The 57,671-nt window shown below is 47.2% G+C and carries 54 protein-coding genes and 4 pseudogenes (1 of these 58 running past the window's edge); 9 read left to right on the forward strand and 49 right to left on the reverse strand.

Annotated features, from left to right (window positions below; genetic code table 11):
- Window positions 1–479: 479 nt before the first annotated feature.
- The 10 genes from DWZ44_RS09875 to DWZ44_RS09920 form a co-directional block, all read right to left on the reverse strand.
- A complete protein-coding gene (locus tag DWZ44_RS09875) occupies window positions 480–2,189 on the reverse strand; it encodes an acetyl-CoA carboxylase carboxyltransferase subunit alpha (protein ID WP_117804779.1) in 1,710 nt (569 codons plus the stop codon).
- Window positions 2,190–2,746: 557 nt separating this feature from the next.
- Window positions 2,747–4,093, reverse strand: coding sequence for an acetyl-CoA carboxylase biotin carboxylase subunit (locus tag DWZ44_RS09880; protein ID WP_117804780.1), 1,347 nt, complete (start codon window positions 4,091–4,093; stop codon window positions 2,747–2,749).
- Complete coding sequence (fabZ, locus tag DWZ44_RS09885) at window positions 4,090–4,527, reverse strand: 3-hydroxyacyl-ACP dehydratase FabZ (protein WP_022462591.1); 438 nt, start codon at window positions 4,525–4,527, stop codon at window positions 4,090–4,092. Before fabZ ends, DWZ44_RS09880 begins: the two co-directional genes overlap by 4 nt.
- A gap of 26 nt (window positions 4,528–4,553) precedes the next feature.
- Window positions 4,554–5,069 (reverse strand): acetyl-CoA carboxylase biotin carboxyl carrier protein, encoded by a 516-nt coding sequence (accB, locus tag DWZ44_RS09890; RefSeq protein ID WP_055218562.1) that lies wholly within the window; start codon window positions 5,067–5,069, stop codon window positions 4,554–4,556.
- A 36-nt stretch (window positions 5,070–5,105) separates the two neighbouring features.
- Entirely contained in the window at window positions 5,106–6,341 is a 1,236-nt protein-coding gene (gene fabF / locus DWZ44_RS09895; RefSeq protein WP_055227403.1) for a beta-ketoacyl-ACP synthase II, read from the reverse strand.
- 16 nt (window positions 6,342–6,357) lie between these two features.
- Window positions 6,358–7,098 (reverse strand): 3-oxoacyl-[acyl-carrier-protein] reductase, encoded by a 741-nt coding sequence (gene fabG / locus DWZ44_RS09900; RefSeq protein WP_117804781.1) that lies wholly within the window; start codon window positions 7,096–7,098, stop codon window positions 6,358–6,360.
- A 28-nt stretch (window positions 7,099–7,126) separates the two neighbouring features.
- A complete protein-coding gene (fabD, locus tag DWZ44_RS09905) occupies window positions 7,127–8,047 on the reverse strand; it encodes an ACP S-malonyltransferase (RefSeq protein WP_117760987.1) in 921 nt (306 codons plus the stop codon).
- Entirely contained in the window at window positions 8,044–8,982 is a 939-nt protein-coding gene (fabK, locus tag DWZ44_RS09910) for an enoyl-[acyl-carrier-protein] reductase FabK (RefSeq protein ID WP_117804782.1), read from the reverse strand. The genes fabD and fabK overlap by 4 nt, the downstream gene beginning before the upstream one ends.
- A gap of 30 nt (window positions 8,983–9,012) precedes the next feature.
- Entirely contained in the window at window positions 9,013–9,240 is a 228-nt protein-coding gene (acpP, locus tag DWZ44_RS09915) for an acyl carrier protein (protein ID WP_022462597.1), read from the reverse strand.
- A 51-nt stretch (window positions 9,241–9,291) separates the two neighbouring features.
- Entirely contained in the window at window positions 9,292–10,221 is a 930-nt protein-coding gene (locus tag DWZ44_RS09920) for a beta-ketoacyl-ACP synthase III (protein WP_117801509.1), read from the reverse strand.
- Between the two features lie 244 nt (window positions 10,222–10,465).
- Between DWZ44_RS09920 and DWZ44_RS09925 the strand changes: the two genes are divergently transcribed.
- Both DWZ44_RS09925 and DWZ44_RS09930 read left to right on the forward strand, forming a co-directional pair.
- Window positions 10,466–11,887 (forward strand): TldD/PmbA family protein, encoded by a 1,422-nt coding sequence (locus tag DWZ44_RS09925; protein ID WP_117804783.1) that lies wholly within the window; start codon window positions 10,466–10,468, stop codon window positions 11,885–11,887.
- On the forward strand, window positions 11,887–13,167 hold the full coding sequence (locus tag DWZ44_RS09930) for a metallopeptidase TldD-related protein (RefSeq protein ID WP_117804784.1): 1,281 nt from the start codon (window positions 11,887–11,889) through the stop codon (window positions 13,165–13,167). Before DWZ44_RS09925 ends, DWZ44_RS09930 begins: the two co-directional genes overlap by 1 nt.
- A 285-nt stretch (window positions 13,168–13,452) precedes the next feature.
- Here the strand turns inward: DWZ44_RS09930 and DWZ44_RS19320 are convergent.
- From DWZ44_RS19320 to DWZ44_RS09950, 4 genes and pseudogenes are all read right to left on the reverse strand, one after another.
- Window positions 13,453–13,539, reverse strand: a pseudogene (locus tag DWZ44_RS19320) (DNA-binding response regulator); the annotation flags it as partial.
- Window positions 13,532–15,520, reverse strand: a complete 1,989-nt coding sequence (locus DWZ44_RS09940; protein WP_117804785.1) for a DUF4118 domain-containing protein — start codon at window positions 15,518–15,520, stop codon at window positions 13,532–13,534. The pseudogene DWZ44_RS19320 and the gene DWZ44_RS09940, both read right to left, overlap by 8 nt.
- 235 nt (window positions 15,521–15,755) lie before the next feature.
- Window positions 15,756–16,403, reverse strand: coding sequence for a potassium channel family protein (locus tag DWZ44_RS09945; RefSeq protein ID WP_022462603.1), 648 nt, complete (start codon window positions 16,401–16,403; stop codon window positions 15,756–15,758).
- Window positions 16,404–16,422: 19 nt separating this feature from the next.
- Window positions 16,423–17,763: a TrkH family potassium uptake protein gene (locus tag DWZ44_RS09950; protein WP_117804786.1), complete on the reverse strand. Its 1,341-nt coding sequence runs from the start codon at window positions 17,761–17,763 to the stop codon at window positions 16,423–16,425.
- Between the two features lie 536 nt (window positions 17,764–18,299).
- Between DWZ44_RS09950 and DWZ44_RS09955 the strand changes: the two genes are divergently transcribed.
- Together DWZ44_RS09955 and DWZ44_RS09960 are read left to right on the forward strand one after the other, a co-directional pair.
- On the forward strand, window positions 18,300–18,779 hold the full coding sequence (locus DWZ44_RS09955) for a PTS sugar transporter subunit IIA (protein ID WP_117804787.1): 480 nt from the start codon (window positions 18,300–18,302) through the stop codon (window positions 18,777–18,779).
- Between the two features lie 210 nt (window positions 18,780–18,989).
- Window positions 18,990–20,459 carry a PTS transporter subunit EIIC gene (locus tag DWZ44_RS09960; protein WP_117804788.1) on the forward strand — a complete coding sequence of 490 codons (1,470 nt, stop codon included), beginning with the start codon at window positions 18,990–18,992 and terminating at the stop codon, window positions 20,457–20,459.
- Window positions 20,460–20,829: 370 nt separating this feature from the next.
- Here DWZ44_RS09960 and DWZ44_RS09965 read toward each other — a convergent pair whose 3' ends face one another.
- From DWZ44_RS09965 to DWZ44_RS19325, 3 genes are all read right to left on the reverse strand, one after another.
- A complete protein-coding gene (locus tag DWZ44_RS09965; RefSeq protein WP_022461280.1) occupies window positions 20,830–21,771 on the reverse strand; it encodes a TlpA disulfide reductase family protein in 942 nt (313 codons plus the stop codon).
- Between the two features lie 83 nt (window positions 21,772–21,854).
- The gene (locus DWZ44_RS09970) at window positions 21,855–22,769 is read right to left on the reverse strand and encodes a 4Fe-4S binding protein (RefSeq protein ID WP_117804789.1); all 915 of its coding nucleotides are present in this window, start codon (window positions 22,767–22,769) and stop codon (window positions 21,855–21,857) included.
- Entirely contained in the window at window positions 22,762–22,905 is a 144-nt protein-coding gene (locus DWZ44_RS19325) for a CD1871A family CXXC motif-containing protein (protein ID WP_055218540.1), read from the reverse strand. The genes DWZ44_RS09970 and DWZ44_RS19325 overlap by 8 nt, the downstream gene beginning before the upstream one ends.
- Before the next feature lie 99 nt (window positions 22,906–23,004).
- Here DWZ44_RS19325 and DWZ44_RS09980 point away from each other — a divergent pair, with 99 nt between their 5' ends.
- Both DWZ44_RS09980 and DWZ44_RS09985 read left to right on the forward strand, forming a co-directional pair.
- The gene (locus DWZ44_RS09980) at window positions 23,005–23,685 is read left to right on the forward strand and encodes a response regulator transcription factor (RefSeq protein WP_082424906.1); all 681 of its coding nucleotides are present in this window, start codon (window positions 23,005–23,007) and stop codon (window positions 23,683–23,685) included.
- A complete protein-coding gene (locus DWZ44_RS09985; RefSeq protein WP_117804790.1) occupies window positions 23,682–24,854 on the forward strand; it encodes a sensor histidine kinase in 1,173 nt (390 codons plus the stop codon). Before DWZ44_RS09980 ends, DWZ44_RS09985 begins: the two co-directional genes overlap by 4 nt.
- A gap of 140 nt (window positions 24,855–24,994) precedes the next feature.
- On the opposite strand, the pseudogene DWZ44_RS09990 reads toward DWZ44_RS09985, so the two are convergent.
- The 3 genes and pseudogenes from DWZ44_RS09990 to DWZ44_RS10000 form a co-directional block, all read right to left on the reverse strand.
- A pseudogene (locus tag DWZ44_RS09990) lies at window positions 24,995–25,177 on the reverse strand (AAA family ATPase); the annotation flags it as partial.
- A 502-nt stretch (window positions 25,178–25,679) separates the two neighbouring features.
- Window positions 25,680–25,958, reverse strand: coding sequence for a DUF4160 domain-containing protein (locus DWZ44_RS09995; RefSeq protein ID WP_055227426.1), 279 nt, complete (start codon window positions 25,956–25,958; stop codon window positions 25,680–25,682).
- Complete coding sequence (locus tag DWZ44_RS10000) at window positions 25,951–26,220, reverse strand: hypothetical protein (protein ID WP_055227428.1); 270 nt, start codon at window positions 26,218–26,220, stop codon at window positions 25,951–25,953. The genes DWZ44_RS09995 and DWZ44_RS10000 overlap by 8 nt, the downstream gene beginning before the upstream one ends.
- Before the next feature lie 218 nt (window positions 26,221–26,438).
- On the opposite strand from DWZ44_RS10000, the pseudogene DWZ44_RS10005 reads away from it, so the two are divergent.
- Window positions 26,439–26,978 (forward strand): annotated as a pseudogene (locus tag DWZ44_RS10005) (helix-turn-helix domain-containing protein); the annotation flags it as partial.
- A 258-nt stretch (window positions 26,979–27,236) separates the two neighbouring features.
- Here DWZ44_RS10005 and DWZ44_RS18410 read toward each other — a convergent pair.
- On the reverse strand, window positions 27,237–29,162 hold the full coding sequence (locus tag DWZ44_RS18410) for a hypothetical protein (protein ID WP_199608686.1): 1,926 nt from the start codon (window positions 29,160–29,162) through the stop codon (window positions 27,237–27,239).
- 443 nt (window positions 29,163–29,605) lie between these two features.
- On the opposite strand from DWZ44_RS18410, the gene DWZ44_RS19525 reads away from it, so the two are divergent.
- Window positions 29,606–29,785, forward strand: coding sequence for a hypothetical protein (locus DWZ44_RS19525; protein ID WP_442857709.1), 180 nt, complete (start codon window positions 29,606–29,608; stop codon window positions 29,783–29,785).
- Between the two features lie 464 nt (window positions 29,786–30,249).
- Here DWZ44_RS19525 and tnpC read toward each other — a convergent pair.
- From tnpC to DWZ44_RS10100, 17 genes and pseudogenes are all read right to left on the reverse strand, one after another.
- Window positions 30,250–31,890, reverse strand: a pseudogene (tnpC, locus tag DWZ44_RS10015) (IS66 family transposase); the annotation flags it as partial.
- A gap of 152 nt (window positions 31,891–32,042) precedes the next feature.
- Entirely contained in the window at window positions 32,043–32,303 is a 261-nt protein-coding gene (gene tnpB, locus DWZ44_RS19530) for an IS66 family insertion sequence element accessory protein TnpB (RefSeq protein ID WP_147342476.1), read from the reverse strand.
- Window positions 32,234–32,395, reverse strand: coding sequence for an IS66 family insertion sequence element accessory protein TnpB (gene tnpB / locus DWZ44_RS19535; protein ID WP_117804792.1), 162 nt, complete (start codon window positions 32,393–32,395; stop codon window positions 32,234–32,236). The genes tnpB (DWZ44_RS19530) and tnpB (DWZ44_RS19535) overlap by 70 nt, the downstream gene beginning before the upstream one ends.
- A gap of 107 nt (window positions 32,396–32,502) precedes the next feature.
- A complete protein-coding gene (tnpA, locus tag DWZ44_RS18415) occupies window positions 32,503–32,718 on the reverse strand; it encodes an IS66 family insertion sequence element accessory protein TnpA (RefSeq protein WP_173827710.1) in 216 nt (71 codons plus the stop codon).
- A 198-nt stretch (window positions 32,719–32,916) separates the two neighbouring features.
- Complete coding sequence (gene ltrA / locus DWZ44_RS10035) at window positions 32,917–34,200, reverse strand: group II intron reverse transcriptase/maturase (protein ID WP_117804793.1); 1,284 nt, start codon at window positions 34,198–34,200, stop codon at window positions 32,917–32,919.
- 229 nt (window positions 34,201–34,429) lie between these two features.
- Window positions 34,430–35,896 (reverse strand): group II intron reverse transcriptase/maturase, encoded by a 1,467-nt coding sequence (gene ltrA, locus DWZ44_RS10040; RefSeq protein ID WP_082424990.1) that lies wholly within the window; start codon window positions 35,894–35,896, stop codon window positions 34,430–34,432.
- A gap of 973 nt (window positions 35,897–36,869) precedes the next feature.
- The gene (locus DWZ44_RS10045; protein ID WP_112483362.1) at window positions 36,870–38,267 is read right to left on the reverse strand and encodes an ATP-binding protein; all 1,398 of its coding nucleotides are present in this window, start codon (window positions 38,265–38,267) and stop codon (window positions 36,870–36,872) included.
- Window positions 38,268–38,638: 371 nt separating this feature from the next.
- Window positions 38,639–39,181 carry a hypothetical protein gene (locus DWZ44_RS10050; protein WP_117804794.1) on the reverse strand — a complete coding sequence of 181 codons (543 nt, stop codon included), beginning with the start codon at window positions 39,179–39,181 and terminating at the stop codon, window positions 38,639–38,641.
- A gap of 779 nt (window positions 39,182–39,960) precedes the next feature.
- Window positions 39,961–41,643 (reverse strand): recombinase family protein, encoded by a 1,683-nt coding sequence (locus DWZ44_RS10055; protein ID WP_117804795.1) that lies wholly within the window; start codon window positions 41,641–41,643, stop codon window positions 39,961–39,963.
- A 118-nt stretch (window positions 41,644–41,761) separates the two neighbouring features.
- Entirely contained in the window at window positions 41,762–42,028 is a 267-nt protein-coding gene (locus tag DWZ44_RS10060; protein ID WP_007884026.1) for a DUF6870 family protein, read from the reverse strand.
- 469 nt (window positions 42,029–42,497) lie between these two features.
- Window positions 42,498–42,908 (reverse strand): sigma-70 family RNA polymerase sigma factor, encoded by a 411-nt coding sequence (locus tag DWZ44_RS10065; RefSeq protein WP_117804796.1) that lies wholly within the window; start codon window positions 42,906–42,908, stop codon window positions 42,498–42,500.
- Between the two features lie 460 nt (window positions 42,909–43,368).
- On the reverse strand, window positions 43,369–44,235 hold the full coding sequence (locus DWZ44_RS10075; RefSeq protein ID WP_117515725.1) for a metallophosphoesterase: 867 nt from the start codon (window positions 44,233–44,235) through the stop codon (window positions 43,369–43,371).
- A 122-nt stretch (window positions 44,236–44,357) separates the two neighbouring features.
- Window positions 44,358–46,718 carry an ABC transporter permease gene (locus DWZ44_RS10080; RefSeq protein ID WP_117804797.1) on the reverse strand — a complete coding sequence of 787 codons (2,361 nt, stop codon included), beginning with the start codon at window positions 46,716–46,718 and terminating at the stop codon, window positions 44,358–44,360.
- Window positions 46,702–47,397 carry an ABC transporter ATP-binding protein gene (locus DWZ44_RS10085; RefSeq protein WP_041254460.1) on the reverse strand — a complete coding sequence of 232 codons (696 nt, stop codon included), beginning with the start codon at window positions 47,395–47,397 and terminating at the stop codon, window positions 46,702–46,704. Before DWZ44_RS10085 ends, DWZ44_RS10080 begins: the two co-directional genes overlap by 17 nt.
- Before the next feature lie 64 nt (window positions 47,398–47,461).
- Window positions 47,462–48,691: a sensor histidine kinase gene (locus DWZ44_RS10090; protein ID WP_117804798.1), complete on the reverse strand. Its 1,230-nt coding sequence runs from the start codon at window positions 48,689–48,691 to the stop codon at window positions 47,462–47,464.
- Window positions 48,688–49,386, reverse strand: a complete 699-nt coding sequence (locus tag DWZ44_RS10095) for a response regulator transcription factor (RefSeq protein ID WP_012741667.1) — start codon at window positions 49,384–49,386, stop codon at window positions 48,688–48,690. Before DWZ44_RS10095 ends, DWZ44_RS10090 begins: the two co-directional genes overlap by 4 nt.
- Window positions 49,379–49,567, reverse strand: a complete 189-nt coding sequence (locus tag DWZ44_RS10100; protein ID WP_015560012.1) for a helix-turn-helix domain-containing protein — start codon at window positions 49,565–49,567, stop codon at window positions 49,379–49,381. Before DWZ44_RS10100 ends, DWZ44_RS10095 begins: the two co-directional genes overlap by 8 nt.
- A 150-nt stretch (window positions 49,568–49,717) precedes the next feature.
- Here DWZ44_RS10100 and DWZ44_RS10105 point away from each other — a divergent pair, with 150 nt between their 5' ends.
- Entirely contained in the window at window positions 49,718–50,077 is a 360-nt protein-coding gene (locus DWZ44_RS10105; protein WP_117804799.1) for a helix-turn-helix domain-containing protein, read from the forward strand.
- A 200-nt stretch (window positions 50,078–50,277) separates the two neighbouring features.
- Here DWZ44_RS10105 and DWZ44_RS10110 read toward each other — a convergent pair whose 3' ends face one another.
- From DWZ44_RS10110 to DWZ44_RS10150, 11 genes are all read right to left on the reverse strand, one after another.
- Entirely contained in the window at window positions 50,278–51,624 is a 1,347-nt protein-coding gene (locus DWZ44_RS10110; protein ID WP_199608694.1) for a relaxase/mobilization nuclease domain-containing protein, read from the reverse strand.
- Window positions 51,625–51,782: 158 nt separating this feature from the next.
- Complete coding sequence (locus DWZ44_RS10115) at window positions 51,783–52,130, reverse strand: plasmid mobilization protein (RefSeq protein WP_014080206.1); 348 nt, start codon at window positions 52,128–52,130, stop codon at window positions 51,783–51,785.
- Window positions 52,127–52,291: a hypothetical protein gene (locus DWZ44_RS18420; protein WP_199608688.1), complete on the reverse strand. Its 165-nt coding sequence runs from the start codon at window positions 52,289–52,291 to the stop codon at window positions 52,127–52,129. The genes DWZ44_RS10115 and DWZ44_RS18420 overlap by 4 nt, the downstream gene beginning before the upstream one ends.
- A gap of 12 nt (window positions 52,292–52,303) precedes the next feature.
- Entirely contained in the window at window positions 52,304–52,888 is a 585-nt protein-coding gene (locus DWZ44_RS10120; RefSeq protein WP_117804801.1) for a hypothetical protein, read from the reverse strand.
- A 13-nt stretch (window positions 52,889–52,901) separates the two neighbouring features.
- Window positions 52,902–53,861: a hypothetical protein gene (locus tag DWZ44_RS10125; protein ID WP_117804802.1), complete on the reverse strand. Its 960-nt coding sequence runs from the start codon at window positions 53,859–53,861 to the stop codon at window positions 52,902–52,904.
- Window positions 53,862–54,040: 179 nt separating this feature from the next.
- Complete coding sequence (locus DWZ44_RS10130; RefSeq protein WP_055228207.1) at window positions 54,041–54,394, reverse strand: cysteine-rich VLP domain-containing protein; 354 nt, start codon at window positions 54,392–54,394, stop codon at window positions 54,041–54,043.
- 4 nt (window positions 54,395–54,398) lie between these two features.
- Complete coding sequence (locus DWZ44_RS18425; RefSeq protein WP_199608690.1) at window positions 54,399–54,575, reverse strand: hypothetical protein; 177 nt, start codon at window positions 54,573–54,575, stop codon at window positions 54,399–54,401.
- Complete coding sequence (locus DWZ44_RS10135; RefSeq protein ID WP_117804803.1) at window positions 54,572–55,321, reverse strand: DUF4366 domain-containing protein; 750 nt, start codon at window positions 55,319–55,321, stop codon at window positions 54,572–54,574. Before DWZ44_RS10135 ends, DWZ44_RS18425 begins: the two co-directional genes overlap by 4 nt.
- Before the next feature lie 2 nt (window positions 55,322–55,323).
- Window positions 55,324–55,578: a DUF4315 family protein gene (locus tag DWZ44_RS10140; RefSeq protein WP_014080213.1), complete on the reverse strand. Its 255-nt coding sequence runs from the start codon at window positions 55,576–55,578 to the stop codon at window positions 55,324–55,326.
- Between the two features lie 14 nt (window positions 55,579–55,592).
- Window positions 55,593–57,311 carry a C40 family peptidase gene (locus tag DWZ44_RS10145; RefSeq protein WP_117804804.1) on the reverse strand — a complete coding sequence of 573 codons (1,719 nt, stop codon included), beginning with the start codon at window positions 57,309–57,311 and terminating at the stop codon, window positions 55,593–55,595.
- Window positions 57,292–57,671: the 3' end of a VirB4-like conjugal transfer ATPase, CD1110 family gene (locus DWZ44_RS10150; protein WP_186867750.1), read on the reverse strand. It continues 1,981 nt past the right edge of the window; the window shows 380 of its 2,361 coding nt (coding positions 1,982–2,361); its start codon lies beyond the right edge, outside the window; it ends in the stop codon at window positions 57,292–57,294. The genes DWZ44_RS10145 and DWZ44_RS10150 overlap by 20 nt, the downstream gene beginning before the upstream one ends.

A 57,671-nucleotide genomic window follows, 5' to 3' on the forward strand; every position in this document is an offset into this window, starting at 1 on the left:
TTCCGACTACTCTATTCTCCCCAGCATAGCTGGGGGATTAGACTTTTCATTTATTTTGTATATCTAAAATCCGTATATTTTTATTCTGCATTTCAATCATATTTTTGTTGAATGGACTACAAGAAACTGTTATACTCAATATACGGGTGCTGCCATAACGGTAGGCGGTTAGTCCTTCTACGGAGGGACTGTGACTCTCCGATTACATAGAAACCCTTTATATGGGAATTCCTTGGAAAAGAGGGCTAAGCCATGAGTATTATCGACTTCATAGCAGTTGTAAGTTTCGGCTTAACCTGCTTTAGCCTTGGATACAACTTCGGCAAAGATACTGCGAAATCACAAAAATAGCCGCCCAGTCCTGCAAACTTTGGCGACTATTTTTACATAAACCAATAAATATGGACTAACCGTCTATCGGTAGCACTCTTTTCAATATCATAATATCATGCATTTCAGAATATGTCAAAATCTTCTTTTCACATATCCCGAAATCTCCGATACCTCTCCTCTACCAGTTCTTCCCCATCCATCTTCTCATACTTTTCCAGGAATCTCAGAATTTTGCCTCTCAATTCTTCACACACCACTGGCATTGTGTCCACCGTAAACTCCCCCGGCTCTTCCACAATCTCTTCTACAATTCCCAGTTCCTTCAAATCCCCCGCCGTCAGCTTCATCACCTCGGCGGCCTCCGGCGCGCGTTTGCCGTCTTTCCACAGGATGCTTGCAAATCCCTCCGGCGACAGGATGGAGTAGATGGCATTCTGCATCATCCACACTTCATCCGCCACGGCGAGTGCCAGTGCACCGCCGCTGCCGCCTTCTGAAATGACAATAGAAAGAACCGGCGTTTTTAACGCTGACATTTCATACAGGTTCCGCGCAATCGCCTCGCCCTGGCCGCGTTCTTCGGCTTCCATTCCGCAGAAGGCGCCTGGGGTGTCTACGAGACAGATAACAGGCCTGTGGAATTTTTCGGCCTGTTTCATCAGACGCAGGGCTTTGCGGTAGCCCTCCGGGGACGGCATGCCGAAATTGCGGCGGATGTTTTCTTTCGTATCCGCGCCTTTCGCCTCGGCGATGACCGTGACCGGTGTGCCGTCAAACGATGCAATACCGCCGATGATCGCCGCATCATCGCCATACAGTCGATCACCATGAAACTCAATAAAATCAGGAAACAGCTCCCGAATATAATCTTCTCCCACCGGTCGGTCCTTTTTCCGCGCTTTCTGCACACAGTCCCAAGCCGATGTTTTCTCTCCCGTTTCTGGTGTTGCCAAAGACCGCTTCACGTCTCCATCCCCCAAAGTCAGCACTTCCGAGGAAACTTCGATATCTTTCCCATGCATCCGCAGAATCTCCGACAGCACCTCTTTCGCCTCTTCTCTTGGCAGAATCCGATCCACAAACCCATGCTCCACCAGAAACTCCGCCCGCTGGAATCCTTTCGGCAGTTTCTGTCCTATTGTCTGCTCAATAACCCTCGGTCCCGCAAACCCGATCAGCGCATGCGGCTCCGCCAGAATAATGTCCCCCAGCATCGCCCAGCTCGCCGTCACGCCGCCCGTCGTCGGGTCCGTCAGCACACTCACATACAAAAGCCCCGCATCACTGTGTCTTTTCAGCGCCGCCGACGTCTTCGCCATCTGCATCAGAGAAACAATCCCCTCCTGCATCCGCGCCCCTCCCGAGCACGCAAACAAAATCACCGGCAGCGAGAGCTTCGTCGCCCTCTCCACCGCCCGCGTAATCTTCTCCCCAACAGCCTCACCCATACTGGCCATCATAAACCTGCCATCACAGACCCCGATCACCGTCTCCATCCCGTTGATCCGTCCCTTACCAGTCACAACAGCCTCCGTAAGTCCTGTTCTCTCCTGCAGAGCCCTCACCTTCTCTTCATACCCCGGAAACCCCAGCGGATTCCCCGCCGTCATCCCCTGATCCCATTCCTCAAAACTCCCATCATCCAGAAGAAACTCAATCCTCCGATACGCATGCACCCGAAAATAATTCCCACACTTCGGACAAATATAAAGATTCCTCTTCACATCCTCCGTAAAAATAGCCCCCTTACAAGCATTACACTTCTTCAAAATCCCCTGCGGCGCCTCCGGCACCACCCCATCCGCCGTGTGCTCCTTCCGAAACACCGTCTTCTTAAAATACTTACCCAGCATCATACCACCATCACTCCTTACGTCATAACACTTTCACTCTATTGTCACCATAACAATCTTCCAACCACACACCTCACCCATCGAGGCATTCATTCTCTCTTCACCGCTCACTCCTGTCATCCCAGCCGCACCGCCCCGCGGTGTCGCTGACCACACTCTCCCAGTCGTGTGTCTGATCTCAGCCGCCCGGCAGTACAGCAGAGGGGGACGGCGCATTTGCAGGAGGAACTATAGCAAGACCCGAAAATAATGCAAAAAAGGCAGTGCTGCAGAGCGCGAATTGCAAGGAACAGATTTGAAGGCGTACCGGGGTACGACGAAAATCTGTGACGCAGTAATTCACGCTCTGCGGTGCTGAATTTTTTGCATTATTTTCGGGGATTGCTATAGAAACACTTAGGCTTCCAGAATTTGCGTTATTTTCAAAAATCCAACTGTCTGAGCGACAGCGAGTTTTGGATTTTTGAAAATGGTTTTAGCAAATGCTGGAGTCCTTAGTGTTTCTTTCCTCTGAAACCGCGCCGTCCCCCTCTGCTGTACTGCCGGGCGGCGTCCGTCTCTTACAATCTCTCCGTCAACCGCTCCACAAACTCAATATCCGCCCTCCCGGTCAGATACTCCTCTTCATTTAAAATAGAATACAAATAATCAACGTTAGTGTCGACTCCCTCGATGACGACTTCCCCCAGCGCACTCCTCATCCGCGCAATCGCCTCCTCACGCGTCCTCCCATGCACAATCAGTTTCGCCAGCATCGAATCATAAAACGCCGGAATCACATACCCGTCATACGCCGCCGTATCCACCCGTACTCCAAATCCACCAGGCAGATGCATCTCCGTAATCTTCCCCGGACAAGGCCTGAAATTCTTCGCCGGATTCTCCGCATTAATCCTGCACTCAATCGCATGCCCCGAAAGCCGGACCTCCCCCTGCGTCACCGACAGCGGCATCCCCGAAGCCACCCGAAGCTGTTCCTGAATCAGATCCACCCCCGTGACCCACTCCGTCACCGGATGCTCCACCTGAATCCGCGTATTCATCTCCATAAAATAAAAATTCCCGTCCGGCTCCAGCAGAAACTCTATCGTCCCCGCATTCACATAATGCGCCGCCTTCGCCGCCCGGACCGCCGCCGAGCCCATCCGCTCCCGCAGCGTGTCATCAATCGCCACACAAGGCGACTCCTCAATCATCTTCTGATGATTCCTCTGAATCGAGCAGTCCCGCTCCCCCAGATGAATCACATTCCCGAACGAGTCCGCCATAATCTGAAACTCCACATGACGTGGATGACGAATCAGCCGCTCCACATACATCGTCCCGTCCGCAAACGAACTTTTAGCCTCCTTCTGCGCCGTCTGAAACGCACTCTGGAACTCCCCGCGCGTCTCCGCCATGCGCATACCCTTGCCGCCGCCTCCAAGCGCCGCCTTAATCATCACCGGAAAACCAATCCGGTCGGCCTCAGAAAGACCCGTCTCCCAGTCAAAAACAGGTTCCTTCGTCCCCGGAATCACCGGCACACCGGCTGCCTGCATCGTATTTCGCGCCTCAGACTTATTACCCAGCCGGTCCATCACCTCAGGAGATGGCCCAATCCACGTAATGTGGCACTCCTGGCATCTCCGCGCAAACGTGCTGTTCTCCGACAGGAATCCAAATCCCGGATGAACCGCATCCGCCCCCGTCACAAGCGCCGCACTCAAAATACGTTCCATATTTAAATAACTGTCCTTCGACGGCGCCGGCCCGATGCACACCGCCTCATCCGCGAGCTGCGCATGCAGTGCCTCCCGGTCCGCCTCCGAATAAACAGCAACCGTGAGAATTCCCATCTCACGGCATGCCCGGATAATCCGGACCGCGATCTCCCCACGGTTTGCAATCAAAACTTTTCGAATCATTGTGCTGCCCCCACCATAAAGGTCAGTTCCGCCTGCGCGACCACCTTGCCGTCAACCGAAGCAACCGCTTCCCCGACGCCCATCGGTCCCTTGTGGCGGATAATTTTCGTCTCCAGACGAAGCTTGTCTCCCGGTTTCACTTTTCCCTTAAAGCGGCACTTGTTGATGCCGCCGAAAAATGCAATTTTTCCCTTATTCTCGTCAAGAGAAAGAATCGCAACCGCACCGACCTGCGCCAGCGCCTCGATAATCAGCACTCCCGGCATCACCGGCTCCTGCGGAAAATGACCCGCAAAAAAATCCTCGCGGTACGTCACACATTTGTATCCAATACCGAATTCGCCCGGTTCAAAATCTTCTATGTAATCCACCAGCAGAAACGGATGTCTGTGTGGAATAATCTCCTGAATCTGTTTCGTTGTCAAACTGTTCATTCGCTGCTTCCTTTCTCGTCCCGGCTTTACGCTTTTACCCGGAACAGCGGTTTTCCGTAATCAACCATCTCGCCGTTTTTCACCAGAACCTCCGCAATCACGCCGTCCACTTCGCTCTCAATCTCATTCATCAGCTTCATGGCCTCCACGATTGCTACGACTTGTCCCTTTTTCACGGTGTCGCCAACCTTCACAAACGGCTCGGCATCTTCTGCCGGAGCTGTATAAAACGTTCCGACCAGCGGGGATGTCACAAAAACGCCTTCTTCTGCTTCGCTGTGATCCTCAGCCGCTGTACTTTTTCCTGCCGTTTCTTTTCTCTCCGGCATGGCTGCTTCTTTCGCTGTCACGCCATTTGCTCCGCCCATCATCTCTGCCATCTGCAGACCGGCACCGGATGGAACCCCGCTCATCTGCACCTGCACCGGAGCTGCTTTTCCATGCTCCATGGCAATCTTGATCCCATCAGCCTCGTAATCAAACGCGGTCAGCGAAGAATCCGAAACTTTATCAATCAACTGTAAAATCTGATCTAATTCCATCTTATTTTCCTTTCTGCACCGGAACACGATGCCGCTTTATTCATATTTCTGAAACAGCAGCACCGCATTGTGGCCGCCAAAACCAAGGGAATTGCTCATTGCCAGTTTCACATCGGTTTCCACCGGAGCGCCGATGCAGTAATTCAGATCGCATTCCGCATCTGCTTCCTTTGTTCCAATCGTCTGATGCACGAAGCCGTCCTGAATGGATTTCGCACAGACAACAGCTTCCACACCGCCTGCCGCGCCGAGCAGATGACCGACCATCGATTTCGTCGAGTTGACCAGCACATGGTCTGCCGCATCACCGAAGGCTTTCCGGATCGCACGCGTTTCAAACAGATCGTTGTGATGTGTGGACGTTCCGTGTGCATTAATATAAGTAACTTCTTCCGGTTTTACTCCCGCTTCTTCCATCGCAAGCTCCATCGCACGTGCCGCACCGCTTCCATCTTCCAATGGAGAAGTAATGTGGTACGCATCGCAGGTTGCGCCGTATCCGACTACCTCTGCATAGATCTTCGCGCCGCGCTGTTTCGCGTGCTCCAGCTCCTCAAGTACGAGAATGCCGGCGCCCTCGCCCATGACGAAACCGTTCCGGTCCTTATCAAACGGAATCGAAGCCCGCAGCGGATCTTCCGACTCGGAAAGTGCGGTCAGTGCCGAAAAGCCTGCCACGCCGACCGGCGTAATTGCGCTCTCCGCACCACCTGCCACACAGATGTCCGCGTCGTTGTACTGAATTGCGCGGAAGGCATCGCCAATGCAGTGCGTTCCTGTCGCACACGCCGTCACCACGCTGGTACATTTTCCTTTCGCGCCGAGTGCAATCGCAACGTTTCCCGCCGCCATGTTCGCAATCATCACCGGAACGGTAAACGGGTTGACGCGGGACGGATTTCCGGCATCAATTTTGGCTTTCGCCTGTTCGCATGCATTCAGATCACCGACGCCGGAGCCCACCAGAACGCCGACGCGGAACGGATCTTCATTCTCCATGGAAATGCCGGCATCTGCAAACGCTTCTTTTGCTGCTGCAACGGCATACTGGGAAAAGGTTCCCATTCGTCTTGCCGCTTTGAAATCCATGCGCTCTTTTGCCACGAAGCCTTTGACCTCGCCTGCCAGATGTACTTTATATTCTGCTGTATCAAATTTCGTAATCGTTCCGATTCCGCAGGCTCCCTTGCGGACGCCGTTCCAGAATTCCTCCACGGTATTTCCAATCGGGGTTACCGCACCCAGCCCTGTGATGACTACTCTTCTCTTCATTCCAACTCTCCTTTTCTTAGATCACCATGCCGCCGTCGCAGTGAATCACCTGTCCGGTGATGTAAGCTGCCGCTTCGGATGCCAGAAATGCGGCCAGGTTTGCCACATCCTCCGGCTTTCCGAAATGGCCAAGCGGAATCTGGGATACGGATGCTTCTTTCACTTTATCCGAAAGAACCTCCGTCATATCGGTCTCAATAAAGCCCGGCGCAATCGCATTGACGCGGATGCCGCGGGATGCCAGTTCCCGTGCCGCTGTTTTCGTCAGGCCGATCACACCTGCTTTCGATGCCGCATAATTTGCCTGTCCGGCGTTTCCTGCCACGCCGACCACAGAAGCCATGTTGATGATGCAGCCGCTCTTCTGACGGATCATCGGCCGTGCCGCAAAGCGGATGCAGTTGAACGTTCCCTTGAGGTTTGTCTCAATGACACGGTCGAAGGCTTCCTCCGACATGCCCATCAGAAGGCCGTCCTTTGTGATGCCCGCGTTGTTGACCAGAATATCGATTTTCCCATACAAAGCAAGAATTTCCTTCATCCACGCTTCACACGCCGCAAAATCCGATACATTGCACTGCATCACGCAGCCGTCTCCTCCTGCCGCGCGGATTCCCGCAAGCACGGTTTCGGCCGCCTCTTTTGAACCATTGTAATTGATGACAACAAAGGCTCCCTCCGCCGCCATTTTTTCTGCAATCGCACGCCCGATTCCGCGGGATGCGCCCGTTACTACTGCTGTTTTTCCACTTAACATCTCATTCTCCTGCTGCATAATCCACTATCTATAATAAAGTTTCGCACACCTGATGCATTTCCTCATAGGTGCGGATATTGTAACCTTTTACATCCCGGTTGATTTTTCTTAAAAAGCCGGTCAGTGTTCTTCCCGGTCCGATCTCCACGAAGGTATCAACGCCGTCCGCAATCATTGCCTCGATGCTCTGCTGCCACCGCACACCGGATGCCACCTGCTGGATCAGAAGGCCGCGCGTCAGTGCAATATCACGCACATACTGGCCGGTTACATTCGTCACATACGGAATCTTCAACTCCATAAAGCCGACGCCCTCGAGCGCTTCGGTCAGCCCCTGGGACGCAGCTTCCATCATCGGGGAATGGAACGGGCCGCTTACGTTCAGCGGAAGTACCCGCTTTGCGCCTGCTTCTTTTAACTTTTCCGAAGCCTCTGCCACTGCCGCCTCATATCCGGTGATGACAATCTGACCCGGGCAGTTGTAATTGGCAATGTAGGCGCCGGAAATCCCGCTCAAAATCTCTTCGATTTTTGCAGCTTCCATGCCGAGCACCGCCGCCATCGCGCCCTCGCCTGCCGGAACGGCCTCCTCCATCAGGATGCCTCTTCTGCGGACGACCTTCATCGCATCCGCCATTTCCATACCGCCGGCGGACACAATCGCGTTGTACTCGCCAAGGCTGAGGCCCGCTGTCACATCCGGCGTAAGGCCGCACGCCCGGATGGACTGCTCCATCGCCATTCCGGTTGTCAGCAGTGCAATCTGGGTAAACTCTGTCTGATCCAGATGTTCATTTTCCTCAAAACAGAGTCTTTTCATATCAATCCCGATCAGCTCGGATGCCATATCGTAGACGGCTCTCGCTTTCGGACATGCTTCATAAAAATCCGCGCCCATGCCGACACACTGGGAACCCTGTCCAGGAAACATAAATGCTGTTTTACTCATAACCGCGCCGGTGCTCCTTTCAAAAGTTCTTCCATCTCTTTCATCATCTGCTCTATGATTTCTTTGCAGCTTTTCTCGTCTTTTACCATACCTGCAATCTGACCGGACATCACGCTTCCGGTTTTGACATCGCCGTCCACAACGGCTCTTCGAAGACCGCCGAGCGTCAGTTTTTCCAGCTCTTCGAACGGAGCTCCCTCTTTTTCCAGTTCCAGATAATGGCGTGTCATCTCATTTCGGATCGCCCGCACCGGATGACCGGTTGTGCGGCCTGTCACGCGGGTATCAATATCTTTCGCCTTGATCACCAGCTGCTTGTAATTTTCATGCACAACGGCCTCTTTCGAAGCGACAAAACGCGTTCCCATCTGAACCGCCTCGGCACCCAGCATAAAGGCTGCTGCCATGCCGCGTCCGTCCGCAATTCCACCGGCCGCAATGACCGGAATTTTTACGGCATCTGCCACCTGCGGAACGAGTGCCATCGTTGTCGTCTCGCCGATATGGCCGCCGGACTCACATCCTTCTGCCACAACGGCATCTGCGCCTGCACGCTCCATTCGTCTTGCAAGAGCCACGGAAGCGACCACCGGGATGACGCGGATACCAGCGTTTTTCCACAGTTCCATATATTTCTCCGGATTTCCTGCGCCCGTCGTAACGACTTTTACGCCTTCCTCGGCAACCACTTTTGCCACCTCATCCGCATACGGGCTCATCAGCATGATGTTGACGCCGAACGGTTTGTCCGTCAGTTTTTTTGCTTCGCGGATTTCATTCCGAACCCACTCTGCCGGTGCCGCCGATGCTCCGATGAGGCCAAGGCCGCCGGCCTCGGAAACTGCCGCTGCCAGATGATGCTCCGCCACCCAGGCCATGCCGCCCTGAATGACTGGATACTGAATCCCGAGTAATTTTGTCACTTCTGTGATCATGAATCGCTTCCTCCTGCTTCCCGATCTTTCTTAGTTTTTGTGCTGCTCCAGATACTCTGCAACATCACCGACAGTTACCATCGTTTCCAGATCCTCGGTCGGGATTTCCACGCCGCAGGTGTCCTCGAGGGACATGACCATTTCAAACAGATCCAGGGAATCTGCTCCGAGATCCTCTTTGAAGGAAGTCTCCGCTGTGATGGTATCGATGTCTGCTCCCAGTGCTTCTGCTACGGTTTCTTTTACTTTTTCTAACATGTTTTTGTCCTCACTTTTTTTCTTATTCTTCTTATTTTATATGGGCGTTTCTTACCATTCCAGGTACGCCGCGCCCCAGATCAGTCCTGCTCCGAAACCGGAGAGAACGATTCTCTGTCCTTTTTGGGCTCTGCCGGACCGGTTCCACTCATCCAGCAGAATCGGAATGCTCGCCGCACATGTATTGCCGTATGCTTCGATATTCCGCGGAAATTTTTCTTTCGGTGCCTTCAGTCGTTTTGCCACGCCGTCGATGATGCGGCTGTTTGCCTGATGAAGGATAAACGCATCAATCTCTTCGACCGCCATGTCGGCTTCCGCGAGCACCTCGCGGATGACTTCCGGCACGCGTGATAAAGCAAACTGGAACACGGCACGGCCGTCCATCTGCAGATACGTTCCCTTTTCGCAGGTCAGCGACACGCCTTTTTCTCCATCGGAATGGATCTTTTCGCACGCTTTTGTCTCCTGTTCCTCCGCCGTCAGCACAATGGCTCCCGCGCCGTCCCCGAACAGAATGCAGGTTCCGCGGTCGTGCCAGTCCACCAGGCGGCTCAGGGCATCTGCGCCGATCAGCAGCACGTTTTTTGCCTTGCCGCTCCGGATATACAGCTGGCCCAGTTCATACACCGCAAGAAACCCGGTGCAGGCGGCGCTGACATCGAGACAGGCGGCACGGAAAGCACCGATTTCATCCTGCACAAGACAGGCGGTATTCGGAAAGATACTCTCCGACGAAGAGGTTCCGACGAGAATCAGATCCAGCTCTGTCGAACAGATCCCGGCATTTTCCAGCGCTCTTCTCGCCGCCTTTACTGCCATTTGGGCAACTGTCTCCTCCCCGGCTATGTGGCGCGCACCGATTCCCGTCCGCTCCCGGATCCAGATATCGCTCGTATCCACCATCTTTTCCAGATCTTCATTTTTCCATATCGTCTCCGGTACATACGAACCGGTTCCCGCAATTCTGCCGTTTTTCACCTTACTGTCCTCTTGCTTATTTCATTCTCAAACATTTTTCTTTTCAAATGTTTTGATATTCAAAGTATATCATCAAAATTCATTTTGTCAACCTTTTTTTATTGCTTTTTCCATTTCCCACTTCTATAATGAAACTATGTTCGGGATTTTTTCGAAACTATTTTTTCCGGATTCTATTATTTTGAGCCCCGGCGCAGGTTCTCTATCGAACACTCCGGCAGGCTCCAGAAAGGACACCAAACTTATGCAGGTTCCAATGTCATCCTATCTTGTGGAAATCAAACCACAGATTCAGGAACTGATCCGTCTGCTCGAGCGCGAATTCGATTATGTCAGCGTGCTCTGCACCGATGTCAAAGGTACGACCTACCGCGTCAGCATGCATCAGACCACCGTCGGCGATTATCACTTCTGTGAACGCGGCTTCGTTGTCCGTGCATGGCAGGACGGTTCCTACACCGAATATTCCTTCAACAACCTCACCGATGCCACAGATCTTGCGGAGGAAATTACTTCCGCGCTGAAATCCGAATTTCAGGCATTAAAGGCACTCGGCATCGCGCAGATGGAGTCTCCTCTCGTGCAGGAAGAAGCCATCACCAAAACGATGCAGAATGAAATCGAGATTGACCCGGAGACCGTCTCCGCAGAGGAGATTCTCTCCCACCTTCGGAAGCTCTGCAACGCCGGCGCTGCCCATGAAGGAATTCTGGAATTCCAGAGTACCGTCAGCTTCGCCCGTGTCAACAAGCTGTTCCTCTCCTCCAAAAAGGATCTGATGCAGTCCTACGCTTTCTCGGAGGGCTCCCTTTCCGCAATCGGCACAGAAAACGGAAAACAGAATATGTCGTACCGTTCCTGCTCCGGCCTGAAAGGCGTGGAAATCTTAAATGAGATGGATGCGATTGTTGAGGAAATCATCGCCGTTCTGTACGACAAGCTCCACTCCGATCCGGTCATCCCTGGCATGTACGATGTCATCACCGCACCGGATGTCACCGGCGTGATTGCACACGAAGCATTCGGCCACGGTGTCGAGATGGATATGTTTGTCAAAAACCGCGCACTCGCCAAAGAGTATATCGGCAAGCCTGTTGCCTCCCAGCTCTCCTCCATGCACGACGGAGCAGTCGGCGCACAGCAGGTCAGCAGTTATCTTTTTGATGATGAGGGAACGCCCGGCACCGACACCACGGTCATCGACCACGGTACACTCGTTACCGGCATCAGCGATCTCGTAAGCGCACTCCGCCTTGGCACCACGCCGACCGGAAACGGAAAACGCGAGAGCTTCGAGCGCAAAGTCTACTCCCGTATGACCAACACCTACTTCACCGCAGGCACAGATAAACTCGATGATATGATCGCTTCGATTGAGCACGGCTATCTTCTCGAAAGCGTTCAGTCCGGTATGGAAGACCCGAAACACTGGGGCATCCAGTGCATGGTCGGACTCGGCCGCGAGATCAAAGATGGTAAGCTGACCGGAAAAGTCGTATCTCCTGTCACCCTGACCGGCTACGTTCCGGATCTCTTAAAGAGCATCTCCATGGTTTCCGACAAAGAAGAGCTCTTCGGCTCCGGCATGTGCGGAAAAGGTCACAAAGAATGGGTCAAAGTCAGCGATGGCGGCCCGTATCTGAAATGTAAAGTGAGGTTAGGCTGATGAACGAATTATACGATGTATTAAAAACAAGCAAAGCCAGCGACTTTCTGATCCGCGAAGAGCAGACCGAATCCCGCGAGGCATTTTTCATCGGTCAGAAGCTCGACATGAGCCGCGCGAAAAAAGTAACTCATACGTTTCTGACCGTCTTTGTCGACAGTGAGGATGGAAAATTCCGCGGAAGCGCAGAAAAAGAGATCCACCAGGGCATTTCCCGCGAAGAAATGAAGCAGGAAATTGACCAGGCGCTGTTCGCCGCACAGTTTGTGCAGAACCCATGGTACCCTGTTGCAGAGCCATCGGATGCCCAGGCAAGCGCCGACATGGCTGATGCTTCCCGCGATCTTACCGCTAAACTCGTAAAACTGGTGCAGGCTATGCAGGAAATCAAGGCGGAAGAGGATTCCCGCGTAAACTCCTATGAGATTTTCGTCAACCAGAAGCAGACACACATCCGCAATTCCCGCGGTGTCGATGTCACCTTCTCCGGCTTTGACTGCGAGATCGAGGTTGTCACAAACTCCCGCAAGGATGATCATGAGATTGAGATCTACAAGGATCTCCGCTTCTCCGACAAATCTGCCGAGAAGATCATCGCCGAAGTGCGCGGAATGTTCCACACTGGCCGCCAGCGTCTGAATGCTGTTCCGACCCGCCAGAACGAGCACGCCGATGTTCTCTTAAGCGGAGACGCCGTCGGCAGTTTCTTCCAGTATTTTGCTATGCATACCAATGCTTCTTATCAGTACATGGGCGTCGCAAAGGCAAAAATTGGTGAAGCCATCACCGGTGCGGATGCGGATCCGCTGAATATCCGCCTCGTGCCGACGCTCGACGGCTCTGCCAAAAACGCGCCGTACGACGAAACCGGTATGCCGGTAGCCGAGCGCGTTCTGTTTGAAAACGGCATCTGCCGCTCCTACTGGGGCAGCCTTCAGCATGCCCATTATATCGGCATGAAGGATACTACTTCCATGAATAACATGGTAGTTGAAGGCGGTTCGAAAACACTCGACGAGCTGCGCAGCATGCCGCATATAGAAATCACCGATTTCAGTGCGTTTGATATGGATGCCGTAAGCGGCACCTGCGGCGGTGAGATCCGGCTCGCGTATGAGAGCGACGGAACCACCTCCCATCCGACAACCAGCGGATCACTTTCCGCCCGTTATGACGATGTGCTGAAAAATCTGACTTTCTCGAAAGAGACACAGCAGATAAACAACCGCGTGGTACCGTGTGCGGTACTGCTGCGGGATGTGACGGTGGCGGGAGAATAATTTTTCATTCTGCAGCATACGAAAAAGGAGCATCTCCAGGTTTCAAGTTCGAAACCGGAGATGCTCCTTTTTAATTTTCTGTGTTTATGTTCAGTCTTTTCTTCGTCTTCTGGATTTCTTTTTGCTTCCAAAATCCGGAACAACGACCAGGGTGTTAAGACCCAGATAAGTTTCAACATCTTCTGCCGTTTTGATATTGTCATTCAGCACAGTCTGCAGTGTCAGAATTGCCAAAACAAGAACAAAATTTCTAAACAGTAATGGGGTCTGACCCCAATGTGGTTATTTATAATCGTGTGTTTTCAGTGTTGTCGTAATCAGGTTGTGGACCGGCGTATCGTCTTCCACGGCCAGTATCAATGTCTTATTCATTTAAATTCACCTCACTGAGCGGCAGCGTAAAACGAAAATGACAGCCGTGCGGAGCGCAGTCACGAAGCACCAGTTCCCCGCCATGCGCATTTACAATGGAGCGGCACAGCGCCAGCCCAAGGCCAAGGCTTCTGCGGCTGTCACTCACCTTATTTTTTCCGGAATAGAACATTTCAAATACATGCTCCCTGCACTCCGCCGGAATGCCGGGTCCATTATCCTCCACCGCAATCCATACGTTTTTTTCTTCTTTTCCGGCTGTAATCCGGATCTTGGATCCTGCCTGTGTATATTTTACTGCATTGTTGATCAGGTTTACCAATACCTGTACAATCAGCTTTGCATCCATGCGGGCGAGCAGTACATCTTCCCCGCAGTCCACCGTAATTTTATGTTCGTTTTTCCGCCGTTCTACATGGCGCAGCGCCTCACGGACTACATCCTCAACCACCTGATCGGATAACTGCAGTTTTACACTTCCATCTTCTATTTTCGTAAGCGCAAGCAGATTTTCCACCAGTTCAATCAGCCATCCGGCATCCTCATAAATATCCGAAAAAATCTGTTTCCGCATCCCTTCGTCCAGTGCGTCAAAGTTACTGATCAAAGAGTCTGCATTGCCGAGAATTGATGTCAGTGGTGTGCGCAGATCATGGGAAATCGTCCGCAGCAGATTCACCCGAAGCTGCTCATTTTTCGCCATGACTGCCGCCTCTTCTTTTTCTCTCGCACTTTGTTCCCGATCCAGTGCCATGGCGCACTCTCCCAGAATAGAAAGCAGGATACTGTTCTCAAACGCATCCAGTGGCTTTTGTCCGATGAAAATGCCGATCACACCATATCTGTTCTGTGCCGCATAGATGGAAAGGTACAGATACGGTTCTTCAGAAAAACGTTCTGTCATAGCTCCCGCCCGTTTCCGGTTTTTCAGAACCCACTGCAGGATTTCCTGTTCTTTCACATTAAAAACTTTTTCTGATTTTATTCCTGTTTCGGCGTTATAAAGAGTTCCCTGCACAATGCCGTTTTTCTTTTTTTCTACCGGCGCCACAACCAGATTTCTTCCCAGAAGCTTTATCAGCTGCGTTGACGTAATATCAAAAATTTCTGACGCATCCTCTGCCTTTTGCAGAAGCTGGCTGGTATTAAAAAGAATCTTGGTTCGAAAGGCATCTCGTGCAGAAAGCTTTGCATTTTCTTTCAATTTTAAAGCAAGCGTACTGGTCAGGATTGAAGTGCCAAGCATGATCGCAAAGGTCACCGGATAGCCGGAACCATACGCATACAACGAAAGCCTTGGCTCTGTCATAAAATAATTAAACAGGATAACACTTGCCACAGAACTGATTACACTACAGGTATAACCGCTGGTCAGAATAGATGTCAGCATGACGCCAAACAAATATACGGTAATGATATTGGCATCGGTAAAACCGAGCCGAAAAAAGATTTCTCCAATTCCGGTCGCAGCAGCCAGAATCAGAACCGTAAGCATCAGTTCTTTCCAGGAAGGCAACTCCATCCACTCCAGAAATTTTTTTCGTTTCTGATATCTCCGGTACACGTCTGAGTCTGGAATGATGTGAATTTCCAGATCAGGCACAAGATCCGTCAGACGCTCGGTCCACACCCTTCGCTGATGGAAATAGCCCTGCTTCATCATGCTCTTTCCAATGACAATCCGCGTCACCTCGGAAATTCTTGCGTATTCTGCAATCTGCAGGGCAATATCCTCACTGTGTGTCGTTACAATTTCTGCCCCGCTCTGCTCTGCCAGACGAACATGCTTCTGCAGCCTTGCCAGATCCTCCGGTGTTTTTTCTGTTTTTTCTGCTGTCTGCACATACAATGCCGTAAAGCCGGCCTGAAACGCCTGTGCCATCTGCGCCGCAGTCCGAATAATTTTTTCATTGGATGGCGAAGAGGACAGACACACCAGGATATGCTCTTTTTTTTGTTTTTCTTTTTCCAACTGTCTCACCCCACCTCCTATTGTAGATCATAAATGAAGAGAAAGCTATAGTCAGGAAATCTTTTTTTCTCCCGTTCCCTGTTCTTGTTTTCTGTTTTCCGTGAAATTTTGTCCCGTTTCCGGTTCCTCTCTTCTGTTTTCCGTGAAAAATGTCTCTATCTGATCCACGAGCACACCTCCAGACAAAAAACCGACCAGGGTAACGAAGAGCAGTCCTACACTTAACACAGAAATCACCTCTCTTTCAGATTCGAAAACATTTCTGGATCGCTTTATATTCACCAAGAACCAATATGGTAGCATCGCCATCCAGAACTGTCTCCGGAGACACCGCAACATCTGTTTTTCCATATTTTCTTGTTGCCAGAATATTAATACCGTATTTTTTCCGGATATCCAGCTGGCCGACATTTTTTCCAATCCAGTTCTCCGGGATTTCAACCTCAAAAATCGCATACTGACTGTCAATTTCAATATAGTCAAACACATGATCCGAGCTGTAACGAATTGCTGTCCATTTTGCCATCTGTTTTTCCGGATAAACAACCTGATCCGCTCCGTTCCGCAACAGGAATTTTTCCTGTACATCCCGTTCTGCCCGGGACACGACCCATTTTGCGCCCAACTCCTTCAAAAGACACGCGGTTTCCAGCGAATCCTGAAAGCTGCTTCCGATCGTCACAATACAGACATCATAATTTCCCACACCAAGGGATCGCAGAAAGTCTGCATTGACACTGTCACCGATCTGTGCATTTGTCACATACGGCATCACGGCGTCGATCCGTTCCTCATTTCGGTCTACCGCCATCACCTGATGTCCAAGCTGATTCAGATGCATGGCAATATGTCTCCCAAATCTTCCTACTCCAATCAGTAAAATATTTTTCATCTCATCTCTTCCTCTCTTCTTATCCTACATTTATTTTTTCCAGCGGCATTTTTGCATGTGCGCTCTTTCTCCCCGGCATCGCAGCATAAACAAGCGTCAGACCGCCAACCCTTCCAAGAAACATCAGTGCGATCAGAATTCCTTTCGAAAGAACACCGAGCTGCGGCGTAATTCCAAGCGTCAGGCCAACCGTTCCAACAGCAGATGCTGTCTCAAACAGACACTCAGAAATCGGCAGATTTTCTGCCACACTGATCACCATTCCTCCCATCAGCACCAGAAAAAGATACATCATCAGAATCGTAGATGCATTTTTTAATACCTCCTGGCCCACCCTGCGTCCAAACATCTGTGTGTCCTCTCTCTGACGGAACGTAGCAGACGCATTAGCTGTCAGCACGGCAAATGTGGTAATTTTCATTCCGCCAGCCGTTGATCCCGGTGCTCCGCCAATCATCATCAGAACAATCATAATCGCCTGGGAAGCACCTGTCATCCCGGAAAGATCTGCCGTATTAAATCCGGCCGTTCTTGTTGTCACGGACTGAAACAATGCGCAGAGCGTCCGCTCCTTGACCGGCATTCCGGCGAAATCCCGGAAGAAAAAGAAGGCCGCCGGAACAAAAATCAGAAACAGACTTGTAAGCAGGATCACCTTGCTTTGCATGCAGTACTGACGAAAATGGTATTTTTTTGTATAGATATCATCCCAGGTCAGAAATCCGATTCCACCTGTTACAATCAGCCCCATAATCGTAAGATTAACCAGTGGATTTCCCACATAAGAAGTCAGGGACGGATACAGATGATCCGTTTTTCCAAGAAGATCAAATCCTGCATTGCAGAATGCGGATACAGAATGAAACAACGCCATCCAGATTCCTTTTCCGCCGTAATCCCGTAAAAAAACAGGCAGAAGAAACAACGCCCCCAACAGTTCAATTCCAAAGGTTCCTTTGAGGATAAAACGCGTCAGGCGCACAATTCCGCCCACCTTCGGGGCAGAAATCGCATCCTGCATCGTGCTTCGCTGCATCAGGGAAATTTTTCTCCCGGAAAGCATCGCAATCGAAACAGCGATCGTAACCACACCAAGACCGCCGATCTGAATGAGCAGCAAAATCACGCTCTGTCCAAAGACGGACCAGTAGCTTCCTGTATCTCTGACTGCCAGTCCTGTCACACAGGCGGCTGATGTTGCAGTAAACAGTGTTTCTGTAAATGGCGTTACATTTCCTTCCCGCGAAGCCACAGGAAGCATCAAAAGCAGTGCTCCTGCCAGAATTACCCCCGCAAATCCAAGAATGATAATTTCAAACGACGACCATTGTTTCCTGTATCGCAGTTTTATACTCCACATTTCTCTTTTTACTCCTTCTTTTTGATTCCTCCTTATTTTAGAGACTTCCGCTTTAAAAACGTATAAATACCTTTTCCATGGCATTAAGATTGTATAAAGATTTTTCGAATTTCAAACCAAAAAACAGGAACCGCCCAAAAGTTTCCCACAACAGTAATGGGGTCTGACCCCAATGTGTGTATATTCTTCTTTTATCGCAGTAACGCATTAGTTGGTTAAACTACCGATTTTTCTCCTTTTGAAAGTAGATTCTTTTGTCATAAATATCAAAAAAGTATTTACAAATCCTTACGTATCAGTTATTATGTATATAATCTATTGAGAAGTTCGTGCAGAATTATGCAATTTTGTTTTTAATAAATACTCTGTTTCCTTTTCCAACGGCATTTTGTTGACTTTTTACGTCAAACAGAACGGATCAAAGGGTAAAACACCAAATTTTTTCACAAAAAATCACTCAACGTAATTACAGATGAACTCGGATCCCTATCCCGAAAAAACATCGCACCTTATTTTCGAAAGGAGATATCAATTTTATGTTTCATTTTCTAAAAGGAAAGAACAAAGAAAATGTTCTTTACGCACCTTGCAAAGGAAAAGTAGTTCCGCTTTCCGAAGTCCCGGATCCTACCTTTTCCGAAAAAATCCTGGGGGACGGATTTGCAGTGATTCCGTCTGAGGGAAAAATTTATGCACCGACAGACGGTGAAATAGCCATGGTATTTGATACTCTTCATGCCATCACGCTCATAAGCAGCTCCGGAACCGAAATCCTGATCCACATCGGCCTGGATACGGTTACACTAAAGGGCGCACCGTTTACCGCACACGTTGCAGCCGGCGATCAGGTCAAAAAAGGAGATCTTCTGATGGATGTCGATCTGGACAAGATCACCGGGGCCGGATTGAACACAGTCACTCCGGTACTGATTTGCAATACCGATGATTACGGGAAAATCAGCTTGAAAAAAGAGGGCGAAGTTTCCTTAGACGAAGCCGTTCTCAGTATTTCCTGATCTTTTTTTGATCTTTCGTCAGATGAATCTTCATCCTCTTCTTTTATGAAATGTACGCTTGAAGTCTTTTCTCACTTGCTTTTGTGAAATGCACTCTCAATGTCTTTTCTGCACTTGCTTTTGTAAGTATATTGGATGGATTCGGTAAATTCACGTATCTAATTGGAGGTATCCAGTTATATAAATTATCTTTTAAGGAGGGAGAAATATATGAAATTTCTTCAGAAACTAGGGAAAGCCCTCATGCTTCCTGTAGCAGTACTGCCGATCTGCGGTATCCTGATGGGTATCGGATACCGGCTGTGTCCGGCAACGATGCAGGGCGGCGAGATCTCGGGCGCAGTAAACCTGATCGGTCTGTTTCTCGTAAAAGCAGGAGCAGCTCTGATCGACAACATGGCAATTCTCTTTGCAATCGGCGTTGGTGTCGGTATGTCAGAAAAGAATGACGGTACCGGCGGAATCGCAGCTCTGGCATCCTGGCTGATGATCACAACACTTCTTTCTACCGGAGTTGTTACAACTATCATCCCGTCCATCGCTGAGAGTGCTACAAAGACGCTGGCCTTTGACAAGATCGAAAACCCGTTCATCGGTATCCTGGCCGGTATCATCGGATCTGCCTGCTATAACCGTTTCAAAGACACCAAGCTTCCGGACTGGTTATCCTTCTTCAGCGGCAAACGCTGTGTAGCAATTGTTTCCGGTGTTGTTTCTATCGTTGTATCTGCTGTTCTGTTACTGGTATGGCCATTACTGTTCGGTGCTCTGGTAGCAATCGGTAAATCTATTGTCAGCCTTGATGTTGTCGGTGCCGGTATCTATGCATTCCTGAACCGTCTGCTGATCCCGACCGGATTACATCACGCTCTGAACAATGTATTCTGGTTTGACACGATCGGTCTTGGTGACTTGAAGCACTTCTGGGCTGGTGAAACATCTGCTGATGTAACCTGGAGCCTTGGTATGTACATGTCCGGATTCTTCCCATGTATGATGTTCGGTATTCCTGGTGCTGCACTTGCTATGGTAAGATGTGCAAAACCTGCAAAGAAAAAAGCTGCGATCGGTCTGGTAGCTTCTGCTGCAGTCTGCGCATTCATCTGTGGCGTTACAGAACCTTTTGAGTTCGGATTTATGTTCCTTGCTCCTGTTCTGTACGTAATCTATGCATTACTGTATGGTATCTTTACTATGATCACAGTTGCTCTCGGCTTCCGTGCAGGATTCAGCTTCTCCGCCGGTGCTATGGACCTCCTGTTCTCATCCTCACTGCCCGCAGCACAGAAAATATGGCTGATCATTCCGCTTGGAATCGCAGCATTCCTCGTATTCTACTTCGTATTCCTGTTTGCTATCAAGAAATGGGATCTGAAGACTCCTGGACGCGAAGATGACGATCTCGAAGCAGAGAAAAAAGTAGAACTGGCAAGTGATAACTATACCGCAATCGCAGCTAAAATTCTGGAAGGCTGCGGCGGAAAAGAAAACATCACAAGCATTGATAACTGCGTTACAAGACTGCGACTGGAAGTGAAAGATATCACTGCCGTAAACGACAAGGTAATCAAATCTGCCGGCGTGGCAGGCGTGATCAAACCTGGCAAAACCTCTGTACAGGTTATCGTTGGAACAAAAGTTCAGTTCGTAGCTGACGCTTTCTCCAAACTTTGTGAATAATATTTACCCAGGTAGTTCAAAAGGAGCATATCGCTGCTGCGGTATGCTCCTTTTAATTGCGCAAAGTTTTCCTTATTTTCTGCCCTTTCGCAGAGCAGGAACCCGGCTGTTGTTTGTCAAATGGCTGCTATCAAAACCAAAGGTCGGATTACTGGTGGTTCCGAAAACGTGTGCATATATGTGGGGAATCGCCGTGTGACCTCAGCTCTTGTTCTAAGCACCGAGCAGCTTTTCGGGACAGGTACAGCACAGTACATCGTTTCGTAAATGTATTTTTTTAAAATCTTGTTATGAAAAGGAGTGCGAAAAAACGTAACTTTGTTTTTTCGCACTCCCATTTTCTCTCCCAAAAAACGCCGCAGCTCTCGTCTTACTTCGCGCTGTCTGCATCAATCACGGACTGGATCTGTTTCATCAGCGTATCATAATTCTCCTGATTGTCGATTCCGCCGAGCATCGGCTCTCCCACAATATTTCCATTTCGATCGACCAAGATTGTGGTAGGAAATGCCATAATATCGGAAGCATACTTTCCTGCAGCGGAAGCAGAGTCAATGGAAAGATTGCGGTATTTCGCACCCTGGCTTTCAAGAACCGCTGCTGCTTCTTTGATCGCATCCTGATTTCCGTCGAAGGTTTCTGTGTTGATGCCTACAACCTCGCCTCCCATGGATTTGATTGCATCGTTTAATTCGTTCAGCTTGGATAGCTCAGCAACACAAGGCTTGCAGCCGGTAAACCAGAAATTCACGACCGTTACCGCATTTTTGGAAAACAGACTTTCGTCAACTGTGTTGCCATCATAATCCTGACCCGAAAAATCCCGGAACGGAGATGCCTCTTCGGAATCGTTTTTCGCGTTGCTATCTTCCGATGCTGTATTGCCATTTTCCATTTCCGCTATCTGTTCCTCGATTTTTCGTATCGTTGCAATATCATCCGTCAGTGTATTCAGCTCGTCCTCTGAAAAAGAGTCCTTGTTGGCTTCAACCGTGTCTGCCAGATAATCCCCATAATTTCCGCTCGGATCAGCCGTGCTTTTATTCATCATGCCAAACACCTTGTTCCATACATCCGCATGATCTGAAAAAATCTGGTTCTCCTGCTGATATAAATCGTCCAGCTTTGTGCCGGAAGCCCCTGCCGTTTCGGTTCCGGATTCCGCAACAGATCCCGTAACAGCTTCTGTGCCGGATTCCGTCTGGGTTGTCTGCGTTTTCTTTGTGTCTGCAGCCTCTTTTCCGTTGCATGCGGTAAGTAATAATGCTACGCTGAGTGTAAAAACAGGGATAAAAGTTCTTTTGGTTTTCATAAGTTATGGCTCCTTTTAAGATAGTATAATGTAAAAAACAAAAATTCAATATCATCCTTCGATGCTTCGTGATCTGCTGCTAATCAATGGTTTCTGATCTCTGACTGTTGATCTCCGGTGTCCTTTTTCTGACACGTTTTTCCCATAAACTGATAGTGGATCGCATCCTTCGGGCAGGCCTTGATGCAGGCTCCGCATCGGATGCATTCCGGATGATTTGGGGTCCGGCACACGTCGATATCCATTTTACATGCCCTGGAACACTGGTTGCATCCGACGCATTTGCTGTTTTCAATCGTGATATGTAAAAAGCTTACCTTATTAAATAAGGAATAGATTGCCCCAAGAGGACAGATCCATTTGCAGAAAGGTCTGTAAAACAAGATGCTGAGCACGACAACCGTAATCAGAATACCGAATTTAAACGAAAACAGCTTGCCCAGTGCAGACCGGATTGCGACATTTCCGATGGAAAGCGGGATCGCCCCCTCCAGAACGCCCTGCGGACAAATATATTTGCAGAAGAACGGATCTCCCATCCCGATCGAATTCGTTGCAAACATCGGCAGAAGAATTACAAAAACAACAAGGATGATATATTTCAGATACCGCAGCGGCTTCAGTCTGGCCGTAGAGAATTTCTTTCCGGGGATTTTGTGAAGCAAATCCTGAAACCATCCAAACGGACACAAAAAACCACAGATGAATCTTCCCAGTGTCACGCCGAGTAAAATCAGGAACCCGGTTATGTAGTAGGAAAACTTAAATTTGGATGATCCGACAACCGCCTGAAAGGCTCCGATGGGGCACGCTCCCGTCGCGGCAGGACAGGAATAACAGTTTAGTCCCGGTACGCATACCGTTTTCGCTTTGCCCTGATATATTTTGCCCTGAAAAAAATTGGGGATATGAGGATTGGTAAGCAGTGTGGCCGCTGCCTGGATCCACCCGCGTATTCCGGCTATTTTCTTTGATCGTAACTTCTTTTTCTTATCCAATTCCGACACACTCCAGACATAATTTAATTGCTTTCCCAAGCACAGCAGCCGCTTCCCCTCTGACGGCGCCATAGCCCATCATCGCTATGCCTGTGATAACTAGAACAATTTGAGATATTTTTCTGCATTTCAAAATGTGGTTGCTCCTTTGATTTTATTGATTGACCAGCTGACTCTGATATTATACAATAGCTGTTGTAAAATCATTGTTAAGAAATGGGCAGGTGAAAAAATTTTGAGATTATTAATCGTGGAAGATGAGAAACAAATGTGTGACACAGTTGCCAGAAGTCTGTACGCCGCCGGGTACGAGGTAGATACCTGCTATGATGGGGCGGAGGCTCTGGAATGCATCCTGGCAGAAAATTATGATCTGATTGTCCTGGATCTCAATCTGCCCGGCATGGACGGAATGGATCTTCTAAAAGAGCTCCGAAAGGAAAACGAAGAAACGAAGGTGCTGATCTTATCTGCAAGAGGACAGATTGCAGACAAAGTAGAAGGACTCGATGCCGGGGCAAATGATTATATGGAAAAGCCGTTCCATCTGCAGGAGCTGGAAGCGCGGATCCGCAGTCTGACAAGAAGAAAATTTGTGCAGAAGGATGTCTGTCTGGAAAGTGGCGGGATCAAATTCGATACCATCAAGCGAGAGGCCTATGCCAACGGAACCCTGGTTTCCCTGACAAGAAAAGAAAACGGAATTTTGGAATATCTGCTTCTCCACCTTGGCAGACCGGTAAGCCAGGAAGAATTGATCGAGCATGTCTGGGATGCCTCCGTGGACAGCTTCAGCGGATCCATCCGCGTCCATATGTCTTCGCTTCGGCGAAAGCTCAGGGCGGTACTTGGATACGATCCGATTTTGAATAAAGTAGGCGAAGGATATCAAATACGAGAGGAGTCCGACCGATGAAAAAAATATCACTGCAGTGGAGACTTACCTGTATCATTACCCTGTATATTGCGGTCATCTGTGGATGTCTGACCCTGCTTGTCTATAAAAACGGAATTTATTATATCGATTCCCTGCAGGAGACCGTAGATGCCCGGGGCGATGATGCCGGAGATCAGGGCGGAGACGGTACCGCAGACGGTTCCGATCAAATCTATATCAGCATTCCGGAGGACAATTGGGATGAATTTGCCAGAGATTTCTCTGTTCAGGTGTACAACAACAAAGCAGACTACAAAAGAAACAGCCTGATCCTTTCCGCTTTATTGGCCCTTCTTGGCGGTGTCGCTACCTATTTTATCAGTGGCCATGCACTTCGGCCCATTCGTGAGTTCTCCGAAAAAATCGAGGAGGTGCAGGCACAGAATCTGGCCGATTCGCGCATTGAAGAAAACAAAGTAAAAGAGCTGAACCAGCTTCGTATTTCGTATAACAAGATGCTGGAACGTCTCGCAGATGCTTTTGAAATCCAGAGACAATTTACGGCAAATGCAGCACACGAGCTTCGAACCCCATTGTCTGTCATGCAGGTACAGCTCGATTTATACCATTCCACCCCGCATCCAGGCAATGACGCCGACACCTTACAAACACTGAAAATGGTGACAGAGCAAAACGGCCGGCTCAGCAAAATGGTCAAGACACTGCTCGATATGAGTGAGCTTCAAACAGTAAGCAGGGATGAAACCATTGCCGTTGACGCCCTTGTCGATGAAGTACTGGTGGATCTGGAACCGCTTGCCCAGGAAAAGGAGATAAAACTGATCGGGAACTGTAAAGATACCACTATGGTCGGAAGTGACATTTTGATTTACCGGATGGTATACAATCTTGTTGAGAATGCAATCAAATACAACCATTTCGGCGGACAGGTTACCGTAACCGCATACCGGAAGGGAAAAAGCATCTGCCTGTCCGTAGAAGATACCGGAAGCGGAATCCCGGCTGAATTAAAAGAACGCATATTTGAACCATTCTTTCGTGTAGATAAATCCAGAAGCCGCCAGCTCGGCGGAGTAGGCCTTGGGCTGGCCCTGGTTCATGAAATCGTGCGCGTACATGACGGCAGAATAACCGTTCAGTCCAGCCCGTCCGGTGGAACGATCTTTGAGGTAGTTTTTACACAGTGACATCATCCCAAAAGCCAGTCGATGACATAATCTGTTCTGCAATGTCTGAAGTGCCGATTCCAGCGTATCTTCGTCCATTGCGTATTTTCCGTCCTGCATTCGGACAAGCGCGCCATATCTTTGTTTTTCATTATCCGTTAGTTTCGGAGCATACTCATATTTAAGGTCTTACCAAAACGGCGGGGCCTTGTAAAAAGATTTACCTTTCCCCAGCTGTCAAGAAGCTGTTCAATCAGTCTTGTCTTATCAATATAGTAAAAACCTTGTTGGCGAATTTCCTTAAAATCTTCGACACCAACCGGAAGTTTTAACGTCGCTGCCATTCTTCCACGCCCTTTCCGAAGCTACATTAACAGGCAAAGGATATTATATCCCAGTGCATTTTGATTTTACCATTTGGGAACTCAAATGGCAAGTTGATCCTATCTTCTGCTTTGCCTCGTTTACGGCACATCAATCAGTCCGAAGCGGTAGAACATTCCGTATATGTAGGTCACGCCCCGGATGTCGCCCAGAGCCTTTGGTCCACGCAACTCTAGGGGTCTGACCCTATGAAAATCTGAGTAGACGGGAACTATCGTACTGCTGGAAAACCCTGGTAAAAAGCGAGTAAAACGGCAGCCGTCTCCTTTTCGAGACCCCTGCCGTTTTACTCGCTTTTTCTATTCATTTTCATAGGGCATACCCCCATGTGTCTCGTTTGCTAAGGTCATGGGAATATTAGGAAAATCTTTTAATCTTATCTTTGTATCAGAATTATAGTGATCTTCTTTTGGATTGACCGCCTTTGGACCGGTCCCCGATGTACTATAAGTTACAATATGCTTAACAATAGAATCCTATCTCATCCGTCACAAATGCCTCTTTCCATTTTGCACAAATAAAGAAAAACTGTGCTGATATAAATTCCATCAATTCATTCAGCTCTTTCTTGGAAATTTTACTTCCATTACTTGCCAAAATGCATCCACCTGACTTTGTAAGCCATATTTTAGTCGCATTTGGAGTAGGCTTACCTTTTGATATATGAACATGAATTGGTTCTCCATTTTCATTAGACCAAAAATATACCGTATATCCACATACCATAAACAATTTAGGCAATTTGAATCCCCCCATTCTCCGCATACCGGTATAGCAAATGAGCATTACTATGCAGGAGTTCTTCAAACATTGCTATTTCTTCATCCGAATATCCTTGGCGTTCTGTCCATTTGTAATCAGGCAATTCACACCTTGCCGAATCAAATCCATCTTCTGTTGGTCGTTCAAAGTTTACAATAACTTTTTTCATTCCATCTTTTTCAACAATTTGTGAATGAACAATCTCCGTTTCATCTGCCAGTGTCATATATGGATACATCATACAACGTCACCCCGTTTCTTATTTTTAAACTCATTATAGCATCATACCCTGTCGTTGTCATGTGATTAAAAGCTAAATTCTTTCACTGAAAATTTCAAAAGTAAATTCCATCGTCCGCTTATGCGGTGGAATTTACTCCTACATGAGTGGAGTTTAATCTTTCATATATTCGTGCTATGCTCATGAAGACCTTCTGACAGCAGTAGAAGGAGATCTCTATGAGTAAATATATTCCTGGTAACCAGAAACATCTTTCCCTTGAAGACCGTAAATACATTGAGCGTTCCCTGAATAACGGCAGCACTTTTAAAGATATCGCCCGCTTCTTATGCAAAGATCCTACAACTATTTCGAAGGAAGTGAAACTCCATCGTGTAAGTGATTGGTATCATAAAGGATCCTTCCTTAACACTCACAACTTCTGCATTCATAGATATCACTGCAGAAAAACAAATGTATGCAGGAAAATCATACTCTGCAACATTAAGTGTACTTCCTGTCCAACCTGTAACCAAACCTGTCCTGATTTCGTTAAAGAACAGTGTAACCGTCTTGATAAGGCTCCTTACGTCTGTAATGGATGTCCGAAAGCCATCCATCATTGTTCCATTGCTCACAAGTACCGTTACGATGCTGTCTTTGCAGACCGCAAATACAAGGAATGTCTGTCTTCGTCCAGGGCTGGTATAAACATGACAAAGCATGAACTACGTCAAAAGGACATGGTCATTTCGCCTCTTATTTATCAGGGACAATCCGGAGATTCCACCTATGCAGATGCCTGCTTAAGCCGAATGACATCCAAGGCATATCGTCTTGAATTTCCTGGCAGAGATCGTAGAGTAAACAACGGTAACTAATAAACCTGCTGAGCTTTGCTCAGTTTGAAGCGGAATGGCGCTCCGTTCCTCTGGAACGGATGCGCAGTTCTTGCGGAATATGCACTATTTTAAAAAAATTACAGAATTTCTTTTTTATTCTTTTTATTTGTAATCTTATGTTCATTTCTTCTATTTTCAGAAGCTCTCATTCTTTTCTAATTCCCTGCATTTTCCAGAAAGCTCTTCCTCCAACGCTCTCACATCTCTGCAAATCTTTCCTTGGATCTCCTCTGTAAATTTTTCCAGCAATGGATCTCTCACCTTCAGCTCTTCTCTCACTTCGTCCCACCATAGAAACTCTCTATACTTGCAGATCACCTGCTCCACGCATTTTCCTATCCTCGTCTCTTTCCCACATTCCTCTGCCTTTTTCTCATTCTGTAAACTTGCATAATACAAAATCGTGACATTAAGCTCTTCTATCACCTTATTCATTTTCCTGCAGTCTACCTGGGTTCCATGCGAATTTTCTTTTTCTGCCTTACGTTTTCGTTCTTTCTCTTTTCTTTGCGTAGCTATTACTTCATCATATACAAACAACTCACCATCTTGGCTGATATATCCCACTTCGCTCAATACCAGTTTCAACAATTCCGGCGCTGCATGCAGTGTAGATGAAAGCTGCGATAGCTCCCACCGTTCTGCTCTCCTGATATATTCTTCCAATTGCTCAATAGTCGGTTTCTTCTCGATTCTTTTTCCAAATGACTTCTTCAGCCATCCAATACTCTGATAAATAAAAACTACCCGTGACGCCCAGTCGATTGCATCAGCCAGGGAGTTTATTCCCAGCGTGTCCAATATCTGGGAACTGTGATATAAAAATGTTTTCCATCCCTGCAAAACCGCCTGCGCGATCTGTATTCCATCCCCGCCCATATTGTTGGCTTGTACAAGAATTCCTTTTTCCTCTGCCTCTGGAAATGTGCGAAGGAAATCCCGAATCGTCACCCTGTCATATGGGACATTCCATTCGACACCCTCCTCAAATTGGATATACGGAAACATTTTATAGCGTGTATAGCTATCCATATCATCTTTATAATACGTATAAAAAGAAACATGCCGAATCTCATGTCCATGCTTTTTGCAATAAAACACCAGATTTTCCGACAGCTCCTCCTCATGAATCAGGATCATTTCCGGAATACGATATTCCAGGCAATAGTCAATCTGTAAACTGCAGATCTGTCCATTTCCTTTTATATATTCCTGAAGTTTTTCTTCTGCATACGTTATATTTTCCCGAATTTTCTCTTCATAACCGTCCTCTACCGCTACTCCATGAAACTGCCCCAATTCATCCTGATAAACTGGCGCAAAAGCAATCTCATCCACTTGCCGTACATATTCTGGATGATCCTGCAATAATTTTCGCTTTTCTTCTCCTATCTGCATCAATGTATACTCAGCATACGAATAAAATGCCCGATACAATCTATGAATCAAAAGAAAATACTTATAAAAAAGCGGGACACAGCAAAGTCTTGTATCTGCTACTCCATACTCTAACAAATCCTTTTTGGCCTTTTGTAACATCCTTTTTAGATTTGTATTCATCTTCAGATGTGTGGTCTCCAGAATTTCTGACAGATCTAAATAAATTTTTTCTTCATCATAATGAATCGGTATATGGCCATGCTGCATATAGTTTCGCAGAAAGTCTACAATTTTATACTCCGAATATTGATCATATGCTTTCGAAATGAAGTTTTTCTTAAAACTTTTATCCTTAGAAATATAGAATTCATCAAATTTCTCCATAGATTCTATCAATGTCCGCCCTGCGCTGACGGCATTGCAAAGCAACGCATTGATCTGAATCACATCTACAGTTTCTCCTCTCTTAGCGAATATACGATCGTCAAATTGTAAAGAGAATTTCTCAAACATATTTTCCAAGTTAAAAACCATCATACTATATAACTCATCCAATTCACAAATATGCTGTGACATGCTGAGATACCGCCGCAATATCTGTTCATGCTCCCATGGCAGTTTCTCAAGCTGTGTTCCTGGAACATTCAAAAAATCCATTGGAATATACGCTCTTGTATTCATTGACATCCCTCCAAACCTATACAATTCTTTCTTGGAAATGCAAACTTTTTGTATACGCAAATAACGCTCACAAACTTCTCAAATTTATTACTGTATATATACCCCGTACTTACAATATAATTTGATTTTAACACCTATGTTCCAGCATAACAATCAATTCATGACTTTTTGTTTTTTTCTTTTTATAATATTTTTTACTCGTGTTTCTTCCTATTATAATATCTTTTCTTTTAGCATTTACTTTCTACTCTTCTGTTTCTTCTCATACAGCTTCCTTGGTCCGTATTTATGCTATTGAAGACTTATATTCCAAGAATATTCAAATGAGCAGGAGGAACATCTTTATAGGCGTTCTATAACAGCACATTTATAGGGTCTAAATGCTAGTATTCTCAACTCACGCCTTCACGGAAGGCGACGTCGCTGTTGGAGTAGGAGTTGGCATGACGGCCATTTCAACTCACGCCTTCACGGAAGGCGACCGAACCATCAATGCCTGGAGAAATTGCCGGTATATTTCAACTCACGCCTTCACGGAAGGCGACACGATCGACATGGCATCACCGAACGGAAGAATCATTTCAACTCACGCCTTCACGGAAGGCGACTGCAAATTCAAATAATTTTTGCTGCTAAACACTTCTTATTTTTATTAATTCTTTCCAAATTTCTCATTCTAGCTTTTCTTTTTCACCTAGCTTCTCTTCGCTTTTCTCTTCATCCTGTCATTTTTCCGGTGCGAATCTCCCTGTATTTTTCTGTTTATTTACCTTTCGCACTCGAAACATGTACACTCTGTCATAATATTTAATTTGTTTCATTATATCTCTCCACTAATTTTCTATCAACTGAAAATATGTTTTAATTTAATCTCTTTGCTTTTTAAAATTAACTTACTAAAGTTTTTTGTTATTTTTTACTGGCATCGTAAGATGCCAGTAATTAAATTTATAAAATTCTAATAATATCCGAACTTTATCTGATAATTATAAGTAGGTAATCATCCGTATATTGACATTTTATAAAAGCCATCTGATACTGTTTCTGGCTGTCTGCCAAATTCTATATCAGATGGCTTAGTATTATTTTTTAATTTAGTACGGCAGTATTCCGGAAGATCTTCTGACCATGGAAGCAGTTTCTTTAACTCTTTCTCTTTAGGAAAAGCTCCCATTTTTCTGAGTTCATCCAATATATAAGTCAGATATGCGTATGGTTTCAGATGGTTCAGAAGTGCCGTTTCTGTAATGCTGTAAACAAGGGCACTGGTACCAGCTCCCCGTACACTTTTGGCAAACAGCCAGTTGCGGCGTCCCACTGCAAAGTTTTTCAATGCACGTTCTGCACTGTTGTTGTCTATACTGAGATGGCCATCTTCCAGATAGCGTTTCAGATATGCTTCCTGATTAAGCGTATACAAAATGGCATCACCAATAAGGGAAGACCTGTCTACAGAATCTTCCATCGTATGCAGCCATTCAAACAGGGCATCCATAACCGGACGGGACTGTTTCTGGCGCTCCTCATATTTTTCTTCCGGTGTTTTATTGTGGATCATTTCCTCGATCTTATAGAGGATCCCGATCCTTGACATCGCCTGATATGCAATGGTCTCTTTCAGCTGTTCTTTTGTAAAGTCTTTTTTTAATGCTGTGAGGGCTGCATCAAAACGTCGTCTTGCATGGGTAAGGCACCCGCTTACTATGATACCTTCTCCTAAACTGTGATAAGCCTGATATCCATCACAGGTCAGATACCCATGAAACCTGTCCCCTAAAAAGTTTACAGGATGATATCCCGCACGGGTCCTTTCATAATCGAAGAGTACCATCTGCGGGGAACCACTGAATTCATCCGTGAGATATACCCACATCCAGTTCTGGGTCGTCCCTTTCTGATCCGGTTCTCCGAGTACCTGGATCCGGCTTTCGTCACAATGGATATATCTGCTTTCCAGAAGTTCCTCTTTCATCAGCTGATACAGCGGTTTCAGGTATCTGTCTGCACAGTTTATGATCCAGTTCGCCATAGTCTTTGTGGAGAGATCGAGATCATATCTGGCAAACTCTCTTTCCTGACGTGCCAGAGGCATCCCGTTTACATATTTAGCGTTCATGATACCTGCTACGAGGGAAGGTGTAGCAATGCTCCCACGGATCAGGGAAGGTTCTTTTTCCGGACGTTTCATGGATCCGCATTCCGGACAGCTGTATACATAAGTGATCTCTTCTTCAACCTCAAACTTTGCAGGTATAAAACGCAGGCGTTTTACGGTCTCCTTTGTTACTACGCTGTATTTTTTTCCGCATTCCGGACAGTAACGGGCTTCCCCTTCCAGTTTATAGGTCCTGGTCTCAACGGTCTCAAAATTGGAAAGATCTTCTTCCTTCTTTCCTTTTCTTTTTTTACGTTTATAAGAGGATGACCGGATCTCTTCAAAAAGTTCCTCTGTTTCCGCATCCGCATTGGCTTCTGCCTCATTGAACAGGTTCATCTGTTCATAGTCTTCGGCATACTTTTCACTGGATGCCCCAAACTGTTTTCTCTGCGCAAGGGTAAGACGGTCAGAGAGCATGGCATTTAAGAATTCGAGTTCTTTCTGTTTATCCTTCAGCAGCTGGATCTCTGTATCCTTCTTCTTTGTCTGTTCCTGTACGATCTTCATCAATGAGATCAGATCTTCACGGCTCATGTTATTCAGCTGTTTATCTGTAAAGATCGGTTCCATGTCCTGTCCTCCCTGCTTTAGCGTTATAAAAAGTATATCATGGTTCCAGCTGTTTTCCTATAAAAAACTGCGTTTCCAGATATAGGAAATACGCTGGGAAATGCCTTGTTTTTCATGATTTTTACGGGATTGACAGCTCCGCTGTCTTATGCTTACAGGATGATCTTTGGATGGTGTTCCTCAAATGCACCCCTGGGATTTAAAGAGAGCCCGTCACACAGCCAGTGGATCTCTTTCAGAGTCACCTGACGGAGTTCATCTGGAGTATCCGGCCAGTGAAAAGCATTACGGTCGAGCCGTTTCATCAGGCTCCAGAATCCGGACCCGTCCCATTGAAGGATCTTTATAGAAGTACGCCGACGGTTGCAGAACGCAACATGCAGCGTGAGTATGGGTCGAGGTGAAATTTTAATTTGATGATGGCGGCCAGACCATTGTAACTTTTTCTCAGATCAGTGACTCCGCAGGAAAGATATACCGTTGTTCCTCCTGCCAGGTCAAGCATGGCGCTGCAGGAATCCCAGTATAGATTCCATCAGTTCCGGTCTGCAGGAATCAGATATTTCAATACGGATACTGTCTGAAATAAAAATACGCACCGATGAAGATTCCTCAGAGAGCAGCTTCCTGTTCAGATGGAAGTCTGACAAAGACCATATCCTGTTCAGATTCGGATGCCGGCTCTTCTTTTGCAAATCTGCGGATCCAATATCCCATCGTAGATAAAGGGATACCGTTTTCTGTACACCATTGTTTACATGTTTGTCCACTGGTCTGGTATTGTTGGATACGGTCAGACCAGAGTTTTGCTTTTTCTTCTTTATTCATAGTGATATAGAATACCTCCTGAGTTTTAAGGAGATTGTAGCAGAATAAAAAATGAAAAAACAGATACGGATGATTACCTACTTACGAGTAGACAGGCTAAAAATGGGTAATCGAGTAGGAGAAAATTCCTCTTGATGAGGAATTTTCGACCTCTCACACCACCGTGCGTACCGTTCGGTACACGGCGGTTCAATCAACTTAACATGTAACACACCTTTCAGTGTAATAATCTAACATTGAGATTAGTCCAAATGAGGCTAATCTCTTGTTTGTTATTGCTATATTTACAGCACCACAGCTACATACATGAGCATAGGCTCTTGAACAATAACCAACTTTGTATGCTGTAATCCTGTCAATTCCAAGCTTCATCAAATTCTTTGCACGATTCTGCGGAGTTTTCCAGTGTTTCCATATGCACATACGAAGTCTATACCGAATATTTGCATCTAATTTCGCACATAAGATTTTCATACTACCTATCTTGAAGTAGTTTATCCAACCTCGGATAAGCTGATTGAGCTTTTCTACCTTATAGCTGTTGCTGACGCCCCAACTACGACAGGTGAGTCCTTTCATTCTTTTCTTAAACTTCGCTACTGATTTTGCATGCGGTTTTGCCTTAAACTGATGTGCTCTTGAATCAAAGTAGAATCCAAACCCAAGGTATTTAAGTCCACTTGGTCTATCTACTTTGCTCTTAGTCATGTTGACTTTGAGCCCTAGTTTCTCTTCGATGAATCGTGAGATATTTCTCATAACTCTGTTTGCAGACATTTCACTTCCAACCATGATAATACAGTCATCCGCATATCGTACAAAATTAAGCCCTCTCTTTTCCATTTCCTTATCCAGTTCGTTCAACATGATGTTTGCCAGTAGCGGCGAAAGGTTTCCTCCTTGCGGTGTTCCCACAATAGAGTCCTCATACTCATCATCTATCATGATTCCGCTAACTAGGTATTTCCTAACAATAGAGATGACATCTCCATCTTTAATCGTTCTACCAATAATAGTCATCAACTTATCATGATTTACTGTGTCAAAGAACTTTTCCAAGTCAATGTCTACAATCCAGTCATTACCATCATTCATCATATCAAGTGCTGTTAGGATTGCTTGCTGTGCACATCTATTCGGTCTGAATCCGTAGCTATGGTCATGGAACTGTTCCTCATAGATTGGTGTTAAGACCTGTGCAATGGCTTGTTGTATCAATCTGTCTGTTACTGTTGGTACTCCCAGGTTTCTGACACCACCGTCTGGCTTTGGTATTTCCACTCTTCGTACTGGTTGAGGTTTATATTTTCTTGTCCTCAACTGTTCCTTGATAATTTCGCCGTCCTTTACAAGATGTTCTTTAAGTTCTGTGTACTTCATTCCGTCCACTCCCTCGGCACCTTTATTTCGTACGACTTGCAGATATGCTCTGTTGAGATTATCGCTGGATAGTATCTGCTTCATTAGACTACTTGTGTCCATGCGTTCTTTCCTTTCCGTCTCGCTTGATTTGACCACCCTTTTCCCGATTGGTTACGGCAGATGTTGTCATTTCTGCAATACGAGACATACTCAAACTTATTGATTGTTCGCCCCTTCGCTCCATCTCCATTACAGAGACTTCTTCGCTGTCGGGTAAGGGACAAACCTTACGGTTATTCCCTCCCCAAAGAACGGAACGTGCGACTTTCACCGCATTCCGCTCACGTATCTATAACGCATAATATCCCATTTGCGCGGCTCGATTGGAATTCATAGCTCTTTTTCGGTTCAGACGGTGCCTTTTTGCTCGGCATTCAAAGTATTCCCTGTCAAGAAATGGATTCTTGTTTAAAGATATTTGCCCTTTTCGCACAATTGGCATATCCATCATCAGAAATAGGATGTTTTTGTCCGACATAAATGTCCACTTTCTGCCTTTATGCTCTTTCCAGTATTTGTTAACTATCCAGTGCTTGTTTTTGTTTGGGTGTCTGCGTTTGGACCATCTCCACAACATTTCCCATATGCGATGATCCAACGTATGAAAGCACTTCTTAGCACATGATGAGTGATGATAATTTGCCCATCCTACTGTCACCTCATTTATTTTCTTTATGAGTATTTCCTGTGTGGCTGTCTGGTTTTCTTTTATTATTTCACTGATTTTTCTCGTAATTTTCTTCATAGATTTATGTGACGGCTTGATAATCAGTTTTCCTTTAAATTTACGAAAGTTCCAACCCAGAAAGTCGAATCCATCATTAATGTGAGTAATGACCGTTTTCTCTTCTGACAGTCTCAGTCCTCTTTCTTCAAGAAATCTTTCTATCATTGGTTTGATTTCTTTCAGTGTTTCTTTGTCAGATGCTGTAACGATAAAATCGTCAGCAAATCTCACCACATGTACTTTATGCGCATTGTACTTCACACTAAATGTCCTTTTAACTTTGCTTCTCCAGTATACATCCAGTATCATGGGTTCTAATCCATCAAGTACCATGTTTGCATAAGTTGGCGAGATAACTCCTCCCTGTGGAGAGCCTTCTATAGTCGGATATAACTTTCCCTTTTCTACATATCCACAACGCATGAACTCTTTCATAATTCTTTTGTTTCCGGGAATGTTATCCATCATCCACCGATGGCTGATTTTATCAAAGCAGCTTTTTATATCCCCTTCCAGAATCCATTGTGGAGAATCCTTTCTGCTAAGTACACTAAACGCATACTCACGTGCATCTTCAGGACTTCTGTATTTCCGAAATCCAAAGGAGATCCTGTCGGCAGTTGTTTCTGCCACTGGTTCCAGCGCAAGAAGTTGTAATGCCTGCATAGCCCGGTCTCTCATAGTAGGTATTCCCAAAGGACGCTTTTCTTTCTTGCCAAACTTTTCGATATATACCCTTTTCAATGGTTTTGCATGATATGTCTGGCAGTCCAGGCTCCTTACTGCGTTTACTTTTTCTTTATCAGATTTCCAAAATTCTCCATCTATACCTGGAGTTTTCTTTCCTCTGTTGCTAACCACTCGTTTAACAGCCAGAGCCTTCGCGTAAAATGAATTAGTTATTAAATACTGTAATCTCTTAACCAATCTCAGCTTTTGTTCTAATGTTGCCTTTACAATTCGAATCTGTAGCCTGTTAACTTGTTCTTCTGCTTTCTTCCAATCTATCTGGTTCCATTGAAGTTTCATGTCTGTATTGTCCTCACAAATGTGCCATTGAACTTGATACATTCACAGTTTCCAGTTTCTTCATGTAATTGATACGCGTTGGAAGTCTGTTTCCTTTCGGACAGGGCAAATCTTGAACCCTTATTTCATGCATTACACATGAACTTTCGCTTTTTCCAACATCCTCTGCCTTCTGTGCATTGTGCTTTTCTTACGATTAGCCTACCTTTTCCCAGGAGCACATAAGGTTTACCTTGTTTCGTCATTTAAATAATCTTGATATGTTTAGGTTCTGCCTATAGACCGGGAGTTCTCTGTCCGTTTGGCATGATACCATAGTAATTATCATGTCCCTGACTCCGTACTATTTTAGTCAAGGTGTATCAACCACTTTCACCTTTTACACGAGTGACGACCCTTACGACAGTTCACATACGTTAACCTTGCATATCTTTTCCTTGCAATAGGACAGATGTGGTTTCTGTCTTTCTCACGTTGTCCCGCTGCTCCGCACCTTTCATTACTTACTGGGCACTATGCGGTAGAAATACTACAAACGGATGTAGTAGTGAATTTATCACAATTTAAATGACGACTTGCAAGTCGCACACTATGGGCTCGGCTGACTTCTCACAGTTCGTTGTTACTAGGCTAATGAAACCTCTGTGAGACCTCCACGCTTAAGGTGCACGCTCTTTCCTCTCATATATCCGCCACATTTACTCGGTTCCTACAAACGGCAACTTTACGGCTTTGTCTTATTTAGCAGACTTACCAAGCGAAACCTAGCCTCATATGTGATTTCTGTCCGTCGGACCAAGAGTTTGCTTACAGCTTCCTTCAGATTCTACCTTACGATAGACACCCTTGCTGTTCAGCTATACACTTCCTTGTCGCCTAGGCGTGTTCGGGACTTTCACCCGTTAGAGCGCGCCCATGGCGCGCAAACTAAAAATACCCTGCCAGCTTTCACCAGCAGGGTTGATTAGAATTTTTACTTGTAAAGGTCTTCCAGCGTTATCAGCCGAACTTCACCTCGCTCTTGTGCCTGAAGAAGTCCATCTGTGAATCCGCCTTTCGAGAAGATATAGTAGTGATAGTTGTTGCCCTTTCCAAAAACTGAGGCATAATCCCGAATCAAATCGAGTTCATCCACACCGATTTTCTCATTCCGGTATTTGCATGAACCGATGATATAGTCTTTGCCCTCAACAGGAGTTCCGACGATATCAATCTGTATCTGCTTTTTCTTCTTCGGGTCTGTCCCCCACCACTGGCCGATTTCACTCAGCTCAATAGGAAGGCTATCCGAATAATAGAGCAGGTAATCCTGACACATCTTCTCATAAATTAGACCCATGTAATCAGGAAGATACTGCTTTACAGCGTGTGGATAGGTCTTTGCAATTCTGCCAGAGTCAATGGCACTCATATTGATTGGCACAAACCGATACCAGAAACGGAAGAAGTTATCAGCCAGCAGATAGATGGTTTTCTTACCCGGTTTTTCTGTAATCGGTGTTTCTTTCTTCGCAATGCCAAGGTCGATCAGCGTTTTCAGGTACTTCGATACGACCGAGTTTTCCTCGCCGACCTTCATCTTGATATCGTTCATTCGGGAAGCACCTTCTGCAATCGCTTTAATGATTGCATTATAAATGGCCGGCTCCCGGAGTTCCTGCTTCAGTAAGTTCCCCGGTTCCTCATACAGATAGCTGGAGCGGTCAAAGAAATTATCCAACAGAGCTTCATCCACACTATCTCGCACATCCAACTTATTGATATAGTGGGGAACTCCTCCCGTGATCCCATAAATCAGGGAATTGTCTTCTGCAGACAGATTTGGGTGGAACACAGCGGTTTCTTTATAGTCTAGCGGCTCAATCTTAAACTGGCCAGTACGTCTGCCATACAACGGACTTTCCTTTCCAAGCACCTGACTCTCCATGAAGCTCATAGAGGAGCCGCAAAGAATCAGGTACATCTTGGACTCTGTCCATTTGTGGTCGATGATGTGCTGCAGCATCGCTGAAATAGCTGGTTTTGCTTTTGCAAGATAAGGATACTCATCAATGACAAAGACAATCCTCTTTTCCTTTGAAAGTGCTGTCAACTCATCCAAAGCTGCATCATAGGACCTGAACTCCGGTGCAGACTCCATATCCGGCCGCTCAAAACTCATAATCGACTTTGAGAGAGCTTCCAGATTTTCCTTTCCTGTCGTGTTCAATGCAGAAAAGAAAATGGTAGGCTTATCTTTGCAGAACTCGTTGATCAGTGCCGTTTTACCAACACGCCGTCTGCCGTAGATGACAATGCACTCAAACTTATCACCTGCATACCGTTTATTCAGTTTCCGCAGCTCATCCTCACGGCAATAGAATTGACTCATCTGCTCACCTCCAATAATTATACTCGTGAGTTAGTAACTCGTAAGTTACTTCTTTACGAGTATAATAAATCAGATAGTCTGCAAAGTCAAGTAAAATAACGATAAGTACATATGTTGCCTTCCATCCTGACCACGATGTCGGCCCTCTGGTTCTTTTGGGATTTCGGCGCTCACTAGCTATCCCTGTTACCTTGCTGTCTACGCTTAGCCTGCAGCGTTGCCGCGGCAGACTCAACACTCGCTTCAAATGCTGTGGTTAGCAGCTTATTTGATGGGGCTTCCACCCACCGGACTATATACCCTTTGCTGGACGCACGGGCAGACCCCAATGTGGCAAACGTACTGCTCCACTGCTTTCAAATACGCCCGCTTCATTCATAGTGATGATACACATCATCATCTGTCGTATAGAAATCACGACCGTCTGTAGTATAGACAACATCACCGTTTTCCAGATAAAAAACATCAGAACCGCGGCCGGTGATACGAACGCTTTTGCCATCACTGTCACTCAGATATTCCGGCTCCGAGGAAGATGTACTGGAAAGTTCATCGAAGAGTGCACCAAAGCTAAGTGGATCTGTTTCTTTCTCCTCTTCATACGAGGGAATGGGTGTGAGCAAAGCGTCAAAAATCTCCACAATATCTTCGCGCAAAGAACCAGAGTCTTGAGGTTCTTCGAATTTATCAATCCCAAGCCAAAGACGAACTACAATCCAGATCAGGCAAAAAACACCGACACCGATGATAAAAATTCCACCGCGTGTGCTGAGCATAAAAGCATTGGCTGCGCTGTCGCCGGCGGAACTCGTATTCAGAATCGTAGCAAGCCATTCTGGCTGAAATCCGAAATGAAAATAAGCCACCGTCAGACCGCCCCAGATGAAAAAGAAAAATGGTATGAATATGTACATTATAATCGCCTCCTGTCTCATATTTTTTTCATATTTTTAATGAAGCGCAAAACGATCAAACTTTCCATCTGACACTGCTAAATCAATGTCACTCGTACGCTTAAAATCACCTCTTGCCTTGATCCGAAGAGAAGAATTTTTTTACATCATATTTTTTTGCAAAATCAGTAATTTCCTTTATCACCTGTCGGCGTATCCCTGTATTTTCTATTCCACCGGATTCATCGTACAATGCCAACTCATTTCCTGTTTTAATCCCATTATAGCATCATAGTATATAGTTGTCATGTAGTTAAAAACTACATCCTTTCTTCCCCTTTTTTAGTAATCTTTAATGGGGTCTGACCCCAATGTGTATTCCTCCGCCGCTTTCAACTGATTTCGCCGCTCTGACATACCTGAAAATTAAAGCAAAATTGTTACTGTTCCTTTATATGAACTCCGCACTAATTTTTGTACTTCGTTTAATTGCATTACTTTCATCCGCTCTAATTCGCATTCGTCAATAGTATCAGGGGTAAAAATCCTGATTTTTACATTTCCAGTGTCCGTATTGTTCTTAATTGTGATATCATATAATTTTATTTTTTTACAAACGATTTTTCTTTCATAATTTCTCCGAAAATAATTTTATACAAGGATGATTTATTTGCTGACTTGTGATATACTTAAAGTAATGTGTGGACTGGGGAATTTAGTATAATGTACGTTTGTATTCTAATAAAGTATGATTAGCGCCTATTAGGAAAACACACTGTCAAAGGGGTTTGTAGCGGGGGTTAGCCCGCTACTGCGGTATCTTCCGTAGTGTTAATTTCAATGTACTCTGCAATCTTGCGGAGCTCGTCAGCAAATTTGAATTTCACGCTGATATTGCCGTTTTCATAGACCTTGATATAGTCCACAAGCTCAACCAAGATTTCACGGTTGAGGGCTTCAATGTTCTGATACTTCATAAAGGCTACCAGTGCAGGATGCTCGTTGTCCACACCGTTTGCCAGTTCTGCGCGTTCAGCGTTCAGCCGGGTAAGCACCGCGGAAATATCAGAAGTCTGCCGTTCATAGTCAGCCTTCATATCCCGGTATTCCTGCTGGGTGATTTCACCGTCTTTCCAGTCCTGATAAAGAGATTGCTTGTAGCGTGTTATCTTTGTCAGTTCCCGCTCTTTTGCAGCTATCAGATCGTCCAGTCGGTAAGACTGGCTTTTTTTGATTGGAGCGGAATTGATCTGCGTGACGATTTCCGAGTAGGAAACAGCCAAATGTACCTGATGCTGTACAGCGAACAAAACAGCAGCCTCCAGCCGTTCATGCTTGATTGAGTGCATGGTGCAGGCTGTCCGGGAACGGTTCTTGTAGGTTGAGCAAGAATAATATACATTGTTGTTCTTGCCAACGCATCGGGTAATGGCCCGCCCGCAATCGGCACATTTCAGAAAGCCGCTGAATAAATGTACCTCACGGCCTTTCGGGGAAGTACGGGTATCACGCTGTAAGAGAGCCTGTACCTTGTCGAAAGTTTCATAGTCGATAATGGCCTCATGCGTTCCAGCCACTTCCACCCATTCCTCGCGTGGAACAGCTTCAATCTGGTGTACCTTGTAGCTTTTCACCCGGCTCCGGCCTTGGGCTAAATCCCCGGTGTAGGTCGGATTGGTAAGAATGGAGTGGATCATGCGGGCTCCCCACATAGGATCGTCATACCCTCTTGTCGAAACAGGCAAGCCCTTTTGTACCTTGTAAGCCGAGGGGCTCGGTACGCCGTGTTCGTTCAGGTACAACGCGATAGCACGTTTTGATGACCCTTGAATAAGCATTGTGAAAATGAGTTTGACATTTTCAGCAGCATCGGGATCAACAATCAGCCTGTGCTTGTCCTTTGGGTGCTTTACATAGCCGTAAGGAGCAAATGCTCCGATATACTGGCCGTTGCGCCGTTTGTAATCAAATACCTGCCGGATCTTTTTGGAAGTTTGATAGCAGTAATTATCGTTCATCACGTTTGTAATGGGAACGATGATATTTGAAACGCTGTCGGGGTTCTTGTAGCTGTCCACATTCTCAGCAAGGCTGATAAAGCGAACACCCATTTGAACAAACAGGTTATCGATCAAACTTCCGGCATCGCTATAATTTCGTGCGAAGCGGGACAGGTCTTTTACTATAACGCAGTTGATTTTACCACTCATGACATCCGCCAAGAGCCGTTGAAAATCTTCACGGTTGGCATCCGTTCCAGTATGACCATCATCCACATATTCTGTGATGCTTTCAAACTCGTCAATGTTGCGTCGGTAAAAATCGTTCAGTAGGTCACGCTGGTTCTTTACGCTGTTGCTATCGTCTTTTCCTTTTTTCAAATCTTCCTTTGAAAGCCGGATATAGATGCCCAGCCGCCAGCGGCGGATTGTGTAAGAGGGAGAGAAACTCTGCTGATACCCTCTGTTTTTTGCTCGTGCCATTGTTCCTCCTTCCCTATCACATTACACTTATATTATAACTCTGTCCGGGGAGGACAACAAGGATGCCTCCGCTTCGGGACACTTTGTCTCGAAGAAGCAAAACGAGCTGTAACCGAAGTTACAGCCCGCTTCTTTGCCGCAGCAGGAAATCCGTCAGCTTATCTTGGAGAGATGGCCCGCTTTCAGCAAATTCAATTTTCACGCCAACACCACCGATGCAAAAGCAGTATGGATTTTTGACAGTCTGCAAAAATCGAGAGATGCGCTCCTTTCGGGAAAGCGCATTGTCAAAGGTCATACCGCTCACATCAGGCAGGGACTCGGCAGCCACCGCGCCAATGTCAACGCTTCTCATTTGTTCAAGTTCCTGTGTAGTTAATTTCACGGTAAACCTCCTTCGCAGATTGATAGAACGCCTCCCGCTGTTTGGTGGGGAAACGCAACAGGCCAGCACCACCGGGATGCTGGCCTGTTGCCTTACTCCACCTTGGGACACTTTGTCTCGAGGTTTATTATAGTTTTTGAATATTAGAGAGCGCCGCACATATTTACTTGGCCTGTCCAAAAACAATCGTTATTTTCTGTGCGGCGCTCTCAACGCAAGTAAAGCGACAAGCCCGGAGGAACAGGCAGCCAACCTGTTCAGCGCCGGATCATGGCCTTGGGATGGCCGGGCCCATTTACAGTGTTGGTGTTGTTCGCTCAATCTCTTTTGGGAAATGTCACCGCGCACCCACCGTCTGGCTCCACGTACTTACTCAGGGTTGCCGTTATTCCCTTGCGTTAGGAAGAAAACCTCCTCTCATAAACCGAGACATTTTTTCATCAATTCCAAGTGGGTTAAGATGAAAAAATCAAAAAGTTTTTTTCATGCGTTCAAGGCCACGCTTGATCGACTGGCGAATAGACTCCTCATGTACGCCCTCGGCCTTGGCAATTTCTTTAATCGACTTGCCAAGAATGATATGTGCGTCAATTCTGCGGCCCTGGATCTCCGGCAGAGAATTGAGAGCGTTCCACAGACGAAGAAAGGTTTCCATCCGTTCAAGGAGCTCCTGCGGGGTCGGCTCATGCAGGCAAGCGGAATACTCAATCCCGTCATCGCAGTCCAGAGAATACTGCGCCTTGTGCCGGGAGAGCCGCCGCTGATAGGCCATCTCATAGCGGGCATCGGCCTTGAATACCTCGGCCACCTCGTCAGAAACTTCGATAAGCTGATCCTGCGTGTACCAATAATAAAAATCTTTCAGATTGATAGTAGTCATCGTAAAATCCTCCATTTCAGTTTGTTCGGGGTTGGTCGGAAACGAAATGGAGTAACGGCGGAGAACGGCACCGCACCTCGGGACACTTTGCCTCGAAGTCTGGAAAGCAAAATGCGCCTGCGCGACACAAGGCCGCACAAGCGCACGAAAAAGTATTATCGGTTATGTACTGTTTAATTTCATATTCAAAGCCGGACTGCTCCGATGGAGGGGCTACGCTTTTTTTAGCTGGTGCAGATCATGGATACTGCGAAAAAGAGAAAAGGACACGGCAAAATAACCTCCAATCGGCTACCGTGTCCCTGCAAGTCGTCATTGGTTTGTGTAGACGCAAAGAAACGGCGGCTCTGAAAATCAAAGCCGCCGTTTCAAATGGGCGTGTCAAATTGTCTGCTCTACGACGGCTTTTTTTCTTTTGCCGTCGTGCGGCAGATCATTTCAATATTCGGTTGAAGTATCGTTATTCGGTGTTAAGTTCTACTAATACAACCTCTGGACGATTATTAAATCGGAATGGAATAATACTATTTCCAAGGCCGCGGCTAACAACCATATTTGTCTTTCCGTCTGTATAAAGGCCGGAATCATATTTAGGAAACAGCCCTTGATTGGGGGCAACGAGCCCCCCAATAAAAGGTAATCGAAACTGCCCTCCGTGTGCATGACCACATAAAACCAAATCAACACCACAGCATACATAGGTTTCAAATAACTCTGGCCGATGTGATAGCAGTATAGTGTAACTGTTTTCGTCATCAATAAGGCTATTCAATTTTGTGTTGACCATGGCTGGCGCTTCATTAAACATATCGCCCTTAATCGTAAAGTCAGAATCAGAAAGCCCGATAAGGGTAATCATTTCGTTGTTATGCACTAACTGTATTGCTTCATCTTCAAGGACAGTTACGCCAGACGCTTCAAGCCCTGTTTTGAATTGATCATAATGTGAGAAGTTAGCTTCGTGGTTTCCGGTTACAAAGTAGACAGGGGCTATTTGAACAGCTTGTTTTATAAAATCAAACGCAATCTCAATGTCTGTATGTCCAGCATCGATTAAATCTCCAGTTATCACAATAATATCCGGTTCGTGTTCAGACAGCAATTCTATCAATTCTGTATTGCTTTCTCCAAATTCAGCATTATGCAAGTCGGACACTTGTGCAATCCGAAAATTAGAAAAGGCAGATGCTATGCGATCGCTGGAGATATTAACCATACTTACCATCAATGCTGAATTGCCCCATATAGTATAGATTATCAAAACCAGCAGTATAGTTGTTAATACACAAATCTTCACCAATACTCTGGTGGAAAGGATTTTTTTCATTTTTTCCTCTCTTTCATCAACTTAATTATAAAAAAATCAGCTTACAAACAGGTGAATTTCAACTTACGAATTTGTAAGACAAAAGTGGGCGGCTTCTAAAGCCACCCGCTTCAAAAGTAGAATTACTGTGCGCTGATTGTATCAACAATGGACATATTGCGTATTCTCTTGATTGGCCCATGCACAGCCAGAATTACAGAGCTTACGACAATTAACAGAATAACAGCTACCTCTGGTAATGGAGGAGTCCAAGCATCCCCCCATCTATAACTTATCAACATTCCAAACAATAGCTTGTTACAAAACAGTCCCAACACCGTACCAACTACACCGCCGATTATGGTATAGGTGAAGGCTTCTGCAACAATCATTTTACTTAGCTGTCCCATGCTAACGCCGATGGCACGGAAAGCGCCATACTGTTTCAACCGTGCAGACACACTCATGGAAATACTATTGATTATGTTAAAAATTGTAATCATTGCAATTAGGACGAGGAATCCATAGATGAACAGCCAAAAACAATAGTAAGTTCCCATGGTACTGCTGTTACCCATGCGTTCATCAGCGAAAGTAAATGAGGAATCTACCATTTGGCGGATCACATAAACATCTTCGTCTGTTGTGCCTTTCACTAACTGCACATCAATAACCGTATATTTCGACTCGCCAGTAATTTGTTCAAATGTATCCTCTGAACAAATAATTGTTCCAACACCGGCGGCACTGTAAAACGGACAGTCGGACAACATTCCCACGATTTGGATTTCTTTACTTTGTCCGTTTGTATTCAACGATACAGTATCGCCTATTTGTATTGTGTTCTGCGAATTATAAACAATTAAGCCCGTCCCTAAATCAGTTTGCACAGATTCCAGAGAACCCTCTAATAAATAGTCCTTTGCCCAATCAAATTGATACTGCTCATAAGAGATTAAATCCATCTTTTTTTCAATACCGTTTGTGACAGACGGAACCTCGTATGCAAATTTTCTTCCATACGCTAAATCCACAACAGGATTTTCCTTTAGATCATCAAGTAATGCTTTGTCAATAGCACAGGCGTTATCAGGGCTTATGATAGATAAATCTGCTGTCCAAGGTTGGAGCGGTGTTAAGGTATGCTGCATGAACTCAACTGTTACAGAGAATGAAAGGAAAAGGATAATACTGAGAGCAAATGAGCTTGTCATCAAAAACAGATTTTTCCGATTTGCTTTTGCATGATAAATTCCAAGTGCTGTATCAATCTTAAGCAGTTGTGTATTAGCAGCATTTCTTGCAGGCTCCAAGTCGTTTGCATTACCGGAAACCGCTGCCAACGGAGATACTTTTGCTGCTTTCTTTGCCGGAGAATAGGCAGCGAACAAAACCGTTACCAAGCCCACAACGATTCCTGCAAGAATACTTGGTACGCTAAATCCGAATGTAGGCATCGCTTTGAAAAATTCCGGACTTAGGAAACGCAAAATCGCACATAAGACCCAAATGACAACTATACCGATGGAAATACCCACAGGGATTGCCAAACGGCACCAACTAAGCGCCTCTTTCCGTACTAAGCGCATAACCTGTTTTGGTGTTGCACCGATACAGCGCATAAGGCCGAAAAATTCGGTACGCTGGGCTACATTGCTGTTCAGGCTGCTTGCAATCATCATAATACCAGCTAACATTACCAGTACAAACAATACAGCCGCAGCCAAGTAAACCTGTAACAAAAAGGGAACGCGGCTTTGTCCAAGCAATCCAAGCAGATTGTTGTTGGAAGATATTTGTTCATTCGATAAATTGCATTGTTCTTTCAAATCTGCAATTTTCCCTTGTATATTTCTTGTGTTTGCAAATTGAGTAAAAAACATAATGCTGTAATCATTCGGCTCCCCGTCTGATACATTCGGATAAATCGCGCAGTAATCCTCTGTGTTCAAAATGATGCCGTAGGAGTCGCCACTCATGATCGAGGCGGTATTATTCATAAATCCTGATATGGTAAAATTCAGTTTATCGCCATCAGGAGTTTCTACGGCAATGGGATCACCAATCGCAACACCCATTATCTGCTTTGCATTTTCAGTCACCAACGCTTCATTACTTGTCTGTGGAAAAACACCTTCTTCAAGTTGGTCAGTCCAGATTTCAGTTATATAGCTTTCATCACAACCGCATATCGCTACATCTTTTCCACCCAAAGTGTAGCCTAAATCTCCACGATAATTGAGTACGCCATACGGTGAAAATACTTCAATATCAGGGCGTGAAGCAATAATTGCTGCTTCTTCATTGCTGATATTCTTAATGGCAATATGCCAATTCCCAGACTCCTGCTGTGCCTGCAAAATCTGGCTGCGGATGAACATATCTGCCATTCCAAAAATAGTTGTAACCAGAAATACCGCCAGCACAATGCAGAAAATAGACATTCTGCTTTGCTTCTTATGGATTTTTGCGGATATGGGAACAAGGTCAAGATAATGCTTCATTTGTTTTTCCTCCCAAATCCGTCAAAACGCCATCTGATACCCGGAACACCCGATCAACGGATGCAGTCAAATCCTTATTGTGGGTAATCATCAGGATTGTTTGCTGATAGCGACGGGACGCCTGCGTAAGCAGGGCGATAACATCCTGACTATTCTTGCTGTCCAGATTGCCAGTAGGTTCATCTGCCAGAATCAGTTTGGGCTTTGTGATTAACGCCCGGCCAATGGCAACACGCTGCTGCTGTCCGCCGGATAGTTGGCTCGGCAGGTGATGTCGACGCTCGGTAAGTCCCAAGAGTTCCAAAATTTCTTCTACTGCTGCCGGGTCTGGTTTGCGATAGTCCAAAAGAAGCGGAAACATGATATTCTGCTCCACATTCAGCTCGGAAACCAACTGAAAGGATTGGAAGATAAAGCCGATATTACGACGGCGGAAAATCGTGCGCTGTTCCTCTTTCATGGAAAACAGGTCTTGTTCATCAATCCAAATGTGGCCGGAAGTAGGGGTATCCAAAGCTCCAATACAGTTCAGTAATGTGCTTTTGCCAGAACCGGATTCACCCACAACGGCAGCAAATTCGCCTTTATCCAGGGAGAAGGAAACCTTCTTCAACGCTTCGACTTTCGCCTCACCCTTGCCATAAGTTTTACATAAATCTTGTACTTTCAATATTTCCATAGTCATCAGTACCTCCTTTCTCAAAAGGATAGCAAAAACAGCTTACAAGCAGGTGAATTTGACCTTACAGATCCGTAAGGAAAGATAGTGTAAACAGCGTACCTTTTCCGACTTCACTTTGTACGGAGATAACACCGTTTTGACCCTCAATAATGGACTTGGCAAGGGGAAGCCCCAGCCCGATTCCTTGTGTATCAAGAGAATGTTTGCTGCGATAAAAGCGTTTAAAGATATGGTAAATATCTTCCGGGACTATGCCGTTACCATTATCAGAAATAAAAATCCGAAACATAGCAGGAGTGCGCTCCCATGTAATACGGACAATACCGCCAGCTTGCGTGTGATCCAGTGCATTTTTTACAATGTTTCCAATCGCTTCACCTGTCCATTCCATGTCACAAATAAGCTGCTGTTCACCATCGCCATCTATCTGAATCTGCTTGCTTTCGCTTTTAGCCCTTGTGGTTAGGTCATTGACTGAATGAGCTATCAGCTCGGACACACGGCAACTTTTTTTCTCAAAAATGATGTTTCCCGTATCCAGTCGGGTTATCTTCAACATGGATAAGATTAACTGCTCCATACGCTTTAGAGAAATACCCATCTTCGCCGCAAACTGTTTGACCGTTTCTGCATTTTCTGGCTCATTTTCAATGATCTCCTGATACATAGTGAGGGCTGCCAGAGGCGTTTTGAGCTGGTGAGATATATCGGATATGGTGTCTTTCAAAAACTCTTTTGCTTTACGTTCTGTTTCATTTTTGGATTGGAGCATAGTTGCAAGCTGTTCTATCGAAGAAAACACTTGGTAGATAGCCCCCTCATAATTCTGCGGTAAATGACAAGAGTAATCCCCGTTGATGTAATTTAGCAATATTTTGTCGGCCTGTTGATACAATCGCTTCCTTTTCCAGAAAAAAATAAATATTCCTATGGCAAGCACAAAGAGAAAAAATAGCACAGTGCATAGCATGGTGCAGAAAGCGGAACGCTGAAATTGATTGAAATAAGGCCGCATACTGCTTTCTGACTGTTTTCCCAAACCCGCAGTCGCTAATAATGACCTACCATCGTCACTGATGTCTGTGTTCGTAAAGGCAACTGCAACCACTTCTTTCGGAACACCCTGTTCCAAAAGTGAGGATGAAACCGCTTCATCATGTTTGAGCCATAGGACTTCCGCATCGTTCACCTGATAAATAGTCAAAACGGTTGCTGTACCTACAAACAGCAGAGCAAACAAAGTCAAAAATAGCAGGAACCCTTTAATCTGTCTATCTTGGTACAAACTCATATAGACACCTCTTTCCATTGGTAGCCGAACCCACGAATGGTTATAAGGTGTTCTGGATGGGACGGATTGGTTTCCACTTTTTCACGAAGCCGCCGTACATAGACGGACAGGGTATTATCATCAACAAAATTTCCTGTATCATCCCACAGCTCATTTAGAATGATGTCCCTTGTCACAACGCGATTTGCGTTTCTTACCAGCAGACAAAGCAAACGATATTCGGCGCTTGTCAAATCCAATGCCTTTCCCTTTAAGGTTGCACGGCTACCCAACAGATCAATGGTAATGTCGCCACATTCCATAGAAGTGTTTTTTTCGCTTTTGGAAACTCCGGCCCGACGCAACAGCGCCCGGATGCGGGAACACAATTCCCCCAGTTTGAAAGGCTTGGTGATATAATCGTCCCCACCGCTATCTAATCCACGAATTATGCTGACTTCTTCATCCGATGCAGTCAGGAATATAATCGGTATCTGCTGATTTTCTTTTCTTACTCTTTCGCATACGTCAAATCCTGTTCCATCTGGCAGAGTAACATCCAAAATCAATAAATCGTATCGGTCGAGTTCGGATAAGTATTGTTTTGCTTCACATACTGTACGGGCAACTTCAACATCAAATTCATTCTTTTTCAAAGAGTAGACCAAGCCATCTATTAGACTGACATCATCCTCCAATAGCAATATTCTATTCATGTTTTAATTCCTTTCCTTGTTTTGTCCTTCCGTCAATCGGCTTTTCTGCGTTCTTTGGGATCAGCCAAACACCAGCCATCTTCACAGCGCCGGGAATACGCCCGGCAGCACAATAGTAATTTACTCTACGAGGTGTCACGCCCCATTTTTCGGCGGCCTCTTTTAGTGTCATATAATCCATTCTGCACCTCCATAGAGTATATTATAGTTCTTCGACTCGAACAATACAAGTTTTGGAAGAAAAGAATGTGAAATTAAATAGTCAGTAGTATGAAATACACAGTCGTTCAAATAATATCACATGAAATGTAAAATCATATCAGGTGATGTTATGAAGATAGAACGAGATGAAAGACGCTTTGATTTTCACGATATAGGGCTCGCCATCAAGCGGGCAAGAGAAGCCAGCGGCATGACACAGGAGCAACTGGCCTATATTGTTGACCGCGCTCCGCGTACCATTATGTATAATGAAAATGATGGTCAGCATCCAAGCTTCAACACCTTTTATCAGATGGTCACAATGTTTGATATATCGGTGGATCAATACTTTTACCCGTCCCAGAATAGCGGGAGCGAGTGCAGAAAGCGGATTGATGCCATGTTGAACGCCTTGGACGAAAGAGAATTGAAAATCGTTGAAGCTACAATCCAAGCGATGAAAGCATCGAAAGAAACGGAGGATGCGTAAAAAAACGTGACCTCCGTTTTTTGCGCCATGTAGCGGGAGCGCACGAAATGGCAAGCAATTCGGGTGTGGCCACACTCCGAAATTTTTGCTGGCCGCAGGCCCGCAAAAATGCTTGTTGGGGAGCTCCCCAAACCCGCTGAACTTCGGGACAAATTGTCCCAAAGTCCCGGCGCTATGCGCCTGTTGTCTGCGGCCTGTCGCTATCGCTCCTGGGCCTTATTTTCCCGCCCGTCCGTCACGCCGAGCAGATGATCAATGTTCGCCTTGATTGCCACAGCCTGCCGCATATCCGCCTGGGCCTTGCGATATTCCGCATAAAGCTCTTTCTTTTGTCCCGCCAGCTCACGGCGGGATTTTTTTAGTGCTTCTATTTTAGGGAGCTTTGCGCCGTTCAGTCTGGTGTTCATGGTATCCTTTGCCGCCCGGTAAGTGGCAAGCTCCGCTTCATGCTGGGCCAGATACTTTTTGCTGTACCGTGCAGCCTTGTACCCGTCGAACACCGGGCGGGTCTTGGCATAGTCCACCGTGGCAGCCATCAGCTCCGAGGTTTTGGAAAGAGCCTCCTCCGTTGTGCGGAGCTCGTCAGACAGCTTGTGAAAGTGATCCACAGCAGCCTCGGTGCTGACCGTCAGCGCCGCATAGTCTGTCAGATGATGCTCCTGCAAATACTGGAGCGCGGCAGCCATCTGTTTTAGGTTGTAGACCTTGGCCCATCGTTCATAGGCCGGGCCTTTGCCCTTGGCCATACGCTCTTGAATGTCGATGATAAGATTAACTCGCCGTGGCGGAACCGTGGGCTCCTCTGGTAGTTCAGGGAGCGGACGTTCCCCAGCAATTACCGCCTTGATGTCCTCCGGGTCAAATCCGGCTCCAAGTGTAGAAGCCCGGAGCCGGGTCGGTTTTTCCTGCCCGGGCGCAAGGAATGAGATGACACCGCCTCGTCCCTGTTTTACCGCAAAGCCGGACTCCTCCATGAAACGAAGAAAGTCGGCAAAGTCCGTGGGCTTTTTCTCCAAAGCGGCGAGAATAGCCAGCCGTACCCGCTGCTTGGCAGAGGGCGGCTTTTCACCGATCCACTGGCCGTAGTGGAGAAAACGGCCCTTGCTGTGCTGGCGCGGATTTTGGATAACCGACAGTTCATGTTCGATGCACACGCGGTCAGAGAGCCGCCGCAGGGCAAAAGATGAACCGATGAAATTATGAAATTTCCGGGAGCGATCAAAGGCCGTCGCATTGAAATAAATGTGATTGTGGATATGGGCCTTGTCGGTATGCGTACAGACGAAGAACTGATACTTTCCCTTTGTCCAGCGCATCGCCGTTTCATAACCAATACGGTTTGCTTCTTCCGCTGTAACCTCCCCGGGCAGAAACGCCTGCCGGATCTGAAAGAACAGGGCCCCGCGAGATACGGCCCGCCCTGTCTCTGCAAGGTATTGACTTTTTACCAGAAGAAACTCGGCGGGAGCCGTGTTCGGATCGCAGAGATAGGAAGATACGGCTCCCAGCTTTTCCGGGTTCAGGCCATAGGTGAAACGATCCTCCATCGTTTGAATTGCACTTTTTCCCGCCGCTGTTTTATAAGGGCGGATGTAGGTGGTCGCCGTAGAAATCCCTCCTTCCGGCAAATGGTATTTTTACTTTGGGACACTTTGTCCCGAAGTAGAAAAAACCGGGGAGCGGTATCAACCACTCCCCGGATTGGTCAGAGCTCTACCAGCGCGGAGAGCTGTTTCAAAAGATCAGATAGCGGCCCCCACAACGCGGCATAGTCCCGCTGTAAGGCTGCGAGTTCTTCGGGATAAATTGCGCCGTAGGTGTTGGCCTGAATTGCCACTTGGTTCAGATTGTTGGAGCAGCGCCGCTGGAGCGAAACCAGCTCACGAACCGGCGAAAGGTCAACATGAAGCACATACCCACTCAGGGCCATTTTCCGCATATAGGCTCCCATGTTACGGATGCCAGCCTCCGCCATACGTTCTTGAATTAGGGCCTGCTCCTCCTCCGACACCATCACATGAAGATGGATCGGACGGCGGCGTTTCTTTGTCATCGCTCCTCACGCTCCCGGCTGCGGCAGGCGCGGGGCGGCTCCTTTACCTTATCCAGCGGCTTTTCCTGTCCGTCTGCCGGAACGGGGCGTGGCAAATGAAATTCACGGTGCAGGCGCAGCGCCTCCAGTACAGACAATTCCTGTTCATGTTTCTTTTCCATATACGCTCCTCCTTATCTATCGCCACGGTCAGGCTGCCTGCGCTGGGGAGCCGGAGCCTCCGAGCCGCGATCTGCCTCCGCCAACTTTGCCGCGTTTTTCATCTGCTCGGCAATCGGACGGGGCCTGTCGGGATTATCAGGCGCAGGACGCAGCTCATAGTCGGATGCCTGCTTTTCTGTCAGGGGGCGGGTATAGGTAAGATAACCCCAAGCCAAGAACGAGCCATTTTCCACCGGGACGCGCTGATCGTAATTGAAAATTTCATCCGGCTTGTTATAGGGCGGCTTCGGGAATGTCCCGATGTCCACAGGCCGCTGGGTCGAATAATACTTGTAAAGACCGGGAGCCTCGGTCTGCCTGATCCCCACGTTATAAATACGCTGATAGTCCTGCACCCGGTCTGCAAAATCCTGCTCCATCGCGGCACGGTCATTTCCATAGTGACCCCATTCGTACTGCCGCTGGCCGTCCTTGTCATCATAGCAGGCCCATGTGACATAGCGGGATGGCGCGGTGGGATGTTCGCCCAATGCAAATCCACGTCCATTTTCCAGCATGACCGCCTTCAAAATAGCATAACCTTGATTTTTGTCCATAGTACACCTCCCATCATCGAGACATTTCTTTGTTTTCTCTTTTCACAAATGGCTGGAGCTGATAGGGGCTTGTACCGTCCTCGGGCCGCAAAAAGTCTATCCGGGCCGCAGCACGGATGGCGTTCTGGTTAAGCTGCCGCTGCCATGCCCCTTGGCTGGGAGCCCACTTAAAGCCGTTGCTTTTCAGTTCCTGCCGCTGATCGGCATCGGGCTTTTCCTCAAAAATAAGCTGCAAACGGTTTTCAGCCTCGTTGATTTTGGCCTCGCCTCCGGGGAATGTCCAGCCAGCAAACTCGGAGCGGCTGCTCAGTTCCTCAATGCGTTGGCGCACACGGCGGATGTTGGCGTTGTTGTTGGAAAGCAGATAGGCGGGGTATGGCTTGCTTTTGTCCAAGTGCCATGACTGCGCCATATCTGCTTTGAGCTTTTCGGCCTGCTCCGGCGTAAGCTCCGGGCAGCTGTCCAGCGTTTTGTGTTTCCGAAAATACGCATTGACCGCCTTCATGGTGGCCTGCAGGGACTCCAGCCCCTCCAGCTTTTTTGTCAGCTTTTCCACGGCCAGATCGTCATCCGCGCTGATCCCACCCATTCCAACAGAGCGGATTTTATCAAGCAGCTTTGAAATCTCCGCATACTCTCCATAGTTGCGATCCCGGGCGGCGTTCTGCTTGTGCTTTTTTATCACAGGGAAATTGCCGCCCCCGGAGATCAGAATAGAGGGCACCCGGGCATCAATCACATTGCGTTCATTCAGATTTTCAGCAAGTTTCCGGGCATAGCGATCCACCAGTGTGTCAATCTTATCATGGTACATGGGATCGACACGCGCTTTCTGGCGTTCCGCCGCTGCATACGCTTCATCGACCATTGCCCGGTAGCCCGCCGTAGCGGAGCCCGGCTGATAGTCGGAAAAGCTGTTCATATCTTTTGCCCGCTTTGCGGCTTCTTCGTTGATCGGATAATATTTCGGCATAGTACCTCCTTCCACAAAAGCCGGAACTTTGGGACAAATTGTCCCAAAGCCCCGGCAGCTAAAATGTTGACAGCATCTCACGGAAACAGGGCCGGACATAGAAATATACGCCTCCCACAGAAAAGAGCCTTAAAAAGCCTTGTCACAGGCGGGTTTTGGATGTCCTAATTGTCAACACATCAGCCCCGTTTTTTCCGCATATATTCCCGCTGCTGTCTGCGGTGTGCCGCCTTTGCACAGGCCGCCGAACAATAGGTTTGCCGTCCATCAGGAGCCACGGCTCTGCCACATACCGGGCAAGCCTTGAAATCCGGCCTTGGCCCCTCTGTCAGCAACGCAGCCTCCAGCGCCGGATCAAGGGGCAGAACTGCCTCGCGGAAGTAGCGGCAATAAGCCCCCGTCCAGCATTTCCCAAACATATAGCACTCGCAATCCAGCGGCAGGCAGCCGCAGTCCCGGTCATAGTTGGCACACCATTTTGACACCAGCCTGCGGATTGCCGCTTTTTCTGTCCGGGTCAGTTCTCGGCCCACAGCATCACCTCCCGTTGCTCGGTGGTTTGAGCTGCTCCCGGTAGCAGAACACGCAGCCAATCCCGCGCCAGTAAGGGCAGCCGTCACAACGGGAGCCCTTCGGCGGCAGGCTGAGCGGCACACCCTTAAAGTAGCTTTTTTCTTTCATAAATCCCTCATAGGGGTTATTTGTAAATCTCATTCATTATCCTCGCTTTCGGTATCGTCCTCGTCCCAAGGCGGCCCATCGTCCTCGGGATCGTCATAATCAGCCAGTTCCTCACTGTAATCCTCTTCGGGTACAGCAGCTTTTTCATGCTTCGGGCGGTAGATTTTGAAGTACCAGCCTGCACCGCCGCCCAGAACAGCCACTGCCAAAATCAGCAGAAGCGTCCCGGTATTACTTTTCTGCTGGGGCTCGGGTTCCGGCTTCTCCGCAGGTTCCGTCACCGGGGCGGGTTCGGGAGCTGTGCCAGCACACTCGGTCATATTGGTCGCGCAGACTTCGCAATCCGTATGGATGGCTCCGGGCACACATTTTTCTGTGCAGGAGCAGGCCGGAAGTTCTCCGCCAGCGGCCTCCAGTGCCGCCAGCAGATCGGCTTCATCCACCATGTTCAAAAAGTAGGTGTGATACTGTTCGCCGTCCTCGTCCACAGGCTTGTCATAGTCAATGACAATGTAAAAGGTGTTGCCGCCGCTGGTTTCCACCGTGATGAACTGTTTGTTGGTTGCAGCATCGTAGAGCAGATCGCGGGTCACAAGGTTTCCATCCTCCGAAAAGCCCTCGCCCGGGGTAATGGTAGGTGCAGGCTCCGGGATCGGAGTTTCTTCCACAACAGGCGGTTCCTCATTCCCACTGCCCGAATAGGCGTAGGCTGGGATCGCAAAGCCGCATAAAAGAACGGCGGAGCAAAGCCCCGCCGCCAACATACGAAAATGTTTCATATTCAGTTTTCCTCCTTCTTTTCTTCTTCGGACTTCGGGACACTTTGTCCCAAAGTGCCGCCGTCCTTCAGCTTCTCAAACAGCAGCGGGAGCTCCGTAAGGGAAATGCTCATGCCGCGCACAATGTCCACGATCTCGCTGTTTTCTGCCTCCAGCTTTTTCTGTTCCAGTTCCTTGAGCCGGGCCTGCTGTTCACTGATTTTGGCCTTGACCTTATCAATCTCGGCCTGAATTTTCATGCTTTTGGTAGTTGCCATTTCAAAACCTCCTGTCACGGTAAACGCCCGTAGGCGTAAAAATGAGATTGCCAGTAGCTTGTATTCAAGTTTGCGTAGCCGATGGGATCTCCGCAATGCAGCATTTTCCCGTCACCGACATAAATCCCACAATGGCTCACACCCGGCGTGTCATAGGTGCCTTTGAAGAACACCAGATCACCGGGTTTGGGAGAACTGGTCGGCGTACAGATGTTATAGAGCCCCTGGGCTCCCAGCCTGCCCACATTCCAGCCGGAGTGATTGATGACCCACGAAACGTACCCCGAGCAATCAAAGGAAGTGGCGGGAGAACTGCCGCCCCACACATAGGGATAGCCGATATATTTCTGCGCCTCGGCAAGCATCGCGGCAAAGGTTTCATCGTCCAGATATTCTCCGGGCACTTCGTAATCACCGGGTTTCCCGGTAATATACTTGTTCACATAGGGAGAATCTGGGAACAGATCGGGGCGGTTTCCCAGCGTTGCCATATAGATGGCATACCGTGAAAGCTGCTCCTCGCTCATGACATATACGGGCACATGGGATAAATCAAAGTTCTCCAGCGTGACCGTACAGATGTAATAGTCGTAAGGCACCTGATAGGTGTCCGTATGGGAGTTGCCATCCTCGTCCGTCCATGTGTCGGTTTCCGTGCGATACCGGGTTTCCACCACTACATCCTCCGTGAGAATGTACTGGCGGTCAAACAGCATTTGCAGCGTTCCCTGTACCTCGCCTATTGTCCATTGTCCCTCATGGAGCGCACACAAAAGAGAAAGCAGCACATAGGGATCATGTTCGATTTCGTCCAGATCGAAGTGGTATTCGTCATAGTCATGGGTGCTTTCATAGGTGTCCAGATAATGCTGTAAATCATCTTCCAGCGCACAATAGGCGGCTTCGGCGGCCAGCATATCACGATCCTCGCAAGGATAGGTGCTGGCCCCTAATGCACCGGCCCCGGCGTTCCCCAGCATAAGCATGGTAGAGGAACAGGACTGCATAGCAAACAGGAGTAACACACAGAGCACCGCAACCACGGCACCTGCGGGATGACTTTTGACAAATTCCACTGCCCGGGCGGTCAGGCGTTCTGTGGCTGTGGCAGTTTTTCCAGCCGCAGCCGCGCCCTGCTTTGCAGCCTCCGTTGCCTGCTTGCGGTATTGCCTGCGAAGCCGTTGCTTTTGCCAGTAGCGGGTAAGGGCATTTTTCGTCAGCTCCGGGTGCTCCTGTGCGGCGGTGTGAAAATGGTAGTCCGCCGTGTATTTGGTATAGCGGGCCTCGGCCTTGCGTACCACTTTTGCCGGATGTTCCCGGACTTTACGGCGCACAAAGCGGGAGCCATGCCGCAGCGCGGTTTCTCCCACAAGCTCAGAACGGTGTGCGCCTTCTGTGCCGACATTTTCCTGTTCCACTTCAAAAATCTTGCCATGCACGAAGCTGTGAACGGAACCACTGGCAACACGGCCTATGCGTTTTACCGGGCCGGGCTTTTTCGGCGGCTTTTGTTTTGCCAGCTTCTCCCGGGCCTGTTCCAGCTTTTCGCCTTGGGACTCCATACGGAGCTTTGCCGCCGCAGCCTGTTCCTGCTGGCTCTTTTTGCGGAACTTGGACTTTGGGACACTTTGTCCCGAAGTGTCGGAAGCCTCCGGCCCGGGCTGCTCCCCGTCAGGGGCGTGGGCGGTCTGCGACCAAGCCTCCTCCTTGGCCTTATTCGTTTTTCGTTTCATTCTTCATATCCTCCGGGCGGGTAGTCAGCAGATCATAGATTTCTCCGCGAGGGAACCGATCCACAAACGGGATGGTCACATTTCCATAGAACAACAGCCCCTCGCCGGAATTGCTGTGTGTGATATAGGAAAGCTGATGCTCGGAAATACCGAGCTGTTTTGCCAGAATGGTACGGTCACTCTGCGCCTGCGAAAGCAGAATCATAAAATCCGTGTTGTCCAGAATGTTCTCGATTTCCCGGCTGGCCAAAAGGTCTTTGACGTTCTGCGTCAAAGCAGACGGCACACATCCTTTTTTACGCAGCATTTTCCAGACTGCCACAAAGTAGCTGGCTGTCAGCGGATCGCGGAGCAGAATAT

Origin of the sequence: Blautia sp. AF32-4BH, from assembly GCF_003460565.1 — a bacterium.
Taxonomy (GTDB): Bacteria; Bacillota; Clostridia; order Lachnospirales; family Lachnospiraceae; genus Fusicatenibacter; species Fusicatenibacter saccharivorans.

Coding starts and splice junctions, on each gene's coding strand:
- DWZ44_RS09875 (WP_117804779.1), bottom strand. CDS start 2,189: ATGATGCTGGGTAAGTATTTTAAGAAGACGGTGTTTCGGAAGGAGCAC.
- DWZ44_RS09880 (WP_117804780.1), bottom strand. CDS start 4,093: ATGATTCGAAAAGTTTTGATTGCAAACCGTGGGGAGATCGCGGTCCGG.
- fabZ (WP_022462591.1), bottom strand. CDS start 4,527: ATGAACAGTTTGACAACGAAACAGATTCAGGAGATTATTCCACACAGA.
- accB (WP_055218562.1), bottom strand. CDS start 5,069: ATGGAATTAGATCAGATTTTACAGTTGATTGATAAAGTTTCGGATTCT.
- fabF (WP_055227403.1), bottom strand. CDS start 6,341: ATGAAGAGAAGAGTAGTCATCACAGGGCTGGGTGCGGTAACCCCGATT.
- fabG (WP_117804781.1), bottom strand. CDS start 7,098: ATGTTAAGTGGAAAAACAGCAGTAGTAACGGGCGCATCCCGCGGAATC.
- fabD (WP_117760987.1), bottom strand. CDS start 8,047: ATGAGTAAAACAGCATTTATGTTTCCTGGACAGGGTTCCCAGTGTGTC.
- fabK (WP_117804782.1), bottom strand. CDS start 8,982: ATGATCACAGAAGTGACAAAATTACTCGGGATTCAGTATCCAGTCATT.
- acpP (WP_022462597.1), bottom strand. CDS start 9,240: ATGTTAGAAAAAGTAAAAGAAACCGTAGCAGAAGCACTGGGAGCAGAC.
- DWZ44_RS09925 (WP_117804783.1), top strand. CDS start 10,466: ATGCAGGTTCCAATGTCATCCTATCTTGTGGAAATCAAACCACAGATT.
- DWZ44_RS09930 (WP_117804784.1), top strand. CDS start 11,887: ATGAACGAATTATACGATGTATTAAAAACAAGCAAAGCCAGCGACTTT.
- DWZ44_RS09945 (WP_022462603.1), bottom strand. CDS start 16,403: ATGAAAAATATTTTACTGATTGGAGTAGGAAGATTTGGGAGACATATT.
- DWZ44_RS09950 (WP_117804786.1), bottom strand. CDS start 17,763: ATGTGGAGTATAAAACTGCGATACAGGAAACAATGGTCGTCGTTTGAA.
- DWZ44_RS09955 (WP_117804787.1), top strand. CDS start 18,300: ATGTTTCATTTTCTAAAAGGAAAGAACAAAGAAAATGTTCTTTACGCA.
- DWZ44_RS09960 (WP_117804788.1), top strand. CDS start 18,990: ATGAAATTTCTTCAGAAACTAGGGAAAGCCCTCATGCTTCCTGTAGCA.
- DWZ44_RS09965 (WP_022461280.1), bottom strand. CDS start 21,771: ATGAAAACCAAAAGAACTTTTATCCCTGTTTTTACACTCAGCGTAGCA.
- DWZ44_RS09985 (WP_117804790.1), top strand. CDS start 23,682: ATGAAAAAAATATCACTGCAGTGGAGACTTACCTGTATCATTACCCTG.
- DWZ44_RS10000 (WP_055227428.1), bottom strand. CDS start 26,220: ATGATGTATCCATATATGACACTGGCAGATGAAACGGAGATTGTTCAT.
- DWZ44_RS18410 (WP_199608686.1), bottom strand. CDS start 29,162: ATGAATACAAGAGCGTATATTCCAATGGATTTTTTGAATGTTCCAGGA.
- DWZ44_RS19525 (WP_442857709.1), top strand. CDS start 29,606: ATGACGGCCATTTCAACTCACGCCTTCACGGAAGGCGACCGAACCATC.
- tnpB (WP_117804792.1), bottom strand. CDS start 32,395: ATGCTTGACCTGGCAGGAGGAACAACGGTATATCTTTCCTGCGGAGTC.
- tnpA (WP_173827710.1), bottom strand. CDS start 32,718: ATGAATAAAGAAGAAAAAGCAAAACTCTGGTCTGACCGTATCCAACAA.
- ltrA (WP_117804793.1), bottom strand. CDS start 34,200: ATGGACACAAGTAGTCTAATGAAGCAGATACTATCCAGCGATAATCTC.
- ltrA (WP_082424990.1), bottom strand. CDS start 35,896: ATGAAACTTCAATGGAACCAGATAGATTGGAAGAAAGCAGAAGAACAA.
- DWZ44_RS10045 (WP_112483362.1), bottom strand. CDS start 38,267: ATGAGTCAATTCTATTGCCGTGAGGATGAGCTGCGGAAACTGAATAAA.
- DWZ44_RS10050 (WP_117804794.1), bottom strand. CDS start 39,181: ATGTACATATTCATACCATTTTTCTTTTTCATCTGGGGCGGTCTGACG.
- DWZ44_RS10055 (WP_117804795.1), bottom strand. CDS start 41,643: ATGGCACGAGCAAAAAACAGAGGGTATCAGCAGAGTTTCTCTCCCTCT.
- DWZ44_RS10065 (WP_117804796.1), bottom strand. CDS start 42,908: ATGACTACTATCAATCTGAAAGATTTTTATTATTGGTACACGCAGGAT.
- DWZ44_RS10075 (WP_117515725.1), bottom strand. CDS start 44,235: ATGAAAAAAATCCTTTCCACCAGAGTATTGGTGAAGATTTGTGTATTA.
- DWZ44_RS10080 (WP_117804797.1), bottom strand. CDS start 46,718: ATGAAGCATTATCTTGACCTTGTTCCCATATCCGCAAAAATCCATAAG.
- DWZ44_RS10085 (WP_041254460.1), bottom strand. CDS start 47,397: ATGGAAATATTGAAAGTACAAGATTTATGTAAAACTTATGGCAAGGGT.
- DWZ44_RS10090 (WP_117804798.1), bottom strand. CDS start 48,691: ATGAGTTTGTACCAAGATAGACAGATTAAAGGGTTCCTGCTATTTTTG.
- DWZ44_RS10095 (WP_012741667.1), bottom strand. CDS start 49,386: ATGAATAGAATATTGCTATTGGAGGATGATGTCAGTCTAATAGATGGC.
- DWZ44_RS10100 (WP_015560012.1), bottom strand. CDS start 49,567: ATGGATTATATGACACTAAAAGAGGCCGCCGAAAAATGGGGCGTGACA.
- DWZ44_RS10105 (WP_117804799.1), top strand. CDS start 49,718: ATGAAGATAGAACGAGATGAAAGACGCTTTGATTTTCACGATATAGGG.
- DWZ44_RS10110 (WP_199608694.1), bottom strand. CDS start 51,624: ATGGAGGATCGTTTCACCTATGGCCTGAACCCGGAAAAGCTGGGAGCC.
- DWZ44_RS10115 (WP_014080206.1), bottom strand. CDS start 52,130: ATGACAAAGAAACGCCGCCGTCCGATCCATCTTCATGTGATGGTGTCG.
- DWZ44_RS18420 (WP_199608688.1), bottom strand. CDS start 52,291: ATGGAAAAGAAACATGAACAGGAATTGTCTGTACTGGAGGCGCTGCGC.
- DWZ44_RS10120 (WP_117804801.1), bottom strand. CDS start 52,888: ATGGACAAAAATCAAGGTTATGCTATTTTGAAGGCGGTCATGCTGGAA.
- DWZ44_RS10125 (WP_117804802.1), bottom strand. CDS start 53,861: ATGCCGAAATATTATCCGATCAACGAAGAAGCCGCAAAGCGGGCAAAA.
- DWZ44_RS18425 (WP_199608690.1), bottom strand. CDS start 54,575: ATGAGATTTACAAATAACCCCTATGAGGGATTTATGAAAGAAAAAAGC.
- DWZ44_RS10135 (WP_117804803.1), bottom strand. CDS start 55,321: ATGAAACATTTTCGTATGTTGGCGGCGGGGCTTTGCTCCGCCGTTCTT.
- DWZ44_RS10140 (WP_014080213.1), bottom strand. CDS start 55,578: ATGGCAACTACCAAAAGCATGAAAATTCAGGCCGAGATTGATAAGGTC.
- DWZ44_RS10145 (WP_117804804.1), bottom strand. CDS start 57,311: ATGAAACGAAAAACGAATAAGGCCAAGGAGGAGGCTTGGTCGCAGACC.